Source organism: Evansella tamaricis (assembly GCF_019042215.1).
Lineage (GTDB): Bacteria > Bacillota > Bacilli > Bacillales > Salisediminibacteriaceae > Evansella > Evansella tamaricis.
In genome coordinates this window covers 57,672-115,342 of sequence record NZ_JAHQCS010000154.1, presented here as the reverse complement: position 1 = coordinate 115,342, position 57,671 = coordinate 57,672, and the positions used below count along the sequence as shown (strand labels likewise).

54 protein-coding genes and 2 riboswitches (2 of these 56 cut by a window edge) are annotated in these 57,671 nt (G+C 39.5%); of the genes, 46 read left to right on the top strand and 8 right to left on the bottom strand.

Translation table 11 applies throughout. The features are described 5' to 3' along the window. From KS419_RS19605 to metH, 7 genes are all read left to right on the top strand, one after another. Positions 1–343 carry the 3' portion of a YndM family protein gene (locus KS419_RS19605; protein WP_217068176.1) on the top strand. It extends 134 nt beyond the left edge of the window, so only the last 343 of its 477 coding nucleotides appear in the window; its start codon lies beyond the left edge, outside the window; the stop codon is at positions 341–343. A gap of 84 nt (positions 344–427) precedes the next feature. After that, positions 428–1,312: a S1 family peptidase gene (locus KS419_RS19600; RefSeq protein WP_217068174.1), complete on the top strand. Its 885-nt coding sequence runs from the start codon at positions 428–430 to the stop codon at positions 1,310–1,312. Positions 1,313–1,380: 68 nt separating this feature from the next. Next, positions 1,381–2,151 carry a DUF1287 domain-containing protein gene (locus KS419_RS19595; RefSeq protein WP_217068173.1) on the top strand — a complete coding sequence of 257 codons (771 nt, stop codon included), beginning with the start codon at positions 1,381–1,383 and terminating at the stop codon, positions 2,149–2,151. Between the two features lie 119 nt (positions 2,152–2,270). Beyond that, positions 2,271–2,383, top strand: a riboswitch (SAM riboswitch). A gap of 135 nt (positions 2,384–2,518) precedes the next feature. Further along, positions 2,519–3,667: a methionine biosynthesis PLP-dependent protein gene (locus KS419_RS19590; protein WP_217068171.1), complete on the top strand. Its 1,149-nt coding sequence runs from the start codon at positions 2,519–2,521 to the stop codon at positions 3,665–3,667. After that, the gene (gene metC / locus KS419_RS19585) at positions 3,660–4,865 is read left to right on the top strand and encodes a cystathionine beta-lyase (protein ID WP_217068170.1); all 1,206 of its coding nucleotides are present in this window, start codon (positions 3,660–3,662) and stop codon (positions 4,863–4,865) included. Before KS419_RS19590 ends, metC begins: the two co-directional genes overlap by 8 nt. Before the next feature lies 1 nt (position 4,866). After that, entirely contained in the window at positions 4,867–6,798 is a 1,932-nt protein-coding gene (locus KS419_RS19580) for a bifunctional homocysteine S-methyltransferase/methylenetetrahydrofolate reductase (protein ID WP_217068168.1), read from the top strand. After that, on the top strand, positions 6,779–10,234 hold the full coding sequence (gene metH / locus KS419_RS19575) for a methionine synthase (protein WP_217068166.1): 3,456 nt from the start codon (positions 6,779–6,781) through the stop codon (positions 10,232–10,234). Before KS419_RS19580 ends, metH begins: the two co-directional genes overlap by 20 nt. Positions 10,235–10,504: 270 nt before the next feature. On the opposite strand, the gene KS419_RS19570 is transcribed toward metH, so the two are convergent. Then, positions 10,505–10,912 carry an NUDIX hydrolase gene (locus KS419_RS19570; protein WP_217068165.1) on the bottom strand — a complete coding sequence of 136 codons (408 nt, stop codon included), beginning with the start codon at positions 10,910–10,912 and terminating at the stop codon, positions 10,505–10,507. A gap of 315 nt (positions 10,913–11,227) precedes the next feature. On the opposite strand from KS419_RS19570, the gene KS419_RS19565 reads away from it, so the two are divergent. Continuing rightward, on the top strand, positions 11,228–12,448 hold the full coding sequence (locus tag KS419_RS19565; RefSeq protein ID WP_217068164.1) for an MFS transporter: 1,221 nt from the start codon (positions 11,228–11,230) through the stop codon (positions 12,446–12,448). Positions 12,449–12,498: 50 nt separating this feature from the next. On the opposite strand, the gene KS419_RS19560 is transcribed toward KS419_RS19565, so the two are convergent. Continuing rightward, the gene (locus KS419_RS19560) at positions 12,499–12,648 is read right to left on the bottom strand and encodes a hypothetical protein (RefSeq protein WP_217068163.1); all 150 of its coding nucleotides are present in this window, start codon (positions 12,646–12,648) and stop codon (positions 12,499–12,501) included. A 74-nt stretch (positions 12,649–12,722) separates the two neighbouring features. On the opposite strand from KS419_RS19560, the gene KS419_RS19555 reads away from it, so the two are divergent. Then, positions 12,723–13,250 (top strand): NADPH-dependent FMN reductase, encoded by a 528-nt coding sequence (locus KS419_RS19555; protein ID WP_217068161.1) that lies wholly within the window; start codon positions 12,723–12,725, stop codon positions 13,248–13,250. 25 nt (positions 13,251–13,275) lie between these two features. After that, complete coding sequence (locus KS419_RS19550; RefSeq protein WP_217068160.1) at positions 13,276–13,737, top strand: VOC family protein; 462 nt, start codon at positions 13,276–13,278, stop codon at positions 13,735–13,737. 250 nt (positions 13,738–13,987) lie between these two features. On the opposite strand, the gene KS419_RS19545 is transcribed toward KS419_RS19550, so the two are convergent. After that, a complete protein-coding gene (locus tag KS419_RS19545; RefSeq protein ID WP_217068158.1) occupies positions 13,988–14,602 on the bottom strand; it encodes a hypothetical protein in 615 nt (204 codons plus the stop codon). Positions 14,603–14,800: 198 nt separating this feature from the next. Between KS419_RS19545 and KS419_RS19540 the strand changes: the two genes are divergently transcribed. From KS419_RS19540 to KS419_RS19515, 6 genes are all read left to right on the top strand, one after another. Then, the gene (locus KS419_RS19540; RefSeq protein ID WP_217068156.1) at positions 14,801–15,301 is read left to right on the top strand and encodes a small multi-drug export protein; all 501 of its coding nucleotides are present in this window, start codon (positions 14,801–14,803) and stop codon (positions 15,299–15,301) included. A 14-nt stretch (positions 15,302–15,315) separates the two neighbouring features. Then, positions 15,316–16,053, top strand: a complete 738-nt coding sequence (locus KS419_RS19535) for a hypothetical protein (RefSeq protein ID WP_217068155.1) — start codon at positions 15,316–15,318, stop codon at positions 16,051–16,053. A 15-nt stretch (positions 16,054–16,068) separates the two neighbouring features. Continuing rightward, a complete protein-coding gene (locus tag KS419_RS19530; protein ID WP_217068154.1) occupies positions 16,069–16,467 on the top strand; it encodes a GntR family transcriptional regulator in 399 nt (132 codons plus the stop codon). 21 nt (positions 16,468–16,488) lie between these two features. Next, the gene (locus tag KS419_RS19525; RefSeq protein WP_217068152.1) at positions 16,489–17,355 is read left to right on the top strand and encodes an ABC transporter ATP-binding protein; all 867 of its coding nucleotides are present in this window, start codon (positions 16,489–16,491) and stop codon (positions 17,353–17,355) included. 171 nt (positions 17,356–17,526) lie between these two features. Then, complete coding sequence (locus KS419_RS19520; protein ID WP_217068150.1) at positions 17,527–18,096, top strand: hypothetical protein; 570 nt, start codon at positions 17,527–17,529, stop codon at positions 18,094–18,096. A gap of 423 nt (positions 18,097–18,519) precedes the next feature. Beyond that, complete coding sequence (locus KS419_RS19515) at positions 18,520–19,221, top strand: response regulator transcription factor (RefSeq protein ID WP_217068149.1); 702 nt, start codon at positions 18,520–18,522, stop codon at positions 19,219–19,221. Positions 19,222–19,604: 383 nt separating this feature from the next. Here KS419_RS19515 and KS419_RS19510 read toward each other — a convergent pair whose 3' ends face one another. Continuing rightward, positions 19,605–19,811, bottom strand: coding sequence for a hypothetical protein (locus tag KS419_RS19510; protein ID WP_217068147.1), 207 nt, complete (start codon positions 19,809–19,811; stop codon positions 19,605–19,607). Between the two features lie 493 nt (positions 19,812–20,304). Between KS419_RS19510 and KS419_RS19505 the strand changes: the two genes are divergently transcribed. Both KS419_RS19505 and KS419_RS19500 read left to right on the top strand, forming a co-directional pair. Then, positions 20,305–20,829: an RNA polymerase sigma factor gene (locus KS419_RS19505; protein ID WP_217068145.1), complete on the top strand. Its 525-nt coding sequence runs from the start codon at positions 20,305–20,307 to the stop codon at positions 20,827–20,829. Further along, a complete protein-coding gene (locus KS419_RS19500; RefSeq protein WP_217068144.1) occupies positions 20,830–21,921 on the top strand; it encodes a DUF4179 domain-containing protein in 1,092 nt (363 codons plus the stop codon). A gap of 159 nt (positions 21,922–22,080) precedes the next feature. Here KS419_RS19500 and KS419_RS25360 read toward each other — a convergent pair whose 3' ends face one another. Further along, a complete protein-coding gene (locus KS419_RS25360; RefSeq protein ID WP_281419856.1) occupies positions 22,081–22,206 on the bottom strand; it encodes a hypothetical protein in 126 nt (41 codons plus the stop codon). Between the two features lie 357 nt (positions 22,207–22,563). Between KS419_RS25360 and KS419_RS19495 the strand changes: the two genes are divergently transcribed. From KS419_RS19495 to KS419_RS19365, 27 genes are all read left to right on the top strand, one after another. Further along, positions 22,564–22,983, top strand: coding sequence for a BsuPI-related putative proteinase inhibitor (locus KS419_RS19495; RefSeq protein ID WP_217068143.1), 420 nt, complete (start codon positions 22,564–22,566; stop codon positions 22,981–22,983). A 394-nt stretch (positions 22,984–23,377) separates the two neighbouring features. Next, positions 23,378–24,763: an allantoinase AllB gene (gene allB, locus KS419_RS19490; protein ID WP_217068141.1), complete on the top strand. Its 1,386-nt coding sequence runs from the start codon at positions 23,378–23,380 to the stop codon at positions 24,761–24,763. Positions 24,764–24,798: 35 nt separating this feature from the next. Further along, entirely contained in the window at positions 24,799–25,722 is a 924-nt protein-coding gene (locus KS419_RS19485) for an FAD binding domain-containing protein (RefSeq protein WP_217068140.1), read from the top strand. Next, positions 25,706–27,997: a xanthine dehydrogenase subunit D gene (gene pucD, locus KS419_RS19480; RefSeq protein ID WP_217068139.1), complete on the top strand. Its 2,292-nt coding sequence runs from the start codon at positions 25,706–25,708 to the stop codon at positions 27,995–27,997. Before KS419_RS19485 ends, pucD begins: the two co-directional genes overlap by 17 nt. A 9-nt stretch (positions 27,998–28,006) precedes the next feature. Then, a complete protein-coding gene (locus KS419_RS19475) occupies positions 28,007–28,504 on the top strand; it encodes a 2Fe-2S iron-sulfur cluster-binding protein (RefSeq protein ID WP_246594282.1) in 498 nt (165 codons plus the stop codon). A gap of 64 nt (positions 28,505–28,568) precedes the next feature. Next, a complete protein-coding gene (locus KS419_RS19470; protein WP_217068135.1) occupies positions 28,569–29,660 on the top strand; it encodes an XdhC family protein in 1,092 nt (363 codons plus the stop codon). 13 nt (positions 29,661–29,673) lie between these two features. Then, on the top strand, positions 29,674–30,297 hold the full coding sequence (locus KS419_RS19465) for a nucleotidyltransferase family protein (protein ID WP_217068133.1): 624 nt from the start codon (positions 29,674–29,676) through the stop codon (positions 30,295–30,297). A gap of 115 nt (positions 30,298–30,412) precedes the next feature. Then, a riboswitch (purine riboswitch) is annotated at positions 30,413–30,512 on the top strand. Positions 30,513–30,635: 123 nt separating this feature from the next. Continuing rightward, positions 30,636–31,973: a 5'-deoxyadenosine deaminase gene (locus tag KS419_RS19460; protein WP_217068132.1), complete on the top strand. Its 1,338-nt coding sequence runs from the start codon at positions 30,636–30,638 to the stop codon at positions 31,971–31,973. 19 nt (positions 31,974–31,992) lie between these two features. Continuing rightward, the gene (gene uraD / locus KS419_RS19455) at positions 31,993–32,511 is read left to right on the top strand and encodes a 2-oxo-4-hydroxy-4-carboxy-5-ureidoimidazoline decarboxylase (protein WP_217068130.1); all 519 of its coding nucleotides are present in this window, start codon (positions 31,993–31,995) and stop codon (positions 32,509–32,511) included. Next, complete coding sequence (gene pucL, locus KS419_RS19450; RefSeq protein WP_380087124.1) at positions 32,508–33,491, top strand: factor-independent urate hydroxylase; 984 nt, start codon at positions 32,508–32,510, stop codon at positions 33,489–33,491. The genes uraD and pucL overlap by 4 nt, the downstream gene beginning before the upstream one ends. Next, the gene (uraH, locus tag KS419_RS19445; RefSeq protein ID WP_217068126.1) at positions 33,479–33,856 is read left to right on the top strand and encodes a hydroxyisourate hydrolase; all 378 of its coding nucleotides are present in this window, start codon (positions 33,479–33,481) and stop codon (positions 33,854–33,856) included. Before pucL ends, uraH begins: the two co-directional genes overlap by 13 nt. Before the next feature lie 42 nt (positions 33,857–33,898). After that, positions 33,899–35,140, top strand: a complete 1,242-nt coding sequence (locus tag KS419_RS19440) for a Zn-dependent hydrolase (RefSeq protein ID WP_217068119.1) — start codon at positions 33,899–33,901, stop codon at positions 35,138–35,140. A gap of 78 nt (positions 35,141–35,218) precedes the next feature. Further along, positions 35,219–36,457 carry a pyridoxal-phosphate-dependent aminotransferase family protein gene (locus KS419_RS19435; protein WP_217068117.1) on the top strand — a complete coding sequence of 413 codons (1,239 nt, stop codon included), beginning with the start codon at positions 35,219–35,221 and terminating at the stop codon, positions 36,455–36,457. 24 nt (positions 36,458–36,481) lie between these two features. Then, positions 36,482–37,678 carry an amidase gene (locus tag KS419_RS19430; RefSeq protein ID WP_217068116.1) on the top strand — a complete coding sequence of 399 codons (1,197 nt, stop codon included), beginning with the start codon at positions 36,482–36,484 and terminating at the stop codon, positions 37,676–37,678. A gap of 44 nt (positions 37,679–37,722) precedes the next feature. After that, entirely contained in the window at positions 37,723–38,181 is a 459-nt protein-coding gene (locus KS419_RS19425; RefSeq protein ID WP_217068115.1) for a MarR family winged helix-turn-helix transcriptional regulator, read from the top strand. A 493-nt stretch (positions 38,182–38,674) separates the two neighbouring features. Then, positions 38,675–39,625, top strand: coding sequence for an ABC transporter permease (locus KS419_RS19420; RefSeq protein ID WP_217068114.1), 951 nt, complete (start codon positions 38,675–38,677; stop codon positions 39,623–39,625). Continuing rightward, on the top strand, positions 39,618–40,568 hold the full coding sequence (locus KS419_RS19415) for an iron chelate uptake ABC transporter family permease subunit (protein WP_217068113.1): 951 nt from the start codon (positions 39,618–39,620) through the stop codon (positions 40,566–40,568). The genes KS419_RS19420 and KS419_RS19415 overlap by 8 nt, the downstream gene beginning before the upstream one ends. Further along, entirely contained in the window at positions 40,562–41,317 is a 756-nt protein-coding gene (locus tag KS419_RS19410) for an iron ABC transporter ATP-binding protein (protein ID WP_217068112.1), read from the top strand. Before KS419_RS19415 ends, KS419_RS19410 begins: the two co-directional genes overlap by 7 nt. Before the next feature lie 152 nt (positions 41,318–41,469). Beyond that, on the top strand, positions 41,470–42,483 hold the full coding sequence (locus tag KS419_RS19405) for a siderophore ABC transporter substrate-binding protein (protein ID WP_217068111.1): 1,014 nt from the start codon (positions 41,470–41,472) through the stop codon (positions 42,481–42,483). Positions 42,484–42,562: 79 nt separating this feature from the next. Next, positions 42,563–42,742: a hypothetical protein gene (locus tag KS419_RS19400; protein WP_217068109.1), complete on the top strand. Its 180-nt coding sequence runs from the start codon at positions 42,563–42,565 to the stop codon at positions 42,740–42,742. Positions 42,743–43,173: 431 nt separating this feature from the next. Next, on the top strand, positions 43,174–44,505 hold the full coding sequence (locus KS419_RS19395) for an ABC transporter substrate-binding protein (RefSeq protein ID WP_217068185.1): 1,332 nt from the start codon (positions 43,174–43,176) through the stop codon (positions 44,503–44,505). Positions 44,506–44,576: 71 nt separating this feature from the next. Beyond that, a complete protein-coding gene (locus KS419_RS19390; protein ID WP_343215098.1) occupies positions 44,577–45,503 on the top strand; it encodes a carbohydrate ABC transporter permease in 927 nt (308 codons plus the stop codon). A 14-nt stretch (positions 45,504–45,517) separates the two neighbouring features. Beyond that, the gene (locus KS419_RS19385) at positions 45,518–46,360 is read left to right on the top strand and encodes a carbohydrate ABC transporter permease (RefSeq protein WP_217068105.1); all 843 of its coding nucleotides are present in this window, start codon (positions 45,518–45,520) and stop codon (positions 46,358–46,360) included. A gap of 50 nt (positions 46,361–46,410) precedes the next feature. Continuing rightward, positions 46,411–47,445: a LacI family DNA-binding transcriptional regulator gene (locus KS419_RS19380; protein ID WP_217068104.1), complete on the top strand. Its 1,035-nt coding sequence runs from the start codon at positions 46,411–46,413 to the stop codon at positions 47,443–47,445. Between the two features lie 69 nt (positions 47,446–47,514). Next, the gene (locus KS419_RS19375; RefSeq protein WP_217068103.1) at positions 47,515–48,147 is read left to right on the top strand and encodes a YesL family protein; all 633 of its coding nucleotides are present in this window, start codon (positions 47,515–47,517) and stop codon (positions 48,145–48,147) included. Between the two features lie 231 nt (positions 48,148–48,378). Further along, positions 48,379–49,722, top strand: a complete 1,344-nt coding sequence (locus tag KS419_RS19370) for a GH1 family beta-glucosidase (protein WP_217068101.1) — start codon at positions 48,379–48,381, stop codon at positions 49,720–49,722. A 148-nt stretch (positions 49,723–49,870) separates the two neighbouring features. Next, positions 49,871–51,214, top strand: coding sequence for a GH1 family beta-glucosidase (locus KS419_RS19365; RefSeq protein WP_217068100.1), 1,344 nt, complete (start codon positions 49,871–49,873; stop codon positions 51,212–51,214). A gap of 402 nt (positions 51,215–51,616) precedes the next feature. On the opposite strand, the gene KS419_RS19360 is transcribed toward KS419_RS19365, so the two are convergent. Together KS419_RS19360 and KS419_RS19355 are read right to left on the bottom strand one after the other, a co-directional pair. After that, positions 51,617–52,495 carry an alpha/beta fold hydrolase gene (locus tag KS419_RS19360; protein ID WP_217068099.1) on the bottom strand — a complete coding sequence of 293 codons (879 nt, stop codon included), beginning with the start codon at positions 52,493–52,495 and terminating at the stop codon, positions 51,617–51,619. Between the two features lie 143 nt (positions 52,496–52,638). Beyond that, positions 52,639–55,170, bottom strand: coding sequence for a DUF2339 domain-containing protein (locus KS419_RS19355; protein WP_217068098.1), 2,532 nt, complete (start codon positions 55,168–55,170; stop codon positions 52,639–52,641). 251 nt (positions 55,171–55,421) lie between these two features. Here KS419_RS19355 and dacB point away from each other — a divergent pair, with 251 nt between their 5' ends. Then, a complete protein-coding gene (gene dacB, locus KS419_RS19350; RefSeq protein ID WP_217068097.1) occupies positions 55,422–56,876 on the top strand; it encodes a D-alanyl-D-alanine carboxypeptidase/D-alanyl-D-alanine endopeptidase in 1,455 nt (484 codons plus the stop codon). Here the strand turns inward: dacB and KS419_RS19345 are convergent. Further along, positions 56,873–57,671, bottom strand: partial view of a sensor histidine kinase gene (locus tag KS419_RS19345; RefSeq protein WP_217068090.1) — the 3' portion only. The gene runs 500 nt beyond the window's last position; the window shows 799 of its 1,299 coding nt (coding positions 501–1,299); its start codon lies beyond the right edge, outside the window; it ends in the stop codon at positions 56,873–56,875. The genes dacB and KS419_RS19345 overlap by 4 nt on opposite strands.

The following is a 57,671-nucleotide window of genomic DNA, read 5'->3' as shown; positions in this document are numbered from 1 at the left end:
TCTTATGGGAGACTTGGTGCTCCTACCTAAGATGGGAAACACGGCTGCATTGTTTAGTGATTTTGGTTTATCTTATTTTGGAATGATCATCTTTGGAGTGATTTTCATTGAGCAGGCCACAGCACTAGGAATCTCTGCGTTTCTGATGGCTATCTTAGTGACATTGGGAGAAGTTTATTTTCACAGTTTTATGTATAGTCATGTATTACACAATCAAAAAAATGGGAAGTTTGTGATTCACCCGCGGCTCCAGTTTGTGACAGAATTTGCGGAGGAAGTGGATATGGTGAATCTAAAGGATACGAACGGCAGAGCAGATCATCATAAGTCCCCTGAAAATTAATATTATGCCACCTTGATCCCCCTGCTAGGTGGCATTTTTAAATGGGAATATTACACAAGAATTGATAAAATGGAGACAGTTAAGTTGTACTGTCAGGAGGGGATCCCTATTAAAAATAAGGAAAACAAGGATAATGATACAACTCAAAATGAATCGGATCAAATAGAACAAATACAAGAGGACAAGCAAAAGTTGAGCCAAGAAGAACTCTATTTTGACGGGGAAAACTACTATACAAGGGAGGAGTTTTTTAATCCGGAAGAGGAAGAGGAGGCAACTCCACCTAAGAAGAGCAGAAAATGGCTACGCGTCATTATCGCTACAGTTGTAACAGTTGCTTTATTGACAAATGTCCTGCAAATGTGGCCAAGAATTTTCAACTTTGATTCCATTGAGTTTTTGCAAATATCCAGAGAACTTTCTCAAGATGAAGATGTTCAGTTATATAAGGAATCCATTGTAGTGGTGAGAGCTGGAGGAAGTAAAGGAACAGGATTTTATATCTCACAAGACGGGTTAATTATAACAAACCATCATGTTATCGAGAATGAACCATCTATCATGGTATCGTTTCAAGAAGGAGATGCTTACAGGGCAAAAATGGTAGAAAGCAATGAGGAGATAGATATCGCTATCCTTCAAATAGAAGGGGAATCCCCTGATCATCCCACTTTGGATTTTGATAATTCGTGGGAGACTGGTATGCCAGTCTTCGTCATAGGAAATCCGCTATTCTTTAATTTCATTGCCAATAAAGGGAACGTGATTGGAATGACGGAAGACAGAGATGTACCTTTTCTAATGCTCGATGCCCCCATTTATCGGGGGAATAGTGGCAGTCCAGTTATTAATGAGGCTGGAAAAGTAATTGCAGTCGTGTTTGCCACTAATCGAATGGAAATTGATGGTGAAAAAAGACGAGTGGGTCTTGCTGTACCGGTAGATTATTTTAAAGAATATTTGAATTAAGATGCAACTCTTGATAAAGTGGATTCGTCAGAATATATAAGATAACTTATATTCTAACGAGGTGTATGATGAAGCGGAAACTTATACAAATAATTCTCCCTGTTTTTCTCCTTGGATTGATTCTATTCATTCCATTTTATAAAAATGGTATCCTAATAGATTTCATGGGATTGGAGGTAGAGAATCCATTTACCCAAACTATCGAAATACCGGAATTGTATGCAACCATTGATTCCAACAACAGTGGAAAGCCAGATCCCATCGATTTGGTGGAGGAAGCAAGGAAAGAAGTGGAACAGCGGACAACTTATCGAAGTGCCTACTACGCTGGGGGTTATCCCCCTGATGAAGAAGGGGTTTGTACAGATGTGATCTGGAGGGCGTTGTTGTCCATCGATGTCTCTTTAAAGGATCTGATGGATGACGATATTAAAGCTCATACGGATCTATATCCACGAGTGGAAGGAAATCCAGATCCAAATATAGATTTTCGTCGGGTCCCAAATCAGTATGTTTTTTTTGAGAGGCATTTAGAATCGTTAACAACGGAAGTTATTCCAGGTGATGTGGAGAATTTACAAGAATGGCAGCCTGGGGACATCGTTCTTTTTTTGGATGGATATCATCACGTTGGGATATTATCCGATCGACGTGGAAAAGACGGGATACCCTATGTCATACACAACACCTGGCCACATGCATCAGAAATAAAACTAACTTCTTTCACAACTCCAATTGCTGGCCATTATCGTTGGAATTATGAGAAAACAGTTGCTGCAGATTCTGAAGAAAGTGGGATTTCAGTACTGGCATGGAAGAATAAAAATAATTCACGATGAATAAGATGGCTATGAAGTGTGCGTGGGAATTAACTTGATTTTTAAGAATTATCTAAAATTTTCTATTGACGGAGGAAAAATTTAGCTATATAATCACCAATAACGAAATATATGAAGGACTCTTATCAAGAGAGGTTGAGGGATCTGGCCCTTTGACGCCTCGGCAACCATTGAATTTTTATTCAACAGGTGCCAAATCCAGCAGAACAAGGAATGTTCTGAAAGATGAGAGGTCCGGCAGGAAATTGATGTATTTGTCATTCTGACTACTGTCGACCTCTAAAAAATAGAGGTCGATTTTTTATGTTTAATGTTCCACTTGCCACGATATGCAAGGTCGACTTCATGAAAATTTGGAGGGATTGGGATGAGAGATTCAAAGGATGAATTGCCGTGTTGTTTAGAGACAGAACTCGTTCAAATTGGAAATCGTAAAGATGATCGGACAGGTGCTGTTAGTGCCCCACTTTATTTTTCCACGGCGTATCAACATACTGGTATCGGTGAATCAACTGGATATGATTATACGAGAACTGGCAATCCAACACGGACAGTAGTGGAAGAAGCGATGGCCAAATTGGAACAGGGAGACAGGGGTTTTGCCTGCAGTTCAGGAATGGCGGCGATTCATACGGTTTTCAGTTTGTTTCAACAAGGGGATGAAGTGATTGTTTCCAAGGACCTTTATGGAGGGACATATCGATTATTCGAACAGATTTTAAATCAATTCGGAATTAAATTCTCCTATGTGGACATCACGAAGCCATCTGAATTCCAATCACTCATAACGAACAAGACAAAGGCATTGTTTATCGAATCACCAACCAACCCATTAATGCAAATAGCAGACATTCCAGCTTTTGGCCAATTAGCGGATCAACATAACCTACTGTTTATTGTTGACAATACGTTTTATACTCCCCTTCTGCAACAACCGATCACCCAGGGGGCACACATTGTCATCCATAGTGCGACTAAGTATTTAGGAGGGCATAATGACGTTTTAGCAGGACTGATTGTTACGAAAGGGCAATCCCTAAGTGAAAAAATCGGAGTATTGCACAACGCTATTGGTGCAGCCTTATCACCGATGGATGCTTGGCTATTAATCAGGGGCATGAAAACATTAGCTCTCCGATTAAAAAAACATGAAGAAAATGCGAAAACAGTGGTTGAATACTTACAAGGTCATGATGGAGTAGAAGACGTGTTGTATCCAGGAAGGGGCGGGATGGTATCCTTCCGTCTGAAAAATGCAGAATGGGTTCCCACGTTTATCAAATCCTTAAGCCTAATTACTTTTGCGGAGAGCCTTGGCGGAGTAGAAAGTTTTATTACATTTCCAGCAACTCAAACCCACGCAGATATCCCAGAAGAGATTCGAATTGAGAATGGGATATGCAACAAGCTAATCCGATTTTCTGTGGGGATTGAAGATGCCGGAGACTTGATACATGACTTAAGACAGGCGTTGACTGCATCAACCATTGAAGGGGAGGTTGTGTCTTATGAGTAACGATATGCATTTTGAAACGAAATTGATACACAATGAACGATCAATAACGAGACAATATGGGGATGTGAGTGTTCCCATTCATCATACATCCACCTTCCACCAATCGGACATTGATGCTTTTGGACAATATGATTATTCTAGGTCAGGAAATCCCACTAGGGAAGCACTGGAAGAAACTATTGCACATTTAGAAGGGGGAACAAGGGGGTTTGCTTTTTCTTCGGGGATGGCGGCCATCTCCACGGCTTTCTTCCTCGTCTCCAAAGGGGATCATGTTCTCATATCGGAAGATGTTTATGGGGGAACATACCGGGTGATTACGGAGGTGCTGTCTAGATTTGGAGTAGAGTATACTTTTGTGGATACGTCAAGATTAAAACAAGTGAAAGATGGAATTCGTCCCAACACAAAATTAATTTATGTGGAGACTCCATCCAATCCGCTCTTGAAAATTACAGATTTAGAAGGAGTATGTAAGATTGCAAAGGACCATGGTTGCCTCACTTTTGTTGATAATACGTTTTTAACACCTGAACTTCAGAAACCATTGGAGTTGGGTGCCGATGTGGTCCTTCATAGTGCTACTAAATTTCTTGCTGGTCACAGTGATGTTGTAGCGGGTTTAGCGGTGGTGAAAGACCCTGAGTTGGGTGAAAAACTAGCATTTTTGCAAAATACTTTTGGTGCTGTGCTGGGGGTTCAGGACTGCTGGTTAGTGTTAAGGGGGTTAAAAACCTTACATGTACGATTAAAGCAATCCCAAGAAACAGCGTATGAGATTTCAAGATTTTTAGATTCCATTCCAGAAGTGAAAAATGTTTACTATCCAGGATTAAATAATTTAGAAGGTTCCATCACACACTTTAACCAGGCAAAAGGTGCAGGAGCAGTATTATCTTTTCGTCTCGAAGACGAAGAGGAAGTGAAAACATTTGTAAAAGCATTAAAAATTCCTGTATTTGCTGTCAGTTTAGGTGCTGTAGAATCTATTTTATCGTATCCTGCAAAAATGTCCCATGCCTCGATGCCAAAGGTAGAGCGGGAAAAACGGGGGATATCAGACGGATTACTACGTTTATCTGTGGGATTAGAAAATGTGGAGGATTTAATTGGCGATTTTGAAGGAGCGTTTCAACACCTCCGAAAGATGAAGAAAGAAAAGGAAAACATCCAACAGCTCAAAAGAGGAGCTATTTAACATGGGATTTCTAGAAGATATTCGAAAACAGACGGTAATTGCTGACGGTGCGATGGGAACCTTACTCTATTCCTATGGGATTGGAAATTGTTTTGAGGAGTTGAACCTCTCCCATCCGGAACAGATCAAAAGCATTCACCGGTCATATCTCCAGGCAGGGGCACAATTAATTCAAACGAACACGTATGGTGCCAACTATGAGAAACTGGCACGATATGGATTAGAGGATGATGTGAAAGGGATTAACGCAGCTGCAGTTCGAGTTGCGAAGGACGCAGTAAAGGAGTTTCGGACAGAATGGAATAAGGATGAACCTTTTTCGATAGGGGAAAACTATATTTTTGGAACGATAGGTGGCATTCGTGCCCTCCCGACGAAACCAGTACCCTTAACGGAAATTAAACGGAATTTTCGGGAACAGCTATACTGCCTGTTGATGGAAGGTGTGGATGGTATTCTTCTGGAAACGTATTATGATCTAGAAGAACTCACTAGTGTTTTGACCATTGCAAGGAAAGAAACGGAACTTCCAATCGTTGCCCAAGTATCCCTTCATGATAAGGGGATCGTACAGGGGGGCATTTCCCTTCAGGAATCGTTAAATAGATTAGAAGAATTAGGAGCAGATGTGATCGGACTAAACTGTCGGATGGGACCTCATCATATGATTAGTTCTTTAGAACAGGTGGCCCTTCCAACAAAGGCATATCTGTCAGCATACCCCAATGCTAGTCTCCCAAGCTACTCTGAAGGCCGGTATCATTACAATACAAATGAGGAATATTTTAAGGAGTCGGCTATCCGATTGTGGGAACAGGGTGTTCGGCTTTTTGGTGGGTGCTGTGGTACAACACCGGAACATATAAAGGCAATTGCTGGCTCTGTGAAAGGAAAGGCGCCGGTGAAGGAGAAAAAAATCAAACGGATCGTGAAGGAAAAAATTCACGTGAATGAAGTGATCAAGAAATCCACCGATGCCAGCTTAGTGGAAGTTGTGAAGAAACGTGATGCGGTCATTGTGGAATTCGATCCTCCTAAAAACTTGATGACAGCAAAGTTTCTCCAGGGGGCAGAGGCATTAAAAGCCAGTGGAGTAGATGCGATTACCTTGGCCGATAATTCCCTCGCCACCCCAAGAATCTGTAACTTGAGTATGGCCACCCTGTTGAAAAAAGAGGTAAATGTTACTCCCCTTGTCCACATTGCCTGCCGAGATAAAAACCTCATTGGTCTGCAGTCCCATTTAATGGGCTTGTCCACATTGGGAATTGAAAACATTTTAGCAGTTACTGGTGACCCTGCAAAAGTCGGCGATTTCCCAGGAGCAACCTCTGTTTATGATTTGTCGTCCTTTGAGTTGATTCAGTTAATTAAGCAGTGTAATGAAGGACTTTCATTTACAGGCAAACCTTTAGGGAAGAGAACGAATTTTACAGTTGCGGCAGCATTTAATCCAAATGTTAAGTATTTGGAGAAAGAAATCGAACGGGTGGAGAAAAAAATCCATAACGGTGCAGACTATTTTATGACGCAACCGATTTATTCCATTGAGAAAATTCGGGAGGTTTATGAAGCGACGAAAGGAATTAAAGCTCCTATTTACTTAGGAATCATGCCTTTGACGAGTTATCGTAACGCAGAATTTTTACATCATGAAGTTCCTGGAATAAAGCTCACCGATGACATCCTGCAGGCGATGGCCGTTTATAAAGACGATAAAGTCCGGTCCAAACAGGAGGGAATAGCAATTGCAAAACACCTGATTGATGGGGCGTTAGAGTACTTTAATGGTATTTATTTAATTACTCCGTTCATGAATTATGATATCACGGTGGAACTAACACAGTATATTCGGGGAAAAACAGGGACAGTAGTAACTGGAAACAGGGATAGTCCTTCGGAAAGGAAGATTTATGATGGCAGCATTATTTGAACAACAGTTGAAAAAGAAAATCTTAGTTTTCGACGGGGCGACAGGAACGATGTTTCAGCAGGCAAACTTGACAGCGGAGGATTTTGGAGGAGGAGAATATGAAGGGTGTAATGAGTATTTAAATATTATTTCTCCTGAGGTTGTGGAGAAAGTGCACTTTCAATATTTAGAAGCTGGATCAGATATGATCGAGACGAATACATTTGGTGCCACACGAATCGTATTGGATGACTATGATTTGGGGGATGAGGCGGAGGAGATTAATTATCAGTCGGCACTCCTTGCCAGAAAAGTAGCAGACCAGTTTTCCACGCCAGACTGGCCAAGATTCGTGGCAGGATCCATGGGGCCAACCACAAAGGCCATTTCCGTAACAGGTGGTGTCACATTTGATCAACTCATTGACAACTATGAAGAACAGGTTCGGGGGTTACTCCGGGGGGGAGTAGACGTTCTCCTTTTGGAAACATGCCAAGATATGCGTAATGTGAAAGCTGGTTTTCTTGGGATACAGCGGGCTTCTCAGGCCTTAAAAAAAGAGGTTCCTTTAATCGTTTCAGGTACGATTGAACCCATGGGAACCACGCTTGCAGGTCAAAATATCGAGGCCTTTTATTTGTCATTAGAGCATATGAATCCTGTGATGGTTGGTTTGAATTGTGCCACCGGACCGGAGTTTATGCGAGAACACGTAAGATCGTTGGCGAATCTTGCAACAACCGCTGTAAGCTGTTATCCGAATGCAGGCTTGCCCGATGAGGAAGGGAATTATCATGAATCAGCAGAATCTTTGGCAAAAAAAATAGCAGCGTTTGCCGAAAAGGGCTGGTTGAATATGGTTGGGGGATGTTGCGGAACTACACCAGAACATATAAGGGCTTTAGCAGAAGCGACAAAACCGTTTGCCCCGAGAGAAATCCCGTCTGATCATCCACATGGTGTCTCAGGGATTGAACCATTAATCTATGATGAGGGCATGAGACCACTCATGGTGGGGGAGCGGACGAATGTTATTGGATCTCGAAAATTTAAACAGTTGATTGCAGATGGAAAATATGAAGAAGCATCTGAAATTGCAAGGGCCCAAGTAAAAGGTGGTGCCCATATCATTGATATCTGTTTAGCAGACCCTGACCGAGATGAAGTAAAGGATATGGAAAAATTTTTGGAACAGGTCATTAATAAAGTAAAAGTCCCGTTAATGATTGATTCCACAGACGACGAAGTGCTCGAGAAATCCCTCACTTTTTGCCAGGGGAAAGGGATCATCAATTCTATTAATCTGGAGGATGGAGAGGAGCGTTTTGAAAAAGTCGTTCCCCTCATTCATCGATATGGTGCCGCAGTAGTAGTGGGTACCATCGATGAGGAAGGAATGGCCACAACAGCAGTCCGTAAAGTAGAAGTGGCTAAGCGGAGTTATCAGTTGTTAGTGGAAAAATACGATGTTAACCCTAAGGACATAATTTTTGACCCCTTAGTGTTTCCGGTGGGAACTGGAGATGAGCAGTACCTGGATGCGGCAAAAGAAACAGTGGAAGGGATAAAACGCATTAAGGAAGCACTTCCAGAGTGTTTAACGATATTGGGGGTGAGTAATGTTTCCTTTGGGCTACCTCCTGTGGGCCGGGAAATCGTTAATGCCGTTTTTTTATATCACTGTACGAAAGCAGGACTGGATTATGCTATCGTTAATACGGAAAAACTGGAGCGATTTGCTTCCATCTCCGAGGAAGAAAGGGCGATGGCTGAGAATCTCCTTTTCCAAAACAGTGATCAAACTTTAGCAGCTCTCGTTGATTTTTACCGAGGAAAAAAATCAGTGGAAAAAAAACCAGTGCTAAATTTATCATTAGAAGAACGTCTCGCTTACTATATCGTCGAGGGGACAAAGGAAGGATTGATTCCTGACTTAGAAAAAGCGTTACAGAAATATAAGGAACCGCTGGATATTATCAATGGGCCATTAATGACAGGTATGGCCAAGGTAGGAGAATTATTTGATCAAAACCAGCTGATCGTGGCGGAAGTTCTTCAAAGTGCTGAGGTGATGAAAGCATCAGTTGCCTACCTTGAAGACTTTATGGAAGTGAAAGAAAATCGCTCCAAAGGGAAAGTGCTCCTGGCTACGGTGAAAGGGGACGTTCATGATATTGGGAAAAATCTGGTGGAAATCATCTTAAGTAATAATGGCTTTCGAGTAGTGGACCTAGGTATAAAAGTAACATCTCAAGTATTGATTGACGCTGTTCGTAAGGAGAAGCCGGATATGATTGGTTTATCAGGGTTATTAGTGAAATCAGCTCAGCAAATGATGCTGACAGCACAAGATTTACGCCAATCAGATATATCCATTCCGATTCTAGTTGGTGGTGCAGCCTTATCCCGGAAATTTACGGAAAATAAAATTCGTCCGGAGTATGTGGGGCCAGTACTCTATGCAAAAGATGCCATGGATGGCCTTCAGCTTGCCAATCGGCTCCAAAATCCAGAAGAACGGAAACAGATGATTTTGCAGTTGACATCAGGGGCAAAAGACGGAGGGACACTCCAAAGTGAAGAACAAGGGTATGGGAATGATGGGAATAATTCAGTTGCCACTGCTGTCAAGGCTAGGTCAACGGTCTCGACGACAGTACCTGTGTATTCCCCACCTGATTTAAAACGTCATATTCTCCGCAACTTTTCTTTACCCCATTTAACGCCATATTTAAATTGGCAGACATTACTTGGAAAACACCTCGGTGTGTTGGGCAGTGTTCGCCGTAAATGGAAAGAAGGGGACAAAAAAGCGCTGGAATTGAAAGAGCTAGTGGAGGATTTACTCCGTGAAGGTGATCAGGATGGAATTATCAGCGTTGATGGGGTGTATCAATTTTTTCCTGCACAATCGGAAGGGGATCAAATCTTCATCTATGATCCTAAAAATTACTCCAGGGTGATTGAGCAATTTCAATTCCCAAGGCAACGGGATAAAGCCCATCTATGTTTAGCTGATTTTATTCGTCCGAAATCAAGTGGTGAAATGGATTATGTGGGCTTTTTAGCCGTTACTGCAGGGAAGGGAATTCGTCAGAGGGCTCAACAATGGAAGGAAAGTGGGGATTATTTGCGTAGTCATGCCATACAGGCAGTTGCATTGGAATTGGCAGAGGGCTTCGCCGAATATGTCCATCATCTCATGAGAGATCAATGGGGAATTCCAGACCCTACAGATTTTACGATGCAAGATCGTTTCAGTGCCAAATATCAAGGGGTCCGTGTTTCCTTTGGTTATCCCGCTTGTCCCGACCTAGAAGATCAATCAAAGCTGTTCCATTTGATTCAGCCAGGTGATATTGGAATGGATCTGACCGATGGCTTTATGATGGAACCTGAGGCATCCGTCACTGCGATGGTATTTGCTCATCCAGAGGGAAGATATTTTAGTGTCTAGAAGTCCCCATTTTGGACTATTGATTTTCGGTTTGAAAGAAAGACATAAGCCTTTTTTAAGAGATAAGAAAGCATAAGTTTTTGCACCTTCGGGCATTGTCTAGCTCCAGCGCCTACTCGCATGGGAACTGAAAAAGTGGTGCTTTTCCACTTTTACAGTCCCTAAGCCACTTCGGAAGTGACAACCGAAGTCAAAGAGCGTACTTCAGGTTGTCATTCCTCCACTGCCCTACGCTCGTGTTCATAGGCGCTTGCGCTTTTCTTATTATGATCAAAATGCAATATAAAAGGGTTGTTCATTGTTATTCAAACAATATTCAATTCTTTGGCTGAAATTATTCCAAGTGACCAATTCCAATGCCCTTTCAATCGGGAAATAACCAACTTCTAGACTCTCAGGTCCGGTAGTTGGTTCTCCCCCAATTGGTTTGGCCAAAAACAGTGTATTACAGATTGAAGCCCTTACGTTTTGAAAAATCCCGCAGAACTTTATTACCTCAATATCAATACCTGATTCTTCTTTTGTTTCCCTGATTGCTGCGTCCTTCAGGGATTCTCCTTCTTCCACTTGTCCCCCAGGCATTTCCCATCCCCTTTTTGGTCCTTTGATTAATAAAACTTCTCCTTTGTCATTGATTACAATTGTTGCTGCTGAAACAATATGTTTTGGTGGTGTCATTTTATTTATACCTCCGATTTTTTTCTTTCTTTATCGCAATATTAGCGAAGGTTTACATTTACAGTAGTCTTTTGGTGTGTCATTTCGGTCATGGTTGGTTCATGAACGCGTGGAGAGCGTCTGTTCCGAATCTGACGCATTCATAGAGGGTTCATGAACGCGAGAGAAGCGTCCGTTCCGAATCTCACGCGTTCATAAAGACTCACTGCATTATCCTAATCCTCTATTCATTTTAACATATCAATATTAACATCCCCCTTGAATATTTCGCCTTTCGAAATATATAATAGAAAGAGGAATAGGAAGTGAATAAAAATGCACCGAACGCATTGGAAACGTAATTTATACATATTAATGGTATGTCAATTCTTTGTCATGGCAGCAATGACGATGATTATCCCCTTTTTACCACTTTACCTTCAGGAATTGGGAGTAACTGACCCTCAATCAGTCAGCATGTGGGCCGGAATCATTTTTGGAATAAATTTTTTAAGTGCCTTCCTCTTCTCCCCCCTATGGGGAAGGATGGCAGACCAGCATGGGAGAAAATTAATGCTTCTCCGGTCAGGCTTTGGAATGGCTATCGTTTTAACTCTCACCGGATTTGCCGTGGGACCTTGGTCACTACTGTTCCTTCGGTTTCTCAATGGAATGATCTCCGGATTTATCCCTGCTGCCATTGCCTTAATGTCCATGAGTACACCTAAAAATCATGTTGGGTATTCATTGGGAATGTTACAGGCAGGTGCAGTGGCAGGTGGTATATGCGGGCCGCTCTTAGGTGGAATGATGGCTGATTTAATGGGCTATCGTATGATTTTTTATGTGACAGGACTGACTATTTTAGTTGCAGCATTTGTGGTACTTCTGTTTGTGAAAGAGAATTTCGAGAAAAAAGAGGAAAAAGTAAAAACGAATACATTAAAAGATTTTAAGAAAATCACTTCCACTTCTCCGATTCTTGCCCTATTTATTGTATTTTTTATTGTTCAGTGTGCCTTAATTGGTGTTAATCCATTGCTATCTCTGTTTGTACAAGAGCTATCCCCTGGACAAAATATTGCTTTTTATGCTGGGCTTGCCATGTCGGTAATGGGATTTGCCAACATGTCAGCTAGTCCTTTCCTTGGAAGATTAAGTGATCGAAAGGGACACCATATAGTACTATTGTCTGCGTTATGTTTTGTTAGCGTAATTATGCTGCCTCAGGCATTTGTGCAAAATTATTGGCAACTGATTCTCTTTAGATTTTTATTAGGTCTTGGATTAGGTGGTCTTTTGCCATCTATTAATTCCCTCATTCGCCATTTGGCACCAGAAGGAATGGAAAGTAGAACATTTGGTTTCTCAAATAGCTTTATGTACCTTGGGACAATGATAGGTCCTATAGTAGGGGGCTGGCTTGCCTCTGTTGCAGGAATTAGAAGTTTATTTATCGCATCTGCCTTGTTACTTTTCGTGAATGTTTTCATCGTATGGTTCAGAGTAGTGCCGGCAATGAAGCGAAGGGCGGTGAAAAAAGGGGCGGTAAGCTAAAAAATAAACTAAACAAAAGAAGCTTAATGAATTGAAAATTTACTTCCCCATTAGTCGCCACTGATAGAGAAATCAGTGGCGATACGTGTTTCCATACTACCAACTGAACTGCGTACAATCTCCCTCTCCCCCTTGAACACGTCTACGACTATAGTCGTATTGTTCCTTCCGTACTTTGGACGAGAAAAAACCATGCTCACCGATGAGGTTCTCCTTTATAAAAAACCCTAAACTGAAGATATAGAAAAAATGAAATAGAAAGGGGTTTGAAAAAATGAGTATTGTTGTTATCAGCGGTTCCCCCAGGAAAGACGGGGTTTCAGGACAAATTGGACATTGGATTAGTGACACGTTTTATACGGATCATATTAACCTTTCTGCAACAAATATTCCCTTATTTGATGGAGCAGAACAGACAAAGTTGCATCCAGAAGTAACTGAATTTTTGGCCAAATTAAAAAAAGGGACTGGATATATCATCATTTCTCCAGAGTACCACGGTGGAATGAGCGGGGCTTTAAAAAATGCATTAGATTTTACAAACGCCTCTTTCTTTGAGGAGAAACATGTATTGTTGCTTTCTGTTGCAGGTGGAGGAAAAGGGGGAATAAACGCTTTAAACAATATGCGAACGGTTTTTAGAGCTTTATATGCAGAAGTAATTGCAAAACAGAAAGTGATCGACGGCAACAGCTTTTCACATCCAGAGACAAAACGGGAACTTTCCATATTAATCAATCAATTTCTAGAAAAGATCCATACCCCCAACCGTTGGAAATTCGGTGGAGCAATGGGGCTTTAAAAAATTTATTCAGAGGTGAGAATTTATGTCAAGCATACAAGGTATTTTCGAAACGCATGTTCAAGTAACCAATTTAGAAAAGGCGAAGTCGTTTTATGGAGAGAGTCTTGAATTAAAACAAGTATTGGAACTGCCGGAACGGAGAGTAGTGTTTTATGAACTGAATGATACGCAGATTTTTGGTATTTGGGAAGTGGAGAAGGGAGAATGGCATCACAGTCATTTCGCCTTTCATGTGAGCCTTCCTTTTATGACGAGAGCAACTTCATGGCTGAAAGAACGGAACATCAAACCTTTAGAATCCTTTGGTCTTCAACCGAAAGAACCCCTTGTGCATACATGGTTGCCTATGGTCTCGATATATTTTAAAGATTCAGACGGCAATACGCTGGAGTTTGGAGCCCGTCTTCCCCACCCCCCCTTAGAAAAACCAGGTGTGATATATTGGAGTGATTGGGAGAGACTTCATCAGGCACAGGAAAATTGATAACACCATGGGGAGACTAGACTGGAGAGAAATGATTTCATAAATCCAATAGTATAGGAAAGCAAATGAGATATAAACGAAAAATAGCCTGCTACCATGTTGATTAAAGAAAAGAAATTGAAACAAATAAATCAGGATATCCTCATCTTAAAGATATCCTGATTTATTCATCTATATAAAAATACGGTCAAAGTACCAAATAAAACGTATAAAAGAATAATGACTTGGATAATAACAATATCTCCCTTTGTTATAAAAGTAGAGACTTGATTCTTTCTTCTAATACTTTCTGATCATAGGAGTCAATGGCAAGTTCCATTCCCTTCAAATAGAGTGCATGTGCCTTTTTCTTGTTGGACTCCCGGAAGTTGTTGGCAGGATGGTATAAATCCCCCCACCGGATATATCCCCATGGATTATTACTTTTCTCAATGATTTGCTCAAATAGTCGTTCTGCTTTCGTAATTTGATCCAAATGGTACAAACTTTCTGCAGAAACGATGCTAAAATTAAATAATATTAGGGGTTCCGATTCGGAGAAATGGTGCCTGAATTGTTCCGAAACATCAAATCTCATCTGATAGTATCGTGAATCCCTCTTTCCAGCACATTCTAGTGCCATTTCAAGATCCTGAATCCAATTGACAAGAAGATGTTGCCCCACCTCTTTAATATCTATTAACTTGTCCACTTCCTGAATATCCTTTAAGTCTTTTAAATCTACCCATTCCAATGTTTTTACCCAGGCATCAATCCATATATCACAAGCTTTCTGATAATCGTCTTTATCGAAAAAACAATACCCCTCATCAATAATCCTGTCAATATCCGTAAAATATGGTGCGAACGAACTTTCTGTTTCCATCAACCCACCACCCCTTTGCTTCTATTTTAAACAAATTTTGAAAAAATGACAGAATCATCAAAAAAAGAAAAAAAACTACAAAAATCGACGTGGAAATGGAGCTTGAAATTTTCCGTCACCCTCTTTTCAGACATCGTTACATGTGTTATAGTGTATATATTAATATACACACTATAACACTGGAGAGGTGTCAGTCAGATGAATTTCATGGAATATCTATGGTTATATCTTTTAGTCTTTCTATTTGCAGCAATTCCTTTCTTTGAAGCATATGGGGTTATACCTATTGCAATAATTGCAGGTTTGTCACCTGTCCCAACATTCTTATTGGGCTTGTTTGGTAATGTATTGACGGTTTTATTTGTCATTCTCTTTGTAAACAAGATCAAAGAGTGGAGACAGGCAAGACAACGGAAACGAGGGGAAGAAGTTGTTGAAAGTAAACGATCAAAGAGAGCACAACGTCTTTGGAAAAAATATGGGTTGCCAGGTCTTGCAATGGTGGGACCATTAGTTGTGGGAAGTCATTTAACAGCGTTTATGAGTATGTCATTTGGTGGAACTAAAAGAAGCTCATTTTATTGGGTCACATTTAGTATCACATTTTGGAGCCTACTGTTTACGATTCTAGTTTATCTTGGCATTGATTTATTAGGGAGAAATGAAGAAGGAATTCTTCGGGAGATTTTCGAAATGTAAGGAGGATATAAAGGATGCGACAAGCACTCTGGTTAGTGAAAAAAGAATTGAAATATCATTACTTGTCTTTAATGTTAACGCTTGTTTTTATTATTTTCCTTGCTCTGTTAGCTTTTCCAATTCTAGAGGGAACTGTTCTTCGATTATTTGGAACAGAACATGTAGTTTATAACCGGATAATGATAGATGCATTGTTCGTATTATTGCTTCCATGTTTCGGAGCTATATTTATGTCAAAACCGTATTTGAGTTTTGGGACAATAAAAGAAGATCCATATAGTAAACGAATGGCGTTGTTTCGTGCCATGCCCATACCAGTTCATGTTCTCGCCTTAAGTCGCACTTTTATAATGGTGATAACTTTGTTGTTAAACATCACCGTATTTTATATCATTATTACCTTGATGTTATCTGACGTTTTCTTTCAGTATCTTGCACCTATTGAGTATGTGCTGTTCCTACTTTTTTGGTTCTGTTACGCATTATTGTTTGGGGGGTTTAATCCCTTTATCGAAAACGGGACAAATGGTAAAGTTCTACACTTGTTTCCATACCTGTTCATCGCAATATTTGGAGTGTTATTATTTGTCATATATTACGCTACCGGGATTGGTTTGGTAGACTGGAGTTTACTCGCCATTCGTGAATACGGCTTTATTGCTCCAGTTTGTGCGGTTATTATTGCTGGAACAGGATGTTACTATTGGAACAGACTGCTAACAAACAGGCTACGCACAAGAGATTATATGTAATGGGGGGAGAGGTGTATGAAGCTTCCAATCAAAGTTTCGGAAGAAAGCAGAGAACCAATCTATCATCAAATTGAAACACAGATTAAGTCGCTAATCGTAAGTGGTCAGCTTCCTACTGGATCTCCACTCCCATCCATTAGGGTGTTATCAAGTGATTTGTCTTGTAGTGTAATTACAACAAGAAGGGCATATCAAAACCTGGAAACGAGTGGATATATCAAAACAGTCCAAGGAAAAGGAACGTTTGTTAACGAAGTGGAAGGCTCCCGTAAGGAAGAAACCAAAAGAAAAGTGGTTCAGGAGGCTTTTGAAAAAGCTGTTTACCAAGGTAAACAGATAGGATATACAAGACAGGAACTAAGCCTTATTTTCGAGAAGTCTTTAAGCGAGATTTTTGATAGGGAAAAGGAGTAAACGGAGAAGGGAGCAGGGAGTATGAATGTAGTAAGAGTAGAAGGTTTAACTAAGCATTTTAAAAAATTCCACCTTGGCCCACTAAATTTTAAAGTGGAAAAGGGGACTGCAGTTGGATTAGTGGGTTCGAATGGATCAGGAAAAAGCACATTTTTTCGTTTGCTTATGAATCTTGTTCATGCCGATGGGGGAACAGTTGAAATCTTTGGGAAGAAGATGCCGTCTTCTGAAATAGAAATCAAACAAAGTATTGGATTTGCTGCGAACATGTTGGAACCCTTTTATCAATTGTCCATTAAAGAGATTTCATCCCATTTCTCCTATTGGTATCCTTCCTGGAATCAAAACAAATACGAAGATTTAATAAATAGATATAAGCTGGATGAGGGGGAAAAGTTTGGAAAATGTTCAACTGGGATGAAGAAGAAGGTAGACTTTATTTTTTCCCTTTCCCACGAACCTGAGCTCCTTTTATTAGACGAACCGACAGCAGGTGTAGATTTGGGATCACAAAAAAAGATGAAAGAAGATCTCATCGAGTTTTTGGAAGATGGAGAAAAGAGTTTGATCATGTCAACTCATCTCATAGATGATTTGAAACAAATTTGTGACAATATCATTATTCTTTCTCCTAATGGGAAAGTTCAAGACTTTTTAAGGAAAGAGGAAGTGGAAGAGAATTGGGCAAAGTTTTGGGTATCAGAACTAACAGAAGAGCTAAGATGTCATCCACATGTCATAAAGGTAAACGACAGTCAACATCCTAGCTATCTACTGACAGATCAGAAACATGTTGTGGAAAAGGAATTAAGGGAAAAAGGTATTTCAGTGATAAGTATACAACGGTTACCTTTAGATGAAATAATAGAATTCCAATTAGATAGCTAGCAATGAAGATGCTGGGACAACACCATTTAGATGTGTCCCAGCATCATTTTTGATATGGAACAGTAATTACCGACTAAGTTCTACAATTCTATTTACATAATTCAATATATAGTTATATAATTTTGAAAATACTATTAATTTTCGACGGTGATGACTAGTGGAGGGAAAGCTATGACAAATGAATATGTTTTTAAATCATGGAGTGGTGTTAGTTCGATTTTTGCAGGTTCCTTTCTTTTTCTTGCACATACAATACATTTAATTGCTAGTGCTCCTGATGGAACCGTGTTAGGAAAAAGTCTTGTTTTGACTGCCCATATCATTCTAGTTTTTTCTTTTATTGGTCTTTATGAAGTACATGGAAAAAGAAATGGAATACTTGGAAATTTAAGTATGTTTTTAGGGGTGATTGGAACAGTCTCTGTGTCGGCAATTGTATTTGTGGAATTAACGGGTGCGTATGGTGTTGATGTAAGTAGTATATTTGAACAAGATGTTCCTTATTTCATACATCTCATAGGTCCCCTTTTATTTGTCATAGGTGTCATTTTGACTGGGGTTACGATTAGTTTAGGAAAGATTTTCCCTAAACTTAGTGGATTCTTGCTAATCTTGGGAACCGTTATATTTGCACTGGGCAGCATGTTCGGTTCATTGGAAGGTCTGTTTTCTGTCATTGGTTCTGCGTTTACTGCATCAGGTTTTATCTGGACTGGCTGGTATCTACTATCTATGAAATAAATATCGGAACGAGTGATAGTATCTCAAGGTCCAAAAGTCATTGGTACTATTTTGTGAAGGCCAGCAGCTTGCTGAGCATACTGGCGAAAAGGAAGGGATAGTATTAATAGACTACAAGAAAGGCGCAAACGCGTATGAACACGAGCGTAGGGCGCTGGGACTAAACAGTGCCCGAAGGTGACAAACTTATAAATTCTAGTCTTTCAAGAAAAGGGGCTTTTATAGCCTTCTTTTTTCATCTACACCAGTTTTTAAACTTTATATGTCAAAAAGTTTCTTTTGTTCACTATTTCACAAAAGTCATATAAAATAAAGATAAGTAGTTTTGTTTTACCAATGAAAACATTTTTCCCATTGCACCAACGTTTAAAAAGGCTTTAAACAGGCTGTGAGTATTCAAACTGATATTTGGAGGGGAAAGGAATGGTAAGTAAATCTGCCTTAAACATATTGATAGTGGATATGGAAACAGCAATGATTATGTTATTTCAACAGATCTTTTCTACACAAAGGAATGAAATGCTCCTCGTCACTTCAGGGGAAGAAGCATTACTGTTAGTGAAAGAAAAAGAATTTGATTTTATTTTTATTGATATACAATTGCCAGATAGGGATGGATTTGAAATTTGCATAGAAATCAGGAAGAACACGAAGGCATTTATCATTATTCTCACAGGTGTAACAGGGGAAGAATACAAAGTGAAGGGGTTGGAGGCTGGAGCGGATGATTATTTAGTGAAACCGTTCGGAATACACGAATTAAAAGCGAGAATCGATGCCCTTTACAGAAGACTTTACCATTATGACGAAGGCAGTCCCGAGAATATTATTAGGCACGGAGACCTTGAGTTAGATTCTAGCCAAAATTTAGTGAGAGTGGGTAATGAAAAAGTAAATTTAACAAATAAAGAATATGAGCTTTTAAAATTGTTAATGAAAAATAGGGGACAAGTTTTTTCGAGGCAACAATTGCTTGAGAAGCTTTGGGGGAAGGATTTTGCAGAAGTGCATACGAGAACGGTCGATACTCATATTAAAACACTAAGGGTAAAATTAAAGAATGAAAGTCAATCTATTCAAGCTGTATGGGGGATAGGTTATAAATTCGAACGTAAAGAAAATTAGTGAATTGGGGATGGGCCAAACCCAGTAGGTCAATGAAGAATGGTTTAGTTTATGACGGGAGAGGGCGTCTCCAAAATCAAACTTTTGGGATACCCTCTGATTGATTAAAATAATCTTAGCTAAAAATTATCATGGAGAAGGATTTTTTCCTTTTGTTTTTTGATAATTCCTCAAGTCTCAGATTCACTTCACAGTTCTTGAAGGAGAAGGATTGGAGGATATCATCCATTTTTTCTTCTGAAGCCTCTTTAAATAGGTTTACAAACTGTGGCTGGAGTCAGCAACCTAATTAGCAAGTGTTGCCCGGGAAAGGCAATTAAGATTGTGTCCTGGATTAATAGTTGGATCGCCGATCACATCAATCATTAACTGGCTCAGAGCTTTTAAATGCTTTTTAATCGGTGGTTCAGGAAGCCAGGACATCCAGTCATCCGTTCCAAGCAGTTGTTTTTATGGATAAATGTTTTAACTCGTTCCATATACTCCGACTCTTCATCTAATGAGACAAGCCCCATGACTCCCACATCATTATATGTCCAAGTTGACCAGTGGGCATTGTTTTCCTCAAAGACAGCAATCTGATCATCCATCGCCCTCAATCAGTCTCCTAATTCATCGTTTGGACCATTATAGAAGGAACCAAATTCCCCAACCCAAAGTGGTACATGATGTTTAGTTGTAAAAATACTTCCTTCATGCTCAAAAGAAACTTGGCGCTGCTTTTCTTTATTCCATAGAGTGGTAGTGTTCTCATTAAATTTTGTCGCCGTAATATTCCCTGGATATGGCCTAGGGCCGAAACCAGCGGCTGTCTAATTATGACTACTGTAGACTAAGTTGTCAGCAAATGGAGCATCCCAATCCATCAAATAAGAGAGAATATTTATCCACTTCCAAAGAAATAATGTTTCGGAGCCACACCTTTTTCATCATATCGAAACAAAGGATAAAATAGTAGGTGTTCATAAATGTTTCAAGGAAAACGAATATAGAAGATAAAACTAAAAGTAACTGATAGATATAGTGGGAACCTTTTTGGGGCAGAAGTTATCTAATTATTGTATGAAAGAGAGGAGGGTTAAAGTGGATAAAGAGAGTGTAAGCCAAGTTCAAGAAGCTATTAACGGTAGTAAATCAGCATTTGTAGCGGTGATAATAAAAGAGAAAGATACGATGTATCGAATTGCCATATCGATTGTTAAATCCAACGAAGCGGCAGAAGATGCCATTCAAGAAGCGACGTTGAAGGCATATGAAAATATGAAAAAGCTCCGGGAACCAGTGTTTTTCCGTTCATGGTTAATTAGGATACTGATGAATCAATGTTACCAAATTTTAAGGGAACGAAAGAGAGTCGTGCATCTCGATGATTGGAACAGTTCGAAACAGTCTGTCATGCTTTCCTCGAATCTAGAGTTGCAAGAAGTACTGCAGGAACTACCAGAAGATTATAGGATCGTTATCATTTTATTTTATTTGGAACAGTGGAAAATGAAAGAGATTACGGAAGCAACGGGGCTATCTCTTGGAACAGTTAAAAGCAGACTCCACCGCGCCCGTAAAGCACTTATACCTTTATTAACAGATGAACGAAAGGGGTGCAGATAGATGAATGAGTTAGATAAAAAACTGGGAGATTCACTTCGCTCCAGTCAAAAGGAAATGCCACCGGAAATGGCTGCACGCTTTGAAGTGTTTTTGGATAAACTGCCTGACAATTCTGTACACAAATCTCGAAGAAAAAGATGGTTTACGGTTATTTCAGCTGCAGCGATTTTAATGTTCACTATAACAGGTTTATTGTTTCACCCCACTGTGTCTCAGGCACTGCAGGATTTTCCCTTATGGAATAAAGTATATCAGCTGGTAGGAGATGACGGTCTGAAAGCAGCAAGTGAAAAAGGTCTCTCTTCAGAGATGATGGTCAGTGCTACAGATAACGATATCACCATTACAATCACGGAAGCTTATTATGATGGATCAAGAATCACATTCGGCTACATTGAAACTCACAAAAATCCAATTCCAGTGGATAAGAATGTCATGGAGGATATGGAAGATTTCCATTTAGACTGGAACAGTTTCAGGATAAACGGGGAAAGATGGTATGAATCTTTTGCAGGTGGTGGTTTTGTCAATAGGGAGAAGATATCAGATACTGAGATAGCCGGGACAATTACAACAAACACAGATATTTTATTCACAGATTCGATGACTTGGGATATTATGCTGGAACGATGGAGTGGTGAGTATCCCGGTTCATGGGACTTTACCCTTGAAAATGTCACCATTACCGACGAAGCAAAGGTATTCACAATTCAAGAATCTTATCCTTATTATCTGGAAAACAGTGAATTTGTAGTGGACCGTGTCATTGTGTCACCAAGTACACTAGATGTCCGCTTTCAAACTTGGTATGAGACTCAGGAAGGGATGCTAAAAGATCAAGGTACTGTGTATGTATTTACGGATTCTAATGGAGAAGAAATGGAGATATTAGAATCTCGTGGAGGGGGAGGACATACGTTTGGAGGAAGTGAAGGGAAATACTACTCCATAGATTCATGGTTCCAATTTGTCCCTGTTCAATATTCAATTGATCATATAACATTAAGTATCTATCGTGGAGATGATTATTTTACAGCAGAAAAACAGGAAAAAGTTTCGCCGTTATTTGAAGTGGAAATCCCGTTGAATTAAAAAATACACTTGATTTTACACTCACAGTTTGATCATCAAAATACAGGGGGAAAAAACAATCATTTATCCATACCTCCAACAAAAAAAATGGTTCCAAACATCAGTTTTGATGTTTGAGAACCATTTTTCACAGTTTTTCAACTAGTTTTTCCACAGTCTCTACATTAATCTTGTATGATACTTTTGGTACATTTGATTTTTATGTTCCTGAAAATAACGCTCCCCTTTGAATTCCTTTAACGTTGCCGATACTATTTTTTTTCTTATTATCGTTAATATAATCATCTGAATGTCCTCCCTTACTTTTTCCTTTTCTTGCCTTAATAATATCCAATATATTCCTAACTCAAAATGATCTGAAGGATGGTTTCCATTCCAACTTAAGGCTGATTTCTGAATCATACTAACAGAGTAGGGAGTCTGGGCTAGGCATATTTAAAGTGTTTAATCGAAAACTCGAACTAGACACAACCAGAGCGACGTTTATTCTGGAAGTAATAATTGAATCAAAGACGATTTCGTTCTGATTTTTTTCATTGGTTAAAAACACTTTTATCCCGGCCACATGCTCAATGAAACCAAAACCAATATCCACCGTCTAACAAGAAGGAAACCTACTAATAAATAGAAAGAGGAACTATTATGAGAAAACTAATCGTACTTGTCTTAGGAATTATCGTGTTATTAAGTGGCTGCACCGGAAATGAATCATCCGCTGGAATCATTGATTTAACTGCGGAACTGAAACAGTTGGATCCAGTACAAGAAGGGGAATATAGATTTTTATATAATGTTCGAAACACATCAGATGAGAATATTCTCTTAAAGTTTGAAACAGAACAACAAGTTAGTTACATCTTAACGGAGGAAACAGGAGAAGTGGTCAGCTTAAGTCAAGACTTAACAAAGAAAGATCAAGAAGATCTGTTAGAACCGGAAGACAATATCTTCCACGAAATGGTCTTTCTTGGATTAGAGGAAGGATCATATACATTAGAAGCATGGTTAACTGCGAGTGATCTGGAAGAATATAAACAGAAAATAACATTCCTTGTGGAATAACCGTATTATCCAAAGGGGAAAAACCTAATCACTAAAAAGTCTTTCCTTTATTTATTCCGAGTCGGTTGTATGATAGGATAGAACTGAATATGAATGGATAAAACTGTCGCTAATTCCTGACCACTTATGTATTTAGTATCTATTACATATTGGTCAGGTTTTTTTTAAAGGTAAGAAAGTTTTGGCACCTTCGGGCAATGTCTAGCTCCAGCGCCTACTCGCATGGGAACTGAAAAAGTGGTGCTTTTCCACTTTTACAGTCCCTTCCTAGTCGCTTGCGCTTTTCTTAAAAAATGTATGTCAAGTTATCTAACAAATTAACTGAAAATTCTTGAAATTCATTCACAATAGAGAGAAAACTAATTTTATAGAACGGGGCAAGGGGGAAACAAGCATGAAGCAACTACTTATAAAGAAGGGGCGTGTCTTCATAGATCAATCCTTTGTTAATTGTGACATTGTGGTAGACAAAGGAATTATTACAGAGGTGACATCATCAAAGGTAATAACGCACGACCGCCATTTTTACAAAGTCATCGATGCTGAAGGCGCTTATGTCTTGCCGGGGTTTATGGATGCTCATGTTCATTTTAATGATCCAGGAAGAGAAGAATGGGAAGGATTTTTGACAGGGAGTCATGCGGCTTCGGCAGGGGGGATTTCAACGGTGTTTGATATGCCCCTTAATAGTAGTCCATCTGTAGTCACAGCCGAGATCTTAGAAGCGAAACGAAAACACCTTCATGGTAGATCACTCATTGACTTTGGATTGTGGGGGGGGATTACAAGCCAGAATGTAACGGATGAACAGATCCTTGATGACATGATAAAATCGGGCGTTGTTGGCTTTAAAGCATTCCTTTCCGAGAGTGGCATTAGTGATTTTCCTTATTTAAGAAAAGATCAATTAAAACAAGCCATGATCATGACGAAAAAAAGAAATACCACCCTAGCCCTTCATGCAGAGGATCAGGAGTATATACAACGTCATACGTCCGACCTGCTTAAGAAAAGAAGAATGGACTTCCGTGCTTTTCTTGAAAGCCGTCCGGAAGAATCAGAACGTATAGCCATTGAATATGCTCTCGAAATGGTTAAGGAAACGGATGCGTCTGTCCATTTTGTTCACGTTAGTTCCCCTGAATCCCTCGAGTTACTTCATCAAGCAAAAAAGAAAGGTTTCAATGTATCTGCTGAGGTATGCCCCCATTACCTTTTGTTTGATGAAATGGATTTTATTCAAGCTGGACCGATTCTAAAATGTGCTCCCCCTTTGAGAAGTCGTTCCACCGTTGAGAAATTATGGAAGTGCATTCAAAAAGGGTGGGTTGATACGATTGGTTCAGATCACTCCCCCTGCCCCTTGCCAATGAAAGGGAAGAGTGATATTTGGAAAGCGTGGGGAGGGATCCAAGGGGTACAGCACGGATTCATTTTTTTCCTTAACGAGGCAAGAAAGCGAAAAATTGGCTTGAACCAAACACTGCCACTACTTACTTCCAATGTTGCAAAACGTTTTGGATTAAGTGAGAAGAAAGGTTCGATCCAATTAGGAAGTGATGGTGACATTACCATCTATGACCCTAGTATCCCGTGGGTAGTAACAAAGGCACATATGTTAACAAAACATCCCTATACCCCGTATGAAAATATGGCAACGACAGGTGAAATAATTACAACGATCGTCCGTGGAGAGATTGTTTATCAAAAAAATAACGGAATTTCGAAAGAACGAAACGGGAAAGAAATTTCTTCTTCCCGTTACACACTCACTAAATAAAATGCACCATTTTGTTTATGGGAGGAGGGAGAAAAATGACTAGAATTCAACAAGTATGGTTCCCAAAAACACTAGAAGAAGCTTATAAACGCTACCTTTCTTGTGAAGAAAATGGGAGTTACGTTTCAGGTGGAACGTGGTTAAGGACGATATGGGAAGCAGACCACAAAACCATTCCCCCTCATCTCATTAGTTTAGAAAATATAACTGAAATGAGCGCAATTACAATCGAGGAGGAGAAAGGGGACGAAGTACTGGTCATTGGTTCCTTGGTCACACTGAATCAATGCCTCAAAAATACGCTCATTCAAAAGTATTTTCCATCATTAATAACAGCTTGTAAACAGATCGCTGCTCCGTCCATTCGAAATCAAGGAACGCTAGGGGGAAATATAAGAACAACTTTTGGTGATACACTTCCTGTATTCCTTGTATTAAGAGGACAACTCACTTGGTTTAATGGAACATCCATCGAGAGGGAGTCTGTCCAGAATTGGTTAGCCAATCCAGTTCCATCCGATGGACGTATATTAGTCAATATCATTCTTCCAATCAAAAAACATTCCGGAGAAGGCAATAAGTATTTTTCCTTTTATAAAAAAGTAGGGAGACGGGAAATTTTTATTCCTTCACTAGTGACAGTGGCAGGCTCAGCGATAAAAGGCAGAGATGGAACATTAGAGGAGGTAGTTCTCGCCGCCGGAGGAGGGGTTATGGTGCCGAAACGTCTTTCCAATGTGGAAGAACTACTACAAGGAACTAACGCTCTTACGAAAGAGCAGCTTTCTTTAATATATGAAACGTGCCTGATGGAATATGAACCACAGGCAGACGTGTTTGCAACGGCTTTTTATAAAAAAAAGGTGGCAGCAAACCTTATCTTTAGTGAATGGTTTCAAATGATGAAAGGGGAAAACGACCAAATAGAAGGGGGAACTCTATATGCTACTGAATCGTGAGGAGAGCAGGGATAGGTGGAGGATAAGACCAGATGGAAAAGACAAAGTAACTGGCGCATTGTCTTATCTAACTGATCGGAGTTTCCCTGGGATGCTCCATGGGAGAGTATTAAGAAGTGGATACCCCCATGCCACTATTCTCTCCATTGATATTTCCAAGGCGAAAGAATTATCTGGGGTTCATGCAGTTCTAACTCATGAAGATGTTCCTGGATTAAATGCCTTTGGAATTGCGGATCCAAACCAACCTGTTTTTTGCGACAAATTGGTTCGATATGAAGGGGATGCACTAGCGGCAGTGGCAGCGGAAACACCAACGATAGCTGAAGAGGCACTAGGACTTATTGAAGTGGAATATGAAGTCCTTCCAGTAATAGATACTCCAGAAAAAGCACTGGGACCAGATTCCGTTCCCCTTCATCCTGAAGGAAATATTCTTCATGAAACGGATTATAGGAGGGGGGACGTGGCGGAGGGGTTTAAAGGTTGTGTTGTTATCGTAGAAGAAACGTATGAGACACCACGTCAGATGCATACGTATTTAGAAACGGAAGGCGGCGTTTTTGTACCGGAGGAAGATGGCCGATTGACGGTTTATGCCCCAACACAACATGGATATAAAGACAGGATGCAGCTGTCCCGAATTCTGGCGATGCCTGAAGAGACCATTCGTATCATTTCCAGTCCCATTGGTGGTTCTTTTGGTGGAAAAGATGAGTTAAATGTACAGCCATATGGTGCTTTGTTGTCTCTTAGTTCTAAGCAACCAGTGAAAATACATTATTCCAGATGGGAGTCGGTCATAGCAGGTTTGAAACGCCATCCTATGAAAGTAACGATGAAAACAGGGGCCGACGAGAGTGGAAAGATCCTTGCCCACCAAGTAACTATCCTTTCAGATACTGGTGCCTATGCCACGCTTGGGGGGGCAGTCTTAAACTTTGCCACTGAACACGCCATAGGTCCTTACGCCATGGCGCACGTAGAAGTAAAAGGAAAAGCCGTTTATACGAATAATGGTGTGTCAGGGGAGTTTCGCGGCTTTGGGGGAAATCAAGTCATATTTGCCCTTGAAGGTCAAATGGAGCGTCTAGGTCAAAAACTTCAGATCGATCCATGGGAACTGAGAAAAAGGAATTTAAGGAAAAGGGATGACCTTGGTCCTTTGGGCCAGAGAATGGTTCCCACAGATGGACCAACTCAAGTTTGGGAAGGGATTCAGGCTTCACCCATTTGGAAAGAGAAGGATCAGACTGGGGAAAACATGGAACCTTGGATCAAACACGGAGTTGGTGTGGCCATGACCATGCATGGGTCTGGACTGGGATATGGAATACCGGATCCTGCTGGCGGAAAGATGAGATTAAATGAACAAGGGAAAATAGAGGTTGCTTTTGGACATGAAGAGTTTGGTCAAGGACTCGTAGGTACATTAGAAATGTTACTTCAAGATCATTTCCAATGTGATAAAGGAGATATGGAAATCATTATCGGGGATACAGACAGAGTTCCCTCAAGTGGTTCTTCCACTGCATCACGGACGACTAACATGGTCTGGCAAGCTTTGAATAACATGAAGGAGCCGTTCCTGAAAGCCCTGTTTAAAAAAGCGTCGCTCCTGACGGGTATTGATGCTGTGAAATTTCAAACCGGTCCTGGTGGGATTTGGCTTAGAGGGGAAAGTGGAGACTTCCCAGAGAGACCGGTCATAACTTATCAGGAATTAGCCCAACAGGGATTAGAGGATCTGGAATTTTCCACAGAGTTTCATTATCCAGTGACACCGGATCCCATAATGGGTGCTCATTATTTATATACAAGTACCGCTGTCGTGGCGAAAGTGGAAGTAAATCTCCTGACTGGTATGGTGAAAATTCTTGGCTTAGATCATTCTGTTGCAGCCGGTCCTGTCATAAATCCCATGGGATACTTAGGACAGATTGAAGGAGGCGGGATCATGGCACTTGGTTTTACAACGATGGAAGATGCCGTGATGGTGAATGGACATTATGCAACAAAAAACATGGATTCATACCTTATTCCAACCATCTTTGATGTTCCAGAAACGCAGTATGTGGACGCGATAGAACAACTACCTGAAGGTGATCCCTTTGGTCCAAGGGGAGTGGGAGAAGTGGGGACTGTGGCAGTGGCCCCTGCAATTGTTTCTGCTATTTATGATGCCACAGGGAAATGGGTGACAAAACTACCTGTATCACCAGAGGAACTACAATCTTCCGTGGAAGAACTGCCAATGATGTGGAAAGGATGGTGACGTCTCGTGTTGGAAAAAAATAATCTGACAGTCCTGGAGGAAGGTATAGATGTCCCGTTGTCTTTTCGACTAAATGGAAAGGAAATCAATCTACAAGTCCCCCCTTCACGAAGATTGATTGATATTTTGAGGGAAGATCTCCAACTTACCGGGACAAAAATCGGTTGTGAGATTGGCAGATGTGGCGCTTGTATGGTTCTCATCAACGGAGAAGCGTTTAATTCCTGTTTGACAATGGCATTTCAATGTCACGAAAAAGAAGTAATCACAATTGAAGGGATCGAAGAAGACAAGTTAGATTTTATACAACAAGCCTTTTTAGAAGAAGGTGGATTTCAATGCGGGTACTGTACACCAGGCATGATCATCTCTTTAAAGGCAGTAATGCTGGAAAAGGAAAACCCTAGCATTAGCCAACTGAAGGAAGGGTTAGCGGGGAACTTGTGCCGTTGTACAGGGTACGGAGGAATTCATCGCGTTCTTAACCGTCTCGTTTCGGACCGGTGAACATAAAACATGGAATAGATTAATAGTAGTGAAAAGTAGTGAACTGATCCAGGGGGTGCAATCCATGCAGGACTACATGAACTATCTTCAAATAATAAAAGAATGTCATGGGGAACCTTTTGTATTAGCCACAGTGATGAAAGTGGAGGGTTCTGCCTATCGACATGAAGGAGCTAAAATGCTGTTTTCCCGTGGGGGAGATCAGTATGGCATGATCAGTGGTGGTTGCCTAGAAAGTGATTTAGGTCATCAGGCGATGGAAGTCCTCCAGTCGAAGTCCGGAAAAACGGTGACATATGATCTTCGGGATGAGGATGATGCTGGTTGGGGACAAGGGGCAGGATGTAATGGAAAGGTGACAGTTATTCTTGAGATTGTAACTTGGGATGAAAGGAGTTATTTACCTGTCATTTGGAATACCGTAGAAGGGGGACGAAATGTTATCTCCATCAGAAAGGTTCAGGATGGGAAAATGGTGGATCAACCTATGCTATTTTCGGAGGATGGATCTCCAATATGGCATGGGGACAAATACATGACGAGAAAAGAACATGAACTGCTCCATTCCTTTATAAACAGTGATCTGAGCTTTGAATCTAACAATAATGAAGCGGGAAAGGAAATAACTTTGTTAGAAAGGTATAACAAGAAGGATACCCTCTATATTTTTGGTGCTGGAGTAGACGTGGAACCGATCGCCCGGAGAGCAGCACAATTTTACTTTTCCCCCATTATCATTGACCCTCGGGAAAGCAGGTGCAGGGAAAAATATTTTCCGGACGCTGAAAAATGGATTGTGGAGCATCCTGAAAAATTCGCGTCAACTCACTCATTTAAGGATGATTCCTATATTTTAATCATGACCCATCAATTTTTAAAGGATCAGTATCTTCTAAATCATTTTGTGGAACTGGAAACACCCCCTAAATATGTTGGTGTTCTTGGACCGAGAAGAAGGACAGAGCGTCTTTTGACACCAAAAGAGATACCAGATTGGGTTCATTCTCCAGTGGGGGTAGATATTTATGCTGAAGGAGCAGAAGAAATCAGTATTAGTATTTTAGGAGAGTTAATAAGGAAGAGGAATGAGAAACGGACAATCATCCGGAAACAAAAAAGAGAAATGTGTAATAAAAATCTGGCTGTTTACAAGTGAGGTAGTGGATAGGATGCCTGATAAAAAAAAGATTGGTGCAGTCATTTTAGCCGCTGGATCGTCCACAAGGATGGGGGAAGAAAAACAATTATTGCCCCTAAACGGAATGTGTATGTTAGAGCAAGTGATAACAAACGTATTAGCCCATCCCTTTTCTACCGTCGTCGTGGTTCTTGGGCATCATTGGGAAAAAATCAGACGCCATATTTCTATTCAGGATCATCGTATAGAATGGGTTGTCAATGATTATTATCAAGAGGGACAAAGTTCGTCTTTCAAAGAAGGCTTTCAGGTGGCACGACAACAACACTGTTCTGGAATCATGTTTTTTCTCGGAGATCAGCCATTTATTCACAGGCAGACAATCTCACAAATACTCCAGAAAGGAAGTAGTGACTTGGGACAAGGGGAGAACCCATTTGTGCTCCGCCCCTTCTATCAACACCATCCTGGTCATCCTGTTTTCATGGGAAATGTGACTAAGATCTCACTGCCTCCTATGGAAGGGGACCAAGGGGGGAAAGCGCTGTTTCACACCATGAGGAAGGTAAACCTTCCGTGCACGGACCCGTATGTGATTTTCGATATTGATACAAAGGAAGACTACGAGAAAGGGATGAGTATGGTAACAGAGTAAAGGAGATAAGGAGATAACCTCCTTTCTCTCTGTTTTCTCCTATAAATACGGTGTGAAGTTATTTAACAAAAATATGGTTAAGACTTAGAGAGACCACGTATAATTTAGATGACAGATAAATACAATTTATTTTTTTCGTATATCCTCAATAATACGGTTTGAGGGTTTCTACAAGGGACCATAAATTCCTGGCTACGAAGTGGTGTAACTGTGTGTACATCTCTTCGTAGCCTTTTCTAATTGTTAAGCTAATTAGAAGTGTCATAGCCGCGAGAGGAATGATATAGAACACTAGATTTCAAGTATGGTCCAGAAACAGGAGGCTAGGGGGAGGACGAATGGCGAATATATTACTTAAAAATGGTGAAATCATTACCATGAATGGTAATGGCGAGCAGATGGTCGGGGATATTTATATTACAGGAGATACGATCAAGGCAATTGGGAAGAATTTAAAGTCACATCCGGGCGACAAAGTCATTGATGTGACGGGACGTGTCATTATACCTGGGTTCATTCAGACCCATATTCATCTCTGTCAAACCTTATTTCGGGGAAAGGGAGATGATATGGAACTAATGGATTGGTTACGAAAACGGATTTGGCCACTGGAAGCGGCACATGATGGTGATTCCATCTATTACTCTGCACTGCTCGGACTGGGTGAACTCATCCAAAGTGGCACAACGACCATTGTGGATATGGAAACGGTTCACCATACCGATTATGCACTTCAAGGGATTGCAGCCTCAGGGATTCGGGCATTGTCCGGGAAAGCGATGATGGATAAAGGAAAGGAAGTACCCCTTCCATTACAAGAACGGACATCCGATTCGATTCAGCAAAGTGTTGATCTGATGGAGAAATGGCATGGATATGACAGTGGACGAATCAAATATGCATTCTCACCGAGGTTTGTCGTTTCCTGTACAGAAGATCTTTTGAAAGAGGTTAAGACACTATCCGATCGTTATAAAATTCATGTTCACACTCATGCGTCAGAGAATTTAGGAGAAATTGAGATAGTCCAAAGAGAAACAGGAATGCGTAATGTAACCTATTTAGACTATCTCGGTCTGGCAAACGAAAGGTTGATCCTCGCCCATTGCATCTGGTTGGATGAGGAAGAGAAACGGATTATTCGTGATAGAAAAGTGAATGTCAGCCATTGTCCAGGATCCAATTTAAAACTAGCTTCTGGAATTGCCGAAATACCCCATCTTCTTGACAAGCATATCTCTGTTAGTTTAGGGGCAGACGGAGCACCTTGTAATAATAATTTAGACATGTTTAATGAGATGCGGTTGGCGGCACTCATTCAAAAACCAGTTCATGGACCCACCGCAATGGATGCAAAAACGGTGTTTACTATGGCGACCATTGGTGGTGCAAGGGCGTTAGGAATGGAAAGGGAAATCGGCAGTATAGAAGTTGGGAAAAAGGCAGACCTTGCCATCTTGAATTTGAACGATTTTCATATTTATCCTTCCTATGACGTGGATACCATTTCCCGAATTGTTTACTCTGCCACCAGATCAGATGTGGAAACAACCATTATTAATGGAAAAATTGTGATGGAAAATAAAAAACTTAAAACAATTGATAAGAGCCTTGTTTTACAAGAGGCAAATGATTCCATCAAGAGATTGTTAAAGCGAATGGAACAAATCGCTTAAAGAGGGAGGAAGGTGAGTTATGGGGTTTACAATCAATGAAGTAAACAGGATGGACCAAAATCAGTTTGTGCAATCAATAGGTGTAGTATTTGAACATTCTCCGTGGGTAGCAAAGCAATCGTGGAAGTACCATCCATTTGCAAGCTTAAAAGAATTATATGAAATGATGATCAGGGAAATGTACCATGCTGAGAATGCAATGAAACTATCTTTATTACGTGCTCACCCAGACCTTGGAACAAGACTAGTTATCTCTGAATCTTCGAAACAGGAGCAATCAGGTGCTGGACTAAACGAACTATCTGAGGAAGAATTTTTACATTTTTCCAGTCTGAACAAGCAATATGTGGAACGGTTTGGTTTTCCATTTATTATGGCAGTTAAGGGACAAAACAAAACGAAGATCCAACAACAAATGGAATTAAGGATATCCAATTCCTATGATGAAGAAATGGATACAGCACTAAAGGAAGTAAGTAAGATTGTTAAATTTCGCTTAGAAGATTTGATTTCTGAAAAAACAGAAACACGGGGGTGAAGGATTTGGAAACAAAGCCAGTGAATAAAGGGACCGCACGCACGATGTATTATGGGAAAGGGGACGTGTTCGTTTATCGTACGTATGCAAAACCGTTAAAAGGAATAAAAAAGATACCAGAGTCCAATTTTAAAGGCAGAAATAACACCATCTTAGGAATGGATATTCAAGTAGCTTTAAAGGGAGATGCTTTCTTACCCTCGTTTACAAAAGGTGATAACACTTCTGTCATAGCGACAGACTCCATGAAAAACTTTATCTTATATCATGCAGGGGAGTTTGAGGGTTCCACGATGGAGGAATTTTTGGAGTTTGTGAGTGGAAAATTTCTCGAGACCTATTCTCATATTAACGGGGTTACGATCTCAGGAAAGCAGTTCCCTTTTCAAGAAGTGGAGATTCCCTCAGAACAGGAGTTCACTCCAAGTGATACTGTTTTCCGCCAAGGGCTGTTAGAACAGCCTTATGCTTCTCTTGAAATGGAACGGACAGAGGAAGACAAGTTCCAGGTTGTGGATCAATGGAGTGGAGTGGAAGGGTTGCGATTGATGAAAGTAAAGGGCAGTTCCTTTTATGGATTTATTAAGGATGAATATACTACTCTTCCAGAAACATTTGACAGACCACTATTTATCTATTTAAATATCCGTTGGCGCTACAAGAATCCAAAGGATGCACACGGAAAACGTCCTGTAAATTATGTTTGTGCCGAGCAAGTTGTTCAGATTGCCCAAACGATGTTCCATCAGGAGGATTCACCATCCATCCAATACTTGATTTATGTGATTGGAAAAAGAATATTAATGCGATTTCCGGAGTTAGGGGAAGTTACATTTGAATCTAATAACCGAACATGGGATACCGTCTTGGAGGAGATACCTAGCTCTCTGAAAGGGAAAGTGTTTACGGACCCTCGACCACCATACGGATTCCAAGTTTTTTCGATGACCCCGGAGGAAGTAAAAGAATGGGAGAAATAATAGGTGGTGGCCGACTGACGACACATGTGCTCGATACAAGTATTGGGAGACCTGCAGAGAACATGGTCATTGAACTTTGGAAATATCGCAGTATATCACAAACTCACGTTAAGGTGTTGGAATGTGAAACCAATAAGGATGGCAGGGTAGATCACCCCCTGTTAGATGGGGAGAAAATGAAGATAGGACAATATGAATTACTTTTTCATGTGGCCGATTACTTTGAATCTCGAGGTGTTCTGCAGGATGAACTTCCTTTTTTAAACGTGGTTCCTGTCCGGTTCACTATATCTGATCGTTCTGCTCATTATCATGTACCATTACTAATAGCACCAGGGGGATATAGTACGTATCGCGGAAGTTAATAGATTCAAAGTGCTTTAAACTACAACAAGGGTGGTAACGATATGACGAACACCATTCAAATAAATCAAGACAGGTTATGGACTACTTTAATGGAACTCGGAAATATTGGATTAAATTCGGATCCTTCAAACGGTGTATCCCGATTGTCCCTTAGTAAGGAAGATCTAGAAGGACGAGAGTATTTGATTCGGTTAATGAAAAAGGATGGGTTAGAGGTCCGCGTAGATGAAATTGGAAATATCATCGGGAAGTATCAAGGGATGGATAGAAAGGCCCCATCTGTTCTGACAGGTTCTCATATTGATACGGTGTTTCAAGGGGGAAAGTTTGATGGTGCACTTGGGGTTCTAGGAGCCCTCGAAGCAGTCCGAACCATTAAGGAATCAGGGATCACCCTCTCTCACTCCATTGAGATTATTTCTTTCACGGATGAAGAGGGCACACGCTTTGGGACAGGGTATATAGGAAGCAGAGGATTTATTGGCGAATTAGATGAAAAGGATCTTCAACTAACAGATGAATCTGGCTTAACCTATAAAGAGGCGCTTCGTAACGGAAACTTAAATCCGGAAAACTATAAAAAAGCGGCGATCAAGCCTGACCAAATAAAGGCATTTGTGGAAATGCATATTGAACAAGGAAGAGTATTGGAAGACAACAATCTAGGAGTGGGTATTGTCACTTCAATTCAAGGACCAGTCTGGTTAGAGGTGGAATTGGACGGTACTACAGACCATGCTGGGGCTACACCCATGAACATCCGAAGAGATGCTTCTTTAGGAATGGCAGAACTGATGCTAGAGGTTGAAAAAATCGCAAAACAGTACCAAGGAGTTGGTACTGTTGGAAAGGTCAAAGTTGAACCAGGTGGTGTTAACGTCGTACCTGGCAAAGCGATATTTTCTATCGACCTCCGACACGGGGATAAAGAACAACGGAATGCGATGGTTGCAAGGATTTATCATACTGTTCAAGAGGTGAAAGTAAGAAGAGGATTAAAAGGTGAGATCCGTGTAAAGAAAGAAGTGGACCCTGCTGCCTGTTCTGAAGAAATAGTGCAGGTTCTTGATGAGGTGTGTAAGGAAAGGAATATACCAACGATGAAACTTGCTTGTGGTGCAGGACATGATTCCTTAATCCTTTCCAAAATAACGAAAATGGGAATGATCTTTGTCCGTTCTAAAAATGGGATAAGTCATCATCCGAGGGAATGGACCAGTAAGGAGGATTGTGTCCGTGGAACAGAAGTCTTGCTCCATACTCTCCTCCGATTAGCGAGATAAAGAAAGGGTACCCACGTATGTATAGGAATTACCAATGGAGTAAAAATAATTCCAGCCTTTTTAGAAGGAGGAGATACGATGTCACTTAGTCCTTATAACGTCCCTGCCCGTACCATTATGACACCAGGTCCAGTGGAGGTGGATCCGAGAGTTCTTCGGGCCATGTCATCCTCGATTTTGGGACAATTTGATCCAAGCTTTACATCCTTAATGAACGATACGATGGATTTATTAAGGGAAGTACTACAGACTAAGAATCACTGGGCTTATCCCATTGATGGAACATCAAGGGCGGGAATTGAAGCCGTTCTCTGTAGTGTCATCGAGGAAGGGGATAGGGTTTTAATACCATCCTTTGGAAGATTCGGCTATTTATTAATGGAAATCTGTGAACGCTGTGGTGCAGATGTCCATTTCCTCAGCTGTGAGTGGGGAGAAGTATTTGATCCAGAAGAAATAATAAAGGAAATGAAAAGAGTAAGACCAAAGATTGTGGCTATGGTACATGGGGATACATCCACAGGGCGGATGCAGCCTTTAAAGGATGTTGGATACGCCTGTAGGGAAAATGACTGCTTACTTATTGTTGATGCAGTTGCGACAGTTGCCGGGACTGAAGTGAAAACCGATGAATGGAATATTGATGGACTCATAACCGGTACGCAAAAGTGTCTCTCTGTCCCTTCTGGAATGGCCCCTATCACCTATAATGAACGGATTGAGGAAATCATTTTAGAACGAAAAGCAGTGGAACGGGGGATAGCAACGGAAGAACAGCTTCTGTCACGAAATGTAGACAGGAGAATTCGTAGCAATTATTTCGATTTGAGTCAACTTCAAGATTATTGGAGCCCAGCGAGGTTAAACCATCATACCGAAGCAACCTCTATGCTCTATGGTTTGTACGAAGGACTACGGCTAATTATAGAGGAAGGGCTGGAAGAGAGGTATAAGCGACATCGGTTACATGAACGTGCTTTGATTTCCGGTATACATGCCATGGGCCTCTCCTTATTTGGAAACAGCTCTGTTAAAATGCCAATGGTTACATGTGTCTCTATTCCGGAAGGGATAGACGGAGACTCCGTAAGGGGGATGTTGCTTCAAGAGTTTGGAATAGAAATTGCCAGTTCTTTCGGACCTTTACAAGGAAAAATATGGCGAATTGGTACTATGGGATACAGTTGTCAAAAACGAAATGTACTTCTTACTCTAGCATCTCTAGAGGCAGTATTACTTCGCCATGGAGTGAAACTAAAAACGGGGGATGGTGTTCAGGCTGCGATGGATACTTATCAAAGTGTAGAACAACGATGAATACTTGATGGAAGGAGAACCATAATGAAAGATGTTTTTAATGCCTTTGTTCGCAATGATATTCTTTTAAAACCAAATAGGAAAGGAAAACTATCAAGTTTAACCTTTGCAGTTAAAGATGTTTTCCAAGTGAAGGGAATAAAAGGGACAGCCGGTAATCCAGATTGGCTGAAAACACATCCCCCTGCGGAAAAGAATGCATCAGTAATTGATTTGTTGTTAGATAATGGTGCAACCTTTGTTGGCACTACGATAACGGATGAACTGATGTATAGTTTAAACGGAGAGAATTTTCATTATGGGACCCCAATCAATCCAAAGGATCCGAAGCGCATTCCAGGTGGATCATCCAGTGGATCTGCCGTTGCAGTTTCTTCAGGTCTTGTGGATTTTTCACTGGGAACAGATACCGGAGGTTCCGTCCGTATACCGGCTGCGTATTGTGGTATCTTTGGTTTTAGACCGACGCATGGTTTAGTGCCCATAGACGGAGTGATCCCTTTAGCTCAAAGCTTTGATACTGTTGGATGGATGGCAAAGGACCCGAACACGTTACTTCGTATCGGAGAAGTTTTACTCCCTAATGACCTGAAAAAACCAACCCATGTTGGCGCCGCTTTTCAAACAGCTAAATGTCCAATTGAATCATGGGAACTGGCGGAGAAAGGGACAAAGGATGTGTTATCCCCTGTACTATCTGAATTGGAAGGGGTGTTGACAACAGTATGGGAAAAAATCAGTGACCATGGACTGGAAGAATGGAGTAATGTTTTTAAAATCATTCAAGGATTAGAGATCTGGAAAAACCATGGAGAGTGGATAACAAAAGAAAACCCTGTTTTTGGCCCGGATATTGAAGCGAGATTTAAGATGGCCAGTGAGTTAGAATTAAAAAAATGGGGACCTAATATTGGTGTCAGAGCGGAAATACGAGAGAAGGTAGTTAATATCATTGGCGACGGAATATTGATTCTCCCAACTATACCAGGGCCAGCTCCGAAGATAAACGGTTCTAAGGAAGATATTGAATCCCGTCGTGCAAAAACGATGCAATTAACATGTATTGCAGGATTAGCAGGGTTACCACAAGTAACGTTGCCTGTAACAAATAGTCCTGGGGTTCCGTTAGGGTTATCTGTTATAGCGGGACCTGGTAATGATTTGGTGTTACTTCATTGGGTGGAGGAAGTTTGGAAAAGAGTGATGAAACGTACGGGGTAATATGCTAATATGGTGTAATAAACTGTATTGGAGAAAACAATAGTATGGACTATCGAAAATATGTTTTAGGGGAATCAATAGGATACCGAATTACAGCAACCGCTCGTCTCATTATTAATCGTCTTAACCAAAATTTTAAAACGAAAAATTATCCTGTAACCCATGAACAGTGGTCTATCATGATTCGCTTATGGGAAGAAGACGGATTGACACAGAATAAACTTTCCCAACTGACGGGACGTGATCAGCCCAGCGTCTCCAGATTAATTAACAATATGGAGAGAAACGGTTTAGTGGTGCGAATGGAACATCCAGTTGATAAACGAATTAACTTGATTTTTCTCACTCCAAAGGGGAAGAAAATGCAAATTGGATTAATTGAGCAGGCACAACAAACGATTGAGGATATTTCACAAAACATAACTGATGAGGATATGAATACCTTTCTTAAAGTACTGACGAAAATTGATCAAAATCTAAGTGATGACAAAAATAAACAGTAGTAGAGGCTAGAACACAATTAAAGTGTTTAATTTGAAAATCCGATAATATACAACCATAGCGAAGTATATTTCCAGAGCTAATGATGACATTAACTATCATTTTGTTCGGATTTCTCATTAATTAAAACACATGTGTACAGCCTCTTTTTTGTGGAGCAAAACCCCTTTTCATCCAATAATCCCCTTCGCTCCATCTTCGGTAAAATACTTGTTTGTGCAATGATAATAATTTTCATTTACTTGGAATGAAACAAGTTTGGATCCTTTATATATAGTATAGGGGTTTTTAAACATTTAATAATAGTAAATTAATTGTTTAAACAATTAATTTACCAAAACCCATTGACAATGATTATCATTAGCAAATATAATGCTAATAGTAACGAGAATCATTCTCAATTAGAATGATTCTAAATAAGCTGAATAATAAATTCCGTTTATGAGTTTACATAAACAAATCAGGTTTCGACAGAAGATAAAGGACGCGTTAACAATGAAGAAAAGATACTTATTATTGGCTCTGTTTATTTTATCATTCGTCTCCCTGTTTCTTGGGGTGAAGAATATATCCCCATTGGATGTCTTTCAGCTGACAGATGATCAAGTTCAAATTATGTTACAAAGTAGGTTTCCCCGTCTTATAAGTATTATCATAGCGGGAATGAGTATGAGCGTCTGTGGTCTTATTATGCAGCAACTTTCCAGAAACAAATTCGTTTCACCTACTACAGCTGGGACAATGGACTCTGCCAGATTTGGTGTTCTCGTTTCTTTAATGCTCTTCACCTCATCGAGTCCGTTTGTGAAGATGGTCGTAGCCTTTGCTTTTGCTTTACTTGGAACATTGATCTTTATGAAAATCTTAGAAAAAATCAGGTATAAAGATGCCATTTTTATTCCGCTTGTTGGATTGATGTTTGGAAATATTATTGGATCTATCACAACCTTTTTTGCACTAAGAGAAGATCTTGTTCAGAATATGTCCTCCTGGATGCAAGGGAATTTCTCTCTAATTATAAGCGGACGGTATGAACTTTTATATCTGAGTATTCCAATATTAATTATCGCTTATCTGTATGCAAATAAATTTACACTTGCAGGGATGGGGGAAGATTTTGCAACAAACCTTGGATTAAATCATAAGCGCATTGTAAATCTAGGGTTAATCTTAGTTGCTTTGGTCACATCGGTTGTCATATTGACGGTGGGAATGATCCCTTTCCTTGGATTAATCATTCCAAATATCGTGTCCATCTATAGGGGAGATAACCTAAAAAACAGTCTTCCCCATACAGCACTGTTAGGTGCACTTTTCGTTCTTATTTGTGATATTTTAGGGAGAATTATTATTTATCCGTATGAAGTACCAATTGGCATGACTGTGGGAGTGTTGGGAAGCGGTATTTTTCTCTACTTACTACTGAGGAGAAAATCCTATGAGTAATAGAATTAAAATGATAATACTAGCTATAATGGCGTTATCCTTAGTAGCCATCTATATGTTTTCGAATCTAGGGTCTAATTTAGCCTATATTTTACCTAGAAGAGGCTTTGCAGTTCTGGCGATTGCCATAACAGGGGCAACAATCGCCTTTTCAACAATCATTTTTCAAACGATTACGAACAATCGAATATTAACTCCAAGCATTCTTGGCTTGGATTCCTTATATATACTCATACAAACATTCATTATTTTTGTGTTTGGTTCTACCAGCTTTGTTGCTGGGGATAAGAATATCAACTTCTTTATTTCCGTTGGACTGATGGTATTATTTGCAGGGGTTTTTTACAGGATTTTATTTAAGGGAGAAGGGCGGAATATCTATTTTCTTCTTCTTATTGGGATCATTCTTGGAACGTTTTTTGGTAGTTTATCCACGTTTATGCAGGTCCTAATTGATCCTAATGAATTTATGGTTGTGCAAGATCGAATGTTTGCAAGTTTTAATAATATTAACACAGACATATTGTTCGTTTCTATCGTATTAATTATAGGTGTCGTGATTTATTTTTTAAAGTTTACTAGATATTTAGATGTTCTCTCCCTTGGGAAAGAACACGCAGTGAATTTAGGAGTGAATTATGATTATGTTGTGAAACGCCTTCTTATTGTTGTTGCAATACTAATTTCGATTGCAACCGCGCTTGTTGGACCGATTACATTTTTGGGATTGCTTGTTGCAAATGTGACGTACGAATTCTTAAAAACGTACCGGCATAGTCAACTTATTCTTGCATCGGTATTCATCAGTATAATTGCCCTCATTGGGGGGCAGTTGATTGTTGACAGGGTATTTTCATTCTCTACGACACTCAGTGTCATTATTAACTTCATCGGTGGAGTGTACTTCATCTATCTATTGTTAAGGGGGAGTAAAAATTGGTAATTGTGGAAGGTGTAACGAAGCAATATGGAAATAAGGCAGTGGTAGAAGATGTTTCAGTGAAAATTGAAAAGGGCAAAATCACATCTTTTATTGGACCGAATGGGGCCGGCAAAAGTACTCTGCTATCCATGATTAGCAGATTGATTACTAAAGATAGTGGCTCAATAAGTATTGATGGAAAAGATATAAGTGAATCCAAAAGTTATGATTTAGCGAAAAAGATTGCCATCTTAAAACAAGCAAATCATATTAGTATTCGTCTAACTGTCCGTGAGTTAGTGTCCTTTGGACGATTTCCTTACTCTCAAGGGAGGTTAACGAAAGAAGATAAGAAATACATTGATGAAGCAATCGAATATATGGAATTGGGTGAAATGGAAGATAAATATCTTGATCAGTTAAGTGGCGGACAAAAGCAGCGGGCATTTATCGCCATGGTTATTGCCCAAAACACAGAATATATTTTACTGGATGAGCCATTAAACAATTTGGATATGAAACATTCTGTTCAAATAATGAAAGTGTTAAGAAGATTAGTTAATGAATTGGGAAAAACAGTAGTTATTGTCATTCACGACATTAATTTTGCCTCTTGTTATTCAGATTATATTGTCGCTTTAAAAGACGGGAAAGTTGTAAAAGAAGGGCCAACATGTGACATCATTCATAGTCCTGTTTTAAAGGAAATCTATGATATGGATATTGAAATACAGTGTATTAATGACAACAAGATTTGTGTTTATTTTTAAGACAGTTCCATTGCTGTTGGTGCAGTTTACTGAAGAAGCATCAGCCTTTGACAACGGAAAATGGTAGCTTAATTTAAATATCGTATTCATTTTACTGGGGAAAATGTACCCGGTAGATTAAATATAATAAAATACTACAGGAGTGGTAGAGAATGAAGAAATTGCTAGTTTTATTATTGACACTAATTCTGTCTTTTGCATTGGTGGCTTGCGGCACAGAAGATGCAGGGGGCGAAGAGGATACAGAAAGTACTGCAACAGCTGATACTGGGGAAGAGGCAGAAGGGGAAGATACAGACCAGACTGCAGCGGAACCGACTGAAGGAGAAAAAACAGAGGTTGTCATTGAGCATGATCTAGGTGAAACAACAGTAAGTAAGAACCCAGAAACAATCGTTGTTTTTGACTATGGTATGCTTGAGTCATTAGATAAAATGGGTGTGGAAGTAACTGCTGTACCGAAGGGAAATATCCCAACGTACTTATCTAAATACGATGAAGATACTTATGAAAATGCAGGAAGTTTATTCGAACCGGATTTTGAAAAAATCAGTGATTTAAATCCTGATCTCATTCTTATTTCCGGCAGACAAATGGATCATTATGATGAATTATCAAAACTTGGCCCCACCGTATTCGTCTCCCTTGATACTGTTGATTATTTTGCCTCATTTTCAGAGAATATGAGAATGTTAGGAAGTATTTTTGCACAGGAAGATTTCATTGAGTCCGAACTGTCTGAACTAGAAAATGCTATAATAGCATTGAATGAAAAAACGGAAGAAGTGGAAAATGCGTTAATCATTTTAGCCAATGACGGCAATATCAGTGCATACGGTCCAGGGTCCCGTTTCGGAATCATCCATGGAGATTTTGGAATCACCCCAGTGGATGAAGGTATTGAAGTCTCTACTCATGGAATGAATGTAACTTTTGAGTACATTGCAGAAATGGATCCAGAGTACTTATTCGTAGTAGATCGTGGTGCAATTGTAGGGGGAGAATCATCAGCTGAGCAAATCCTTGATAACGACTTAACAAAGGGAACTCGCGCCTTCGAAAATGGTAATGTGGTTTATTTAGATCCTGTTCCATGGTATGTTGCAGGGGGAGGATTAGTTTCTGTCAGTGAAATGATTAAATCTGTAGAATCAGCATTAGAGTAGGCTCTTTTTTTAAAACCACCGATGATAATGATTATTATTATCATCGGTGGTTTTTTAAAAGGGTAAGATTTTATAAGTATTGCCCGATGGACGGACAGGACGTCCTAATATCGGGCATGCCACAGGACGTGGCGTTTTGCCCGATGGACGGACAGGACGTCCTAATATTGGGCATGCCACAGGACGTGGCGTTTTGCCCGATGAACGAATCCTCTTCTTCGAAATACTAGTAGAGGAAGACACATACATATCCGTTTGAGCGTATTTAAATTCAAAAAAACAGAATCTAAAAATCTCAGATATATCAACAGTTATAGTAGTTTTTCAGACAATAAAATATCAAAAATTAATCGAATTGTAAAAAAAATTTAAAAAAGCTATTGATTTTGATTGGAAATGGGGTTATGATTATCACGAAATCGGTTTCACGATTCACAACCGATTCATTCAACAACTTAACAAAAAACTTCTCAGACTTACATAATTTTAGTAATTTCCCATATTTTTTAGTAGGTTTTATTTTTTAGGATGAAAAGAAAACGGTTTCAAAGAAAGTATTCTAATATATTTTTTTAAGTTGTTAGAAACCGGTTTCGGAATATTTGTGGGAGGTGGTGCACTTCATAACAATCTTGTAATGAAAGGTAAACGTTTCCAAACAAAATTATCAAGGGGGTACTTATCTTGAAGATGAAAAAGTGGCTTTTATTATTGGTAGCAATTTTTGTGGCCTTTGCAATGGTAGCTTGTAGCGGTGATGATGAAGGTGCAAGTGGAGACAGTGATGGAGATTCTGGCTCAAGTGACACTAGCGGTGACAGTGGTGAAACAGCTGGCGGTAGTGACGCAGAACCTGTTGAACTTACTTTCTGGACATTTGGTAGCACAGGCTATGGAAAGTTAATTGAAGAATACAAGGATGTCGCACCACACGTTACAATTAACTATAATGAAGGTGAAATGAACGACGTTCATAATAATTTGTTCACGTCCCTTTCAGCTGGAAGCGGCGCACCTGATATTGCGATGATTGAAGTTAGTGAAGTTGCAAAATTCTTGGAAGCTAGCAGTCAGTTCCATAACTTAAACGATTATGGTGCACAAGATCATGCTGATAACTTCCTGGATTGGAAATGGTTACAAGCACAAAGTGTTGACGGATCATTCCAATTAGGTTTTCCAACAGACATTGGACCAACAACAATGTTCTATCGTACAGATGTTATAGAAGAAGCTGGATTACCTACAGATAGAGAATCACTTTCCGCAGAAATCAATACATGGGATGCTTTCTATGAAGCTGCGAAAACAATTAATGAAGCTACTGGCAAGCCAATTGCAGATAGCCCAACTTTAGTTTTCAACGCTATTCGTGACCAACAACCGGAACAATATTTTAATGAAAATGATGAGTTAATTATTGAAGATACTGTTAAAGATGCTTATGACTTTACGACAAAAATGATTCAAGAAGGTCTAGTAGGTAAAAACTCTTTATGGACTCCTGAGTGGGGTAGTGCAATGAACGATGGAACTTACGCATTTTTACCAGGTGCTCCTGCTTGGATGCATGGGGTAGTTAAAGATAATGCACCAGATGCAGAAGGTAAGTGGGATATCATGGCTATTCCTGAAGGTGCTGGAAACTGGGGAGGTTCATTCTTAACAATTCCTGCTGAATCTGACCACCCGCAAGAAGCATATGATTTCATCGCTTGGTTAACTGCACCAGAACAACAAGTAAAATCATTCCTTGACATGGGATTATTCCCATCGGCTCCTGCAGTGTTTGAAGATGAGGAGTTCCTTGCTTTAGAAGATGAGTATTTCAGTGGTGCTCCAAGAGCTCAAATTTTTGCTGAAGCAGCTGAATCTGTAGTTCCAGTTTACATGGGAGTTAACTACGGGACTGTAAACACTGAAATCGAAACAGCAATTATGAATGTGGCTGAAGGAGCAGACCCTCAAGAAGAGTGGGATGCTGCAGTCCAACGTATAGAGCAACAATTAGGAAGACAATAAGGATGATCCAGGCGGTCTATGGTCAATGACCATAGACCGTTTGGAAATTAATGGGAAGGAGAGAAGGGGACGTGGCACAATTACAGGTTAAAAAACCGCATCTTGCTCCAAAAAGATCATCCTTTAGTGAACAAACGAAAGATGCTATAAGTGGATACTTGTACGTTTCACCCTTTTTTATTTTATTTGCAATCTTTGGTTTATTTCCAATCCTTTTCAGTTTCTACCTCGGTTTCCAAAGGTGGAATGGCCTAGGGGAAATGGAATTTGTCGGATTTAGAAACTTCCAGTTGATTTTATCTGATCCTCTTTTCTGGAAATCTCTGTCAAATACTATGATTATGTGGATACTAGGTACACTTCCACAATTAATCATTGGTATTATTCTGGCGTATGCACTGAACTCCGCCCTTATAAAATTTAAGAGCGTCTTCCGTGTATCAATCTTTATGCCTTATGTAACGTCTACGGTAGCAGTTGCTATAGTATTCGGTATCATGTTCAACAGCCAGGAATTTGGATTATTTAACGTTATTTTAGGTCTCTTTGGATTCGATCCGGTGAATTGGGGTACTTCTGAATGGGGAGTTAAAGTAGCCATATCTACTATGGTGTTCTGGCGTTGGGTTGGTTACAATACCATTATTTATTTGGCAGGATTACAGGCCATTCCAAATGAATTATATGAAGCGGCAGTAATTGATGGAGCTACATTAAGACAAAAAATAATGTTCATTACAATTCCACTTTTACGTCCGATAATTATCTTTACTGTATTTACATCGACTATTGGGGCCCTTCAATTGTTCACAGAGCCGTTAATATTTATCGGTCGAAGTTATCGTGAAGAAGGAATTACGGTCGTACTATACTTATATCGCGAGGCATTTTCGAATATGGCATTTGGTCCAGCATCTGCAACTGCGATCATTTTGTTCTTAATCATAATTGTCATTGCGTCCATTAACGTCTTTATAGCAAATCGGATAGCTCGATAAGGAGGGCATTGCAAATGAGTGAAAAAGTATATAAAAAATTCTCAATATCAAGAGCTTTTGTTTACGCACTGCTTGCTATTGCATCCTTATTATCCATATTCCCGTTATATTGGATGTTTGTAATGGCGACAAATCATAATAGTGTGATTAACAAAGTACCACCGGCAATCTTACCGGGACCCCAACTTGTAACTAACTTTACGAATGTACTTAATACAATCGACTTTTTTGGAGCAATCTGGAATTCCCTTCTCGTTGCAACGATAACGACTATTGGAACATTGTTTATTTGTTCCTTAGCGGGATTTGCTTTCGCTAAGCTCCGTTTTAAAGGGAAAGAAGTTCTATTTATAGCCATCTTAGTTACAATGATGATTCCTCCACAACTTGGATTGATTCCACAGTATATCATCATTACGAAATTGGGCTGGCTGAATGATCTTCGGGCAATTATTGTTCCAGGTGTAATTGATGCTTTTGGTATCTTCTGGATGAGACAATACATTAAAAGTAACGTTCCTGATGAACTTGTTGAAGCCGCGAAAATTGATGGATGTTCCACATTTAGAATTTATTGGAATATTACAGTTCCGGTAATTGTTCCTGCATTTGCCACATTGGCGATTATTAAATTTATGTACATGTGGAATGACTTCTTATGGCCATTAGTTGTTTTACGTGAGCAATCATCATTTACCATTCAAGTAGCGTTACGTGGCTTGATCGATAACTATGTTCGTGATAATGGTATGATCCTTTCCGGAACCTTCTGGGCGACGGTACCGCTCATTATCGTTTTCTTACTCTTGAATAGATTGTTCATTTCTAGCTTGACAGAAGGGGCAGTGAAGAGCTAATATCTTGCCCCTCTTAAACAGGGCGTAGCTCTCATGAAGAAGGGATAATAATGAAACTTACCATAAGAGATATCGCAAAGATGGCAGGTGTTTCCCCAGCTACCGTTTCAAAAATAATCAATAACTATGGGGGCATTGGCAGAGATACTAAAGCAAAAGTGAATCAGATAATTGCAGAAACAGGCTATCAGCCTACTTTTTCGGCTAAATCTTTAGCAACAAAAAAGTCAAACCTAATCGGGATCATTTATGCGGGAAAAATAAATGTTAACCTTAATCATCCGTTTTTTAATGAAGTAATTAATATTTTTAAAAAAACGGTAGGTCTTTTAGGGTATGATCTGCTTATTTTCAGTAATGAAAAGTTTAATATAGAAGAAGAGAATTATCTGCTTAGGGCAAGACATTTTCATGTGGACGGTTGCTTGATCATAGCTGGTGAAGAGCTGGAAACAGCGATTTATGAGTTAGATCAAAGTGAAATACCTTGTGTTGCGGTGGATATTAAATTAACAGGGCAGAGATCTAGTTATGTTACGACAAACAATATGAAAGTCTCATCTAAGGTGGTAGAACACTTTTATTTGAATTCCATCAGGGACATTGCATATATTGGTGGACATAGGGAATCCCTTGTCAATCAGATGCGATTGGAAGGGTTCTATGCCACGATGCATCAATTTGGTTTAGAAGTTAGGGAGGATTGGATCCAGTTTGGTGATTACCATGAAGCGAGTGGCTACCAAGCGATGTCAAACTTACTAAACTCTAATAAACTACCAAAAGCAGTTTTTGCTGCATCTGATATGATGGCATTAGGTGCCGTTCAAGCCATCAAGGATAAGGGGTTCAGTGTTCCAAATGATATACGGATCATAGGTTGTGATGATATTGAGGCATGCCGATACAGTGAACCAAAACTTACAACGATCAAACAGGATAAGGAAAAACTAGGTGGATTAGCAGCAAATATGCTCAATGATTTGATTACAAAAAATGTAGAACCAAAAGCAATCCAAGTAGATCCAGAACTGATCATTAGGGAATCATGTGGTGCTAATCTTAGAGAAAGTATTGGGATGTAAATTATAATGGTACTAAATACTGCCATTGGTATCTGTCGATTAAAGATAGTTTGATAGGGAGGAATTCGCATGGGGAAATCAACGAATGTTTTTTTTCGCGTCCTTGAAATATTTACTAACTTTTTAGTTTTGAACATTCTATGGATCATCTTTTGTATCCCGGTCATCACAATCTTTTCATCGACAGCAGCTATGGTTGGTGTTACAAGAAAGTGGTTAACGAAGGAAATTGACTATGGGGTTTTTAAGCCTTTCTTTCAATTATTCAAGGAAAATTTAAAACAAGGTATTGGTCTCCAATTTTTGTGGATAGGGTTAGGGATGATATTAATCACAGACTTTTACATTGTGCTCTTATTTGAATTTCCGGGACAGACAATTATCTTTGGATTAACTATTTTTGCTTCAATCATTTATTTAATGATGTCCGTTTATCTGTTCCCATTAATGGTTAATTATCACCTATCAATAAGAGGTCTTTTAAAAAATAGTCTGTTTTTATCAATAGGATCCATTGGGACAACGTTTCTTTGTCTTTTGATATTACTGACAATGGGCATTTTAAGTTACTATTTGCCTTTTATGGTGTTAGTATTTGGTAGTATTCTGTCATTTGTTATCTTTTCCCTATGTAATCGGATTTTTGAGAAACATAAGGTTCAGCTAGGTAATTATTCTGTACAGAATATTCAACCGGAGTAAGGATAGATAGTCACAGAAAATACTATTCTTCACTGGTTTTAACAATCTTCTGATGTAATAAAGAAGATAGGATTTCCTTTTGTCCAAGGGATAGTTATGCCAAAATTGGAAACCGATTTCCACATCTGGTTAAGAGGGACTAAAGAAAATCAGAAAATAGAAGTGATAACATTATTAGTTGGATATAAGTACTGGAGAAATTAGTGTTTAATAATATTGGAGGTAAGAAATATGGCCATTATTCAATTCCCGAAAGATTTAAAATGGGGAACTGCTACAGCGTCTTACCAAATAGAAGGAGCTGCCTATGAAGATGGGCGAGGACTTTCTATATGGGATACTTTTTCCCACACTCCAGGTAAAGTCATAAATGGTGATACTGGTGATGTAGCATGTGACAGTTATCACCGATATGAAGAAGATATAGAGTTAATGAAAGAACTAGGAATTGATGTTTACCGATTTTCAGTGTCATGGCCACGGATCTATCCGAAAGGTAGAGGTGAAATCAATCCAAAAGGGTTAGAATTTTATCATAAGTTTGTGGATAAACTACTTGAAAATGGAATTGAACCCATGTGTACACTTTATCATTGGGATCTCCCACAAGCATTACAGGATGAAGGTGGATGGAACAATCGGGAAACAATCGATGCATTTGTGACCTATGCAGAAACAATGTTTCGAGAGTTTTCTGGAAAAATCAAGTCCTGGATTACCTTAAATGAGCCATGGTGCACATCCTTTTTATCAAATTATGAAGGTGCCCATGCGCCTGGGAATACAGATCTTCAATTAGCAACAAATATCTCCCACCATTTACTATTGGCTCATGGTAAAGCGGTAAAAAAATATCGTGAAATGGGATTGGATGGGGAAATTGGATATGCTCCAAACACAACATGGCTGGAACCCTTCAGTAATAGACAGGAAGATATCGATGCAAGTCGAAGAGAAGTAGCCTGGTATTTGGAATGGTTTATGGACCCGGTGTTTAAAGGTGAATATCCTCAGTTCATGGTAGATTGGTTTGAGAAAAAAGGAGTAACATTGCCAATCCAAGAAGGGGATTTAGAAGAAATTAAACAACCAATTGATTTTATGGGAATCAATTATTATACAGGTCGCGTGTGCCGATATAAAGAAGACAATGGGTTGTTTGATTCTGAATATGTTGATTTAAGGTATGACCTTACGGATATTGGCTGGCCAATTTATCCAGATGGTTTCTACAGTGTTCTATCATATATCACAGAACGTTACGGAAAGGTTCCCATCTATATTACTGAAAATGGATCATGTTATAATGAAGAACCAGTTGACGGTCGTGTTAAAGATGAAGGAAGAATAGAGTATCTTAAACAACACTTAACAGCGTTAAACCGGGCAATGGATTCTGGAGTTAATATCAAGGGGTACTTAACTTGGTCCCTAATGGATAATTTTGAATGGGCAGAGGGTTATAGTATGCGTTTCGGAATCGTGTTTGTGGATTTTAATACGCTAGAACGAACAAAGAAAGACAGCTTCTATTGGTATAAAAACTTTCTAAATGCAAAGTGGTTTGAAGCTTAGTAACATATCAGGTTCCTGTTTCCCTTTGTTCATAGTACTTAGGTGATAGGAACCTTTTATCATTTAGATATTTTTGCTGACTTGATTATATAAAACAACAATCTTTTTAGAAAGTAGCTTATAAAATAGCGGTAAAGGGGCTGAAGAAATGACTCAATTTCCGAAAGACTTTTTGTGGGGCACTGCAACTTCTTCGTACCAAGTTGAAGGTGGTGTCAAAGAGGATGGACGTGGAGAAACGATTTGGGACCGGTTTTGTCGTATTCCTGGAAAGGTAAGGAACAAAGAAAATGGTGATGTTGCTTGTAATCACTACTTCTTATATGAAGATGATATTAAATTAATGGCCTCTTTAAACATTCAAGCATATCGCTTTTCTGTTGCATGGTCCCGTATTTTTCCCGATGGAACAGGAAGAGCGAATGAAAAAGGACTGGATTTTTATAAACGAGTTGTCCACTCTTTACTTGAAAATGACATTGACCCGTTGTTAACTCTATATCATTGGGATTTACCACAGGTGCTGCAGGATAAAGGTGGTTGGACGAATCGAGATATGACTGATTATTATACAGAGTATGCCTCTTATTTATTTAAAGAACTTGGGGATGTGGTTAAAAAGTGGGGAACTCACAATGAACCTTGGGTTGTTTCCTACAAAGGCTATTCGCTAGGGAACAGTGCTCCAGGATATCTTGATTTTAGATCGCATCTAAAAGCGTCACACCATCTGTTGTTATCCCATGGAAAGACTGTACAAGCATTTAGGGAGATAGGTCCTAAAGATGGGGAAATAGGGATTACATTAAACATAGAACCTACGTATCCCCTTGAAGAAACGGAAGAGTGCCGTATTGCTGCTCAAACGAAGGATGGATTCCAAAACAGGTGGTTCATGGATCCGGTTATGAAGGGATTCTATCCGAAAGATATGGTAGAACTTTACTCAAAGTTTGAAACGTTCGATTATATTAATGATGGAGATCTTCAGATTATTTCCTCTCCAATGGATTTTCTCGGTGTAAATTATTACTCCATTGCAACGAACAAAAAAGGGACGGATGGGGAATTAGGATTCCTTGGTGTAGAATCTGTAAAAACAGGTAAACCTCAAACGTTTATGGAGTGGGAAGTGGAGCCGAAAGGGTTAGTAGATACTCTCGTTCGAATCAAAAAAGACTACGGTGATATACCACTTTATATTACAGAGAATGGTGCGGCTTATGATGATCAAGTGGAAGATGACGGAACAGTACAGGACGAGGATCGTAGGGAATTCGTTGAATTACATCTCAAAGCATGTAAAGAGGCGATCGATCAAGGGGTTAATTTAAAGGGCTATTATTTGTGGTCACTAATGGATAATTTTGAATGGAGATACGGTTATTCAAAACGATTTGGGATAGTCAGGGTAGATTACGATACACTGAAGAGAACACCGAAGAAAAGCGCTCTTTGGTATAAACAGGTTATTGAAAATGACGGGTTTTAACATTTAAGGGGTATCTTCAAAAGCAGTGGTGATGAGCTTTTGAGGATACCCTTTTTTAAAGGTAAGTATAAGTTTTTGCACCTTCGGGCATTGTCTAGCTCCATCGCCTACTCGCTACGGGGCACTTCAGAAGTGACAACTGAAGTCAAAGAGCGGACTTCAGGTTGTCATTCCTCCACTGCCCTACGCTCGTGATCTTAGGCGAGTACGCTTTTCGTATTGTCTAGCTCCAGCGTCTACTCACTACGGGGCACTTCGGAAATGACAACCGAAGTCAAAGATCGGACTTCTGTTGTCATTCCTCCACTGCCCTACGCTCGTGATCATAGGCGCTTGCGCTTTTCTTAAAAAGTCTTTCTAAAAACTCTATTATAGAAACGTGTGTCACACATAGAGAGCTAGTTAATAATGTGCTTGTAGAAAATCGATTATGTCTTGATTAATTTGTTTCAGATGATCAGTAGAAGGGAAGTGACCCATTTCATATGTTTTCCATGTTAAGGAATTTGGAATGAGTTCTTTTGCCCGACTTACTACGTTTTTCTCTGGGAAAAAAATATCGTTATCTCCCGCGATCAGGAGTGTTGGTGCAGTATAGTTTAGTAATTCATTAGGATCTGTTAATTTTGGCATATCCTGTTCCAATTTTGTACTTTTGAAGATTTCAGAGATGATTTGGTGATCAATGTTTTTCATACTGTTTAACGACATCACATCAGAGATTTTTTTTAAGTGTTTTTCATTTGATGTTATATGGAAGAGTGATAACGGAACAAGGATTTTCCGAATCATATCTAGTTTCGAACCCATTTTGATACCAGCCGGTGAAACTAAGACAGAGCATGCCATTTTCTTAGGGAGAAAAGTGGCTAACCTTAAGATAATGCCAGCACCATAGGAAGGACCAATAAAAGAACTTTTTTCAATTTGAAAGTATTCCATTAAATCAGCAATCCATAAAGCGAAGCTTTCATCTTTACCAGACATCCTAAATTCATCACTGAAACCAGGGTGTCCAGGCGTATCGGGAGCATAGATACGGTAATTCTGGAACAATTCTGAAAACCAGGATAAGGTTATGGGATTGATGCAGTTCCCCCCTTGGAAAATGAAAATTGGTTTTCCATTACTAGGTCCAGTAACTAACACATGAGTTTTTCCAAAGCGTGTGGAAATGTACATTCTTTCAAAATCTACAGAAAATGTTTCTAGATATTGTTCATAAGAATCTAGTATTTTTTTCTTTCCTTCTTTGTTTTTATAAATCGAATGGATTTTCATCATACACCCCAATATATATATTTCTTTGTTAAACGTTTTTTTGGTGAGATAAGTTCCATTTTTAGGGGAGATAATTTTGTGCATACAAAGAAAAATGACTATGAAAAGGTGATAATATCCCTCTTCATAGTCAAAAGTCAAAACTACATCCTTACTTGAGTACCTTCCCCTTGGTTACTAGAGACCTTCTGGTACATATAAGAAATTCCCAACAAAGCAACTCCAAAACTAAAGTAAGCGATAATCTTACTTCCTTCTGTTAAGAAGGACAAGTCATATAATATTAACTTTCCAGTACATAGAATGGTGAGACCAAGCCCTAGCCGGCGAATATAAACAAACCGTTTCCGAAATCCATAGAAAATGTAACTAATAGCTAGCAGTAAGTAAGCAGATGTAAAGACGAGACTTACATCCCCTAGATGGAATTGGACATGGAGAAATGCTGCCATAATACCAAGTAAATAAATTGCCAGTAGGAGAGGATAAAACTCCATATTTTTAAATTGCTGGCGTATAAAGGCGAGCAACAGATCCCTTCCGCTGAAAAACACAAGGATGTTGAATGCCATTAATAGCGCTAAAGCGAGATACTCCACGATGGTATTTTGACCATAAATGGGGTTTAAGGTAGAAATACTTACTGTAACAACTATCCCTAATAAGGTACCAAAGCCATATAAGAATAAGCAATAGTATTTAACAATCCGGTCATAGAGAACACTTACCTTTGTTAATCCATAAGCGAGAGAAATCGTTAAAAATGCCAGCATCATTAATTCATAGAAAGAGAATTGACTAAAGGTAGATGGAACCCATTCATAATAGAAGAAACGAGCTTTATACACCAGGTAAAACCAAAGATTAACAAGGGAAAAGTACTTAAAATGCCTAATGAAATTTGGATATCCTAGAAAAACAACTTCTTGTACGTTTAATCTGTTCTTTACATAATACATTGTTAAGAGCATCATTCCGAACATGATTGCAAAGTATTTACTGTTGAAATGTTGCGATAATGGCCATTCTCCTCCCCAAAATCCATAAACCTCCATGTAAAAGGTTCCAAGACAGAGAAAGAAAATCAACCATCCTGCTTTTTCTAAAGTCCGAAGTTTTGCCCTGTTAGCTAATAGTATGATTACAACAGCTTCGATTAACCATCCAAGTGCAATCCATTCAATAGCGAATTGGAAAGGTATCATTAATACCGTAAATGTTAATGCCGTTCCGTAAAATAGTAGGATCGTTTGTTTTTCTTTTGGCAGAAGTCTTGTAGTTAATTGACCTAATCCAAAGTAAAGCACACTGAAAAGGAGTGCGAGAAGTCCCCTGTAATCATCCCATAATAACTGATTGAACAGGAAGTACATGACTGTACAACTGATAAACGTATTAAACGCAAGGAGTACCACATCCAGGTTCTTCAGAGACACTTTATGCTTAAAAGAATATGCTAACGTGATACCTAGATAGAGTAAAAAGGTTAAAAAGGAATACACCATACTGATTAAATCGCTAGAAGAAAGTAGAATGAGTACCAGCATAGATGGAATGTTAAACAGGAAACTGATGTAATGGACAACTGTCCAATGTTTTTCTGATGCAATGAGTAAAATAGAAAGGTTCAAGAGAATTAAGTAACCCATGGCAATATAGACTGCTGTTCCTTCTAGGCCAAACGCAAGTATATAGGAATATAGGGGAAGATATCCTCCCACTAGACCAAAGGAACAAATGGTCTTGCTGTGATATCGGATCGACAAAACGACAGCGGTTATCGTCACCAAAACTGACATAATCAAGGCTGAATACAAACCAATGATTTCAAGTAGGAAATAGCTGAAAAATATGGAACCATAAAGTACGGCGATTCCACCACCAAGTAGACCAAATGCAAATGTCCGTTTTAGTTTACGGTAGAAGTATTCTCCTGCAAGAAGCATGAGAACCCCGAGAAGAAAGAAGGCAGCTCCTTTAAAATAATCATTAAACCAATTGGCATAGGAATAACGAAACGCAGCACCTACGCCAAGGATGATGAGGAGGATTCCAAGTTTATTAATCCAGTTCAATCCGATTTTCATCTCCATTTGGTTTTGTTTGATTCGTTTTTGGATAACATCTTCGGAAACTTCTTCCTCTGTAAACTCTGTGTATTGTTCCGACATTGCAGAGAGGAGTTCCCTTTCTCGGAGTGCCTGTTCTTCCTCGTGGGCACGGATTTTTTCATTTAAGTTCTCACTAATTTGTGTGAGTTGATAGTTCAATTCCTGTTTGTCTTCGTGTAACTTTTTATTTGCGGTATCTTTTAAACGGGAGATCTTTCTTCGACTATCTTCCTCCCATTGTTCAAGTTGGTTCTGATGAGAATTGTTTACATTGGAAAAATACGTGTTTAATTTTTCCTTTGATACTTTTAATATGTTTAACTTTTCATCAATAATTTGTTCTTGTAGAGCATAACGGAGTTTTCCATTTTCTGATTCTAATATATTTTGTTTTTCTTTCAGCTGATGGATGACTCTTTTATGTTCTTCGTATTTTTGACGGAGCTCTTGGTTTTCTCGAAGGAAGTCATGAGAATCGTATTCTTTAAGTAGTGCATCTAAGTCCTTTGTTATATTCGCCTGTTTGTTGCTAAGTTCCTTAAGGTGGTATTTAAATTCATCCATAAACATTCTCCTTTCTTTTTAGAATGATAAGACTGTTTTAATGATGTTTTAGAACCTTGTTTACAAGTGGAAAAGCTTCTTCTGTAGCTTAGTCAAGAATCTAAAAAAAATAATTGCTTTTAGGTAATGACGGTTTGCGGCCTCGTTAAGTTGCAATGTGTAAATTAGCTGAGAAAAAAATTATACAATATCCCAACGGTGGAATGATAAAAGTGCTATGAAATGTTGAGCAAAAAAGGGGTATACGTATTTTGAAATATTTAATAAATCTTACCATAATTATTCTTTGCCTCCTTTCCCACGCTAATGTCGCCTTTGCTTATGGGGATTCGATTCAGGTCAAGCTGACACCATTATTAGAGAAAGAGGAGTCGTTACAAGGTGCGATCATAGGGATCAGTGTTCGCTCGGCATCTAATGGAGAGCTTCTCTTTGAGCATTCCGGAGATGTCCGGTTGCAACCAGCTTCTAATTTAAAATTATTTACAGCAGCAGTTGCTCTTTCGACACTTGGGGAGAACCATTCTTTTAAGACGGAGATTTGGAGAGACGGGAATCTATTGTGGAAGGTGTTAAATGGGAATTTATATTTAAAAGGGAAAGGAGATCCAACCTTAACGATGGAAGACTTGAATCAGCTTGTAAAAGAAGTGAAGGGGAGTGGTATTTCTTTTATCCGTGGAGATGTTATCGTGGATGATACTTGGTATGATTCTGTACGCTATCCCGTAGATTTACCATGGAGTGATGAGACATATGATTATGGCGCCGCGATATCTGCGTTATCTTTAACGCCAACAGGTGAATTTGATCCTGGGTGTGTAGTCATTGAGATAGAGCCTGGGGATCGTACAGGCGAAAAAGGAAAGGTAACCGTTCCTCTAGGTGGGGATATGATTTCAGTAACTAACGAAACAGAAACAGTTGATAATGCCAATATGACAAAAGATATAATGATAGAGCGTCTTCATGGAACAAATAAGATTAGGATTAGCGGCCAGATCTCTAGAGATAGAGAGAAAATCTCGGATATTCTTCCCGTATGGGATCCCACAGATATCGTATCAGAGAGTTTGTTAAAGTTACTAAAAGAAAATAAAATCATAGTTGCTGGTGAAGTGAGAAAAGGAAAAACGCCAAAGAGTGCAGATAAAATGTTTTCCAAATCATCTATTCCATTACGAGAAATGATCATCCCATTTATGAAATATAGTATCAATAGCTACGGAGAAATATTAGTGAAAGAAATGGGGAAGCAACTTTCAGGTGATGGGAGCTGGTTAGTTGGTTTACCAGTCATGGAAAAGGAATTAAAGGAGCTTGGTGTAAATACAGAAACGATGACCATTAGGGACGGATCGGGCATTTCCCATCTGAATTTGGTCCCGCCAAATGAAGTAACGAATTTATTATATCTTGCTCAAGGGGAATCTTGGTTCCCAATGTTTTATAACTCCTTACCGGTCGCAGGAATAGCTGAGAAAAGGGTCGGAGGAACGTTGAGGAACAGATTGAAAGAAAAGGGATTAAAGGGGAAAGTGATTGCAAAAACTGGGTCATTAACTGGTGTAAGCTCGATTGCAGGCTACGCAGAGATGAAAGGTGGGGAGAAAATCATATTTTCTGTCATGTTAAATCATCTCCCTGTGGAGAATAGTGCGAAGGACGTGGAGGATCAAATCATCTCCCTTATTCTAGACAGTTAATGGATCCTTTGCTCTGGAAGTTCTGTTATTTTAGGAAAGACACGTTTGAAAGTGAGGAAAAAAGTTGTCCCATGTCCTTTTCTACTAGTTACAGTAATCTTCCCACGAAGGGCGGCTAAGAGTTGATATGCAACCATTGTTCCTAGTCCTGTCCCTTTTTCCTTTGTGGAGAGGAATGGGGTTCCTAATCGTGCCACTTCTTCTTCTGTCATTCCTACACCATTATCGGAAATTTGAATTAAAACATCTTGTTTTTTTGAAATAACAACTATTCGTAATATTCCACCTAACGGCATGGCCTCAATTCCATTATTCATAAGGTTTATTAGTATTTGATGGAACTTCTTCTTATCGATCTTTATAAAACTATCGGAATTAGCATCATATTTAAACTGTACTTGAACATGATGTATTTTTGCTAATGGCGCTATGATGTTCTTGATTTCAATTAATTCCTCAATAACGTTAACGGTCTGCAATTTTACATTCTCATATGGTTTCGCATAAGTTAGGTAGTCTGTAATGATGGCTTCAGCCCGTTCAAGTTCCTCCAATGCCAATCCCAAGTGGGAGTTTCTCTTCTCTTTGTTGTTGTCTAAAGAAGGATCATTTATGACAAGCTGAATAAATCCCTTTGTAACCGTTAAGGGGTTTCTTACCTCATGGGAGATGGAAGAAGCCATTTCGCTTAATCCTTTAAACTTGTCATGAATATGATCGTTTTCCATTAGTTCGTTTGCCCTTTTTAAATATTCCATTAAATATACGAGGAGACCAGTTAGGAGCATGGCGGTT

Bases quoted from the DNA above. Each gene is read 5' to 3' on its own strand.
- KS419_RS25360 (WP_281419856.1), bottom strand. From the start codon at position 22,206: ATGATTATATTAACGATAATAAGAAAAAAAATAGTATCGGCAACGTTA.
- KS419_RS19595 (WP_217068173.1), top strand. From the start codon at position 1,381: ATGAAGCGGAAACTTATACAAATAATTCTCCCTGTTTTTCTCCTTGGA.
- KS419_RS19370 (WP_217068101.1), top strand. From the start codon at position 48,379: ATGGCCATTATTCAATTCCCGAAAGATTTAAAATGGGGAACTGCTACA.
- KS419_RS19530 (WP_217068154.1), top strand. From the start codon at position 16,069: ATGAAGCTTCCAATCAAAGTTTCGGAAGAAAGCAGAGAACCAATCTAT.
- KS419_RS19465 (WP_217068133.1), top strand. From the start codon at position 29,674: ATGCCTGATAAAAAAAAGATTGGTGCAGTCATTTTAGCCGCTGGATCG.
- KS419_RS19550 (WP_217068160.1), top strand. From the start codon at position 13,276: ATGTCAAGCATACAAGGTATTTTCGAAACGCATGTTCAAGTAACCAAT.
- KS419_RS19355 (WP_217068098.1), bottom strand. From the start codon at position 55,170: ATGGATGAATTTAAATACCACCTTAAGGAACTTAGCAACAAACAGGCG.
- KS419_RS19395 (WP_217068185.1), top strand. From the start codon at position 43,174: ATGAAAAAGTGGCTTTTATTATTGGTAGCAATTTTTGTGGCCTTTGCA.
- KS419_RS19590 (WP_217068171.1), top strand. From the start codon at position 2,519: ATGAGAGATTCAAAGGATGAATTGCCGTGTTGTTTAGAGACAGAACTC.
- KS419_RS19495 (WP_217068143.1), top strand. From the start codon at position 22,564: ATGAGAAAACTAATCGTACTTGTCTTAGGAATTATCGTGTTATTAAGT.
- KS419_RS19405 (WP_217068111.1), top strand. From the start codon at position 41,470: ATGAAGAAATTGCTAGTTTTATTATTGACACTAATTCTGTCTTTTGCA.
- KS419_RS19555 (WP_217068161.1), top strand. From the start codon at position 12,723: ATGAGTATTGTTGTTATCAGCGGTTCCCCCAGGAAAGACGGGGTTTCA.
- uraH (WP_217068126.1), top strand. From the start codon at position 33,479: ATGGGAGAAATAATAGGTGGTGGCCGACTGACGACACATGTGCTCGAT.
- KS419_RS19360 (WP_217068099.1), bottom strand. From the start codon at position 52,495: ATGAAAATCCATTCGATTTATAAAAACAAAGAAGGAAAGAAAAAAATA.
- uraD (WP_217068130.1), top strand. From the start codon at position 31,993: ATGGGGTTTACAATCAATGAAGTAAACAGGATGGACCAAAATCAGTTT.
- KS419_RS19435 (WP_217068117.1), top strand. From the start codon at position 35,219: ATGTCACTTAGTCCTTATAACGTCCCTGCCCGTACCATTATGACACCA.
- KS419_RS19535 (WP_217068155.1), top strand. From the start codon at position 15,316: ATGCGACAAGCACTCTGGTTAGTGAAAAAAGAATTGAAATATCATTAC.
- KS419_RS19545 (WP_217068158.1), bottom strand. From the start codon at position 14,602: ATGGAAACAGAAAGTTCGTTCGCACCATATTTTACGGATATTGACAGG.
- KS419_RS19430 (WP_217068116.1), top strand. From the start codon at position 36,482: ATGAAAGATGTTTTTAATGCCTTTGTTCGCAATGATATTCTTTTAAAA.
- KS419_RS19515 (WP_217068149.1), top strand. From the start codon at position 18,520: ATGGTAAGTAAATCTGCCTTAAACATATTGATAGTGGATATGGAAACA.
- KS419_RS19570 (WP_217068165.1), bottom strand. From the start codon at position 10,912: ATGACACCACCAAAACATATTGTTTCAGCAGCAACAATTGTAATCAAT.
- metC (WP_217068170.1), top strand. From the start codon at position 3,660: ATGAGTAACGATATGCATTTTGAAACGAAATTGATACACAATGAACGA.
- KS419_RS19365 (WP_217068100.1), top strand. From the start codon at position 49,871: ATGACTCAATTTCCGAAAGACTTTTTGTGGGGCACTGCAACTTCTTCG.
- KS419_RS19485 (WP_217068140.1), top strand. From the start codon at position 24,799: ATGACTAGAATTCAACAAGTATGGTTCCCAAAAACACTAGAAGAAGCT.
- KS419_RS19565 (WP_217068164.1), top strand. From the start codon at position 11,228: ATGCACCGAACGCATTGGAAACGTAATTTATACATATTAATGGTATGT.
- metH (WP_217068166.1), top strand. From the start codon at position 6,779: ATGATGGCAGCATTATTTGAACAACAGTTGAAAAAGAAAATCTTAGTT.
- KS419_RS19525 (WP_217068152.1), top strand. From the start codon at position 16,489: ATGAATGTAGTAAGAGTAGAAGGTTTAACTAAGCATTTTAAAAAATTC.
- KS419_RS19380 (WP_217068104.1), top strand. From the start codon at position 46,411: ATGAAACTTACCATAAGAGATATCGCAAAGATGGCAGGTGTTTCCCCA.
- allB (WP_217068141.1), top strand. From the start codon at position 23,378: ATGAAGCAACTACTTATAAAGAAGGGGCGTGTCTTCATAGATCAATCC.
- KS419_RS19420 (WP_217068114.1), top strand. From the start codon at position 38,675: ATGAAGAAAAGATACTTATTATTGGCTCTGTTTATTTTATCATTCGTC.
- KS419_RS19385 (WP_217068105.1), top strand. From the start codon at position 45,518: ATGAGTGAAAAAGTATATAAAAAATTCTCAATATCAAGAGCTTTTGTT.
- KS419_RS19520 (WP_217068150.1), top strand. From the start codon at position 17,527: ATGACAAATGAATATGTTTTTAAATCATGGAGTGGTGTTAGTTCGATT.
- pucD (WP_217068139.1), top strand. From the start codon at position 25,706: ATGCTACTGAATCGTGAGGAGAGCAGGGATAGGTGGAGGATAAGACCA.
- KS419_RS19375 (WP_217068103.1), top strand. From the start codon at position 47,515: ATGGGGAAATCAACGAATGTTTTTTTTCGCGTCCTTGAAATATTTACT.
- KS419_RS19440 (WP_217068119.1), top strand. From the start codon at position 33,899: ATGACGAACACCATTCAAATAAATCAAGACAGGTTATGGACTACTTTA.
- KS419_RS19510 (WP_217068147.1), bottom strand. From the start codon at position 19,811: ATGGATGATCAGATTGCTGTCTTTGAGGAAAACAATGCCCACTGGTCA.
- KS419_RS19500 (WP_217068144.1), top strand. From the start codon at position 20,830: ATGAATGAGTTAGATAAAAAACTGGGAGATTCACTTCGCTCCAGTCAA.
- KS419_RS19470 (WP_217068135.1), top strand. From the start codon at position 28,569: ATGCAGGACTACATGAACTATCTTCAAATAATAAAAGAATGTCATGGG.
- KS419_RS19460 (WP_217068132.1), top strand. From the start codon at position 30,636: ATGGCGAATATATTACTTAAAAATGGTGAAATCATTACCATGAATGGT.
- KS419_RS19425 (WP_217068115.1), top strand. From the start codon at position 37,723: ATGGACTATCGAAAATATGTTTTAGGGGAATCAATAGGATACCGAATT.
- KS419_RS19580 (WP_217068168.1), top strand. From the start codon at position 4,867: ATGGGATTTCTAGAAGATATTCGAAAACAGACGGTAATTGCTGACGGT.
- KS419_RS19415 (WP_217068113.1), top strand. From the start codon at position 39,618: ATGAGTAATAGAATTAAAATGATAATACTAGCTATAATGGCGTTATCC.
- KS419_RS19540 (WP_217068156.1), top strand. From the start codon at position 14,801: ATGAATTTCATGGAATATCTATGGTTATATCTTTTAGTCTTTCTATTT.